This is a genomic window from Xenorhabdus yunnanensis (genome assembly GCF_028598805.1).
GTDB lineage: Bacteria > Pseudomonadota > Gammaproteobacteria > Enterobacterales > Enterobacteriaceae > Xenorhabdus > Xenorhabdus yunnanensis.
Genome location: NZ_JAQRFI010000041.1, coordinates 1 through 41,255 on the forward strand (window position 1 = coordinate 1; position 41,255 = coordinate 41,255).

Sequence of the window (41,255 nt, forward strand, 5' to 3'; positions counted from 1 at the left end):
TTTTACATTGGTCAGACTGGCGACGACGGCATCAATACCGGGCGCAACAATGTCACTACCGCCGCCGGGGAGATCATCGGCTTACAGAGCAATTACGGCTGTAGTACTAAGTTGATTGATACTACGTTCATTCATGAATAGTCAGACATTCCAGATCAGGCACAATACCCTGCCAGCCAAATTGTTCAAGCAAATGTTGCCATGATGGCTCCCATTGCGCAGTCAGAAGAAGATTCTCTCCTGTCACGGGATGCTTGAGTTGAAGATGACTGGCATGCAGCATTAATCTGCCAGTCTGATAATGCTTAGCAACACCGCGATTTTGTCGCAAATCGCCGTGCGTGGTATCCCCAATAATCGGGTGTCGAATATGCGCCATATGCCGCCGCAATTGATGCTTACGACCAGTTTTTGGCGTCAATTCCAAAAGACTAAAACGTGATGTTGGATAACGCCCTATCTCAATCGGACATTCTACTTGCGCCAGCGAACGGTAATAAGTAACGGCTGGTTGCGCTTCTCTGTCTGTATCAGCAAATTTATCCGCAATTTTATCCAACTGCTCCATTAGGGCGTAGTCGATAATATCATCACCTTCAACATAACCCCTTACAACTGCATGATATGTTTTTTGTATATCGTGGCATTCAAATTGTTGTGAAAGTGTTCTGGCGACTTCACTTGAAAGCGCCATCAATAAGACACCGGATGTTGGCCTGTCCAGACGATGAACAGGGAAAACATGCTGCCCAATTTGATCACGCAGTGTTTGCATCACAAAAACAGTTTCATGGCGAGCCAGCCAACTACGGTGAACTAACCATCCGGCTGGCTTATTGACTGCAACAATATGTTCATCCTGATAAATAATATCCAACATCTCAAATATCCTGCGTAAACAGATTGCCCGTAGACAAATTGCCCGTAAACAATTTATCCAATGCACGTAAGTGTTCAAGCAAAGGTAAATAACGTTCTACTTCTTCTTTATAAGCTTCTTCAAAATATGGGGCGATGGCAAATGCTGTCGGCAAACTGGCTTTTTGATCTATCAAAGCGCGCATTCTTGGGATTAATACCCACTGGAGCCACTCTTCTGCCGACATTGTATCAATAGAAAAAGGCTCAGTACTTTCAAAGGATTCTGGTTTAGGTGGATAATTTTGCCATAGACCTGCCGTTTTCATGGCAGCTTCAATTAACTGTAATTTATGTAGAATTTGTTTCTCGATACTCATGATGTTTCGTCTGATACTTGTCTGTTGCTCAGATGACAGAAACTGCCACCACGTCATTGGGACGTAAGAGTATCATTGATACGATTTCAGCGGAAAAGTTGCGGTAGGAAAATTACGGCTATATACGGACATATATAAATGAAATAAGGGAGGAGATAAAATCTCCTCCCTTAGAGTGGCTGTCATAGCAATCCTGCTAAATAGGGCACTCCCTGCTTTTTTCCCTGACAAAAAATATCCCTATTAGTAATCCTTTACTTAATCATTATACTGATAGTTTTCGGCCTTCCTGCCTGTACCTAGTCATCCTTGAACCATCTTCCTGATGGATTTATTCCCTGGCAATTATTTTGCTGTGGCTCCTTGCGGAACAGTGAAAGGATCTACGATTTAGCCTCTTGAAACAAGCAACTGAATCAGTATCCTAGGAGATAAGACAAAATTAACGCTAAGATAAAATCACGCATATCATTGATACAAAATAAAAATAATACACATGAATAATATTCACACCATGATTCAAAGAAATATCTCACGCGTTATGTGAGATATCTCTTACAAGAAATTAAATTAATATCTGCAATTAGCTCATTACAGGATTGATAACCGAAAGGAAACTGGCCAAATCTGGGGATAAAGTTTTTCGTTTATCGCTGCCAAATTGTTCGATAATCACTTGCCCTGTCAAATTGCACACGGAAATCAGTCCCATATCGGAATCAGTGGTTCCAATAAATACAGTAGGCGAGAGTTTTAAGCGCTTCTGTGTGATAAGGTGCCCAATCAGGTTTTCCTGCAACCGAATAAAATCATCTTCACTCCATACCTGAATCAGGCTGAAATTTTGCCCCTCAAAGCTGGCGGACATATCACCCGCAAACTGCATCACGTAATAATCATGGATAGAGTCCTGCAAACGGATCTCCAGTGCAGTTTCTACTTTACTGAGTTTTTCTTGAACAGAAAACGGCCGGGGAAGCCAATGCACCACACCATCTCCCGTACGCTCAATACATAGTGAAGATATACCATACAACTCACTGCTGGCTGGAGGAAAGCCCGTTTTTTCTTGCCATAATTCAACATAACGTCGGGTAAAGTCAGAGAGTGCTTCTGTCACATTAAAGGTCATACAATTATATCATCCACATTTTCAGGCTCAGGCTTATAATGTTATTCCGCTCATTCCTATACGCTTTTTAGCAAAATAACAACCGAAGAGTAATATTACCACCTTAATGAAAAAATGTTGATATAGCCTATTCTTTTCTAAATATTTAGATCCATTTCAATAAATTATAAAATCTATAATGATTTTACATTCTATTTATAGCATCATCGATTATATTCATAGCTAACAAAAATTGTTTACCTAAATATTAATAAAATAACTAACATCTTTCAAATTACAGAGCTACAACAATTATATCCAATCAGAAAACAATATATAAAAAACATATAAAAAATAGATTCCCTCTTGATTTTATATTAAAAAATAAAACCCTACCGATTAAATAACAAGGAAATAGGACATGCCATCATCAGAATTACTTAAACGAGAAAATAATCAATTGCAAAAAGTTATAATTACAGAAATAGAATATAACCTACCTAATTTTCCCAAAGAAATAATCTGGAAAACAATAAACTTTAAAAATTGGTCAGGAGAAATTCAAGCTTATAATATACCGTGCTGCATACCTAAATCTATCGGAGATGTTATTACCGTCGTCAATTGGGCATGGAAAGAGAATTATAAATTAAGACCCATCGGACAATCACATAATTGGTCACCATTAATATTGGAATCAGGGCAAAGTTTCACCAATCGCATTATGCTGATGGATCTTTCCCCTTATTTCAGTCAGGTCAGTATCGAACATCGTTCTCAATTTTCCATAGTGACAGCACAAACTGGCATATTGATGGAAAAGTTAATGACCCAAATGGAAGATCAAGGCTTGGGTTTCACTGCAACACCTGCTCCCGGAGATTTAACACTCGGCGCTGTTCTCGCAATAGGAGGCCACGGAACTGCCATTAATGCACTTGACGAAACGCTACTTCCGGGACACACATTTGGTTCTCTCAGTAATACGATATTATCCCTGTCTGCTATCGTGTGGGATGAAGAAAATCAGCAATATGCCATTAAACAGTTTGAACGTAGTGATCCAAATTGTGCTCCTTTATTAATCCATATAGGCGGTGCCCTCATTTTAGAAGTCCAATTTCAGGCGGGTAAAAATCAACGCTTACGCTGTCAAAGCCTTACCGATATTCCTGCGGCGGAATTATTTGCCTCCTCAGAAAATGCAAAAGGAAATCGAACTCTTAGCCAATTCTTAGATAAAAGTGGTCGGGCTGAGATAATTTTGTTTCCCTTTACAAATAATCCATGGCTAAAGGTCTGGAGTGTAGCACCAACTCAACCCCCTTCCAGCGTTGAAGTTAACGCCCCTTATAACTACCCATTTTCCGATAATATTCCACTTATCATATCGGATCTTGTGAAGGAAGCACTTAGCATTAACCCTTCAGTGACCCCGTTTATAGGTGAAATGCAATATCTACTCACAAACATCGCCTTACAAGGCCGTGAAAAAGATATCTGGGGTTGGAGTAAAAACCTGCTGTTATATGTGAAACCAACAACATTACGCGTTACGGCAAATGGTTATGCAGTATTAACACGCCGTGCTGATATTCAACGTGTACTAAGCGTATTTTATAGCCAATGGAAAAATTTGATTGAAGAATTTGAAATTGAAGGAAAATACCCTATCAACGGCCCCCTCGAAGTTAGAGTCACTGGATTAGACAATCCTGCCGAAGTCATGTATGAAAAAGCGGTTGTTCCTGGCTTATCTGCCATTCGTCCCCGTTTGGATCACCCTGAATGGGATGTCGCAGTTTGGCTGGATATATTGACCTTTCCGAACACACCATATTCCATTGAATTTCTGCGTAAATTCGAGCAATGGTTATTTCAGGAGTTTAATGGGACTTACGCATCAGCCCGTGTCGAATGGAGTAAAGGTTGGGCATATGGAAAAACTACTGCATGGGAAGATACAGATGTGTTAACAAAAAAAATCCCTGCTTCATTTACTGATGGTTTATCTGCTGATAACAATTGGGCTTCAACAGTTTCTGCATTGCAGAAGTATGATCCACATCATGTATTTAGATCTCCATTATTGAATAAATTACTTTCTGATTAATGTAATTTAAATAAATATAACTCTAATAAACAGCAGATATATTTTTATATCTGCTGTTTACTAAAATGTGGGGAAATTAAATAAATAGAGAAAACACAAATAAATACGTAATAAAAATTGAATCAAAAACTAAAAACAACGAACAATTCAATAATACCTATCTGGATCAGATAAACGCTGAATATATTTAAATATAAAACAGCTCTGAAAGCTGCTTATCAAAATACATCAAAAACTTTTTAATCATGAAATAAAGTTCACAAACATAGGTAATGGAATTTTGTCCCTGCCCGCACTTCAGGTAAACCGATGACTAACTTAATGACCGATCTCTGGGTTATATACCAACGGATTTCAAGGTGCGTCGCGGCGGCAAGGGAGCGCATCCATCGAAGCAAAAAGACTTAGCCTTGTGGAAGCAGCGCTAAAATGGCTTAATGAACATGAGGAATAATGAACAATAAAAATACGAACCGTTAGGATTCCTTGATACACTAAAGGCTGCCACAGTCGCAAAAACTATCTCAATCGTAAAATTTTTTAGCTTTTAAGGAATCCTAATGTCTTTGTATCAGGATAATCAGGCTCTCTCCCAACTCACACTAGGTAAACCAACGCCTTACCGCGATAACTACGATCCTGCTTTATTGCAGGCAGTTCCCCGTAGTATGAATCGTGAACCGCTTGAACTATTTCCGGATAACCTCCCTTTTCATGGTGCTGATATCTGGACAATGTACGAACTCTCCTGGCTCAACGCACGCGGCGTCCCTCAAGTTGCCATCGGTCATGTCAGCTTAGATGCGCACAGCGAAAACCTTATAGAATCAAAAAGTTTTAAGCTTTATCTGAACAGCTTTAACCAAACCCGCTTTGTTGATTGGGAAACGGTACAAAAAACCCTGCAACAAGATTTATCTGCTTGTGCCAACGGCAATATTGACGTTGTGTTACATCCTCTCCACGATTTCAGCCAGCAGCCAATTACTGAGTTTGAAGGAAAATGCATCGATAATCAGGATATTGAAATTGATGATTATCAATTCAAGCGCAGTTATCTTAACAATGCAGCAATTGGCCCTGTCGTTGAGGAAACTTTAGTTAGCCATTTGCTCAAATCGAACTGCCTGATCACTCATCAGCCCGATTGGGGATCTGTCATGATCCGCTATAAAGGTGCCAAAATTGATCAGGAAAAGCTATTGCGCTATTTAGTTTCCTTCCGGCATCACAATGAATTCCATGAACAATGTGTCGAGCGTATTTTCAATGATTTAATGACGTTATGCGCTCCTGAAAAACTCACGGTTTATGCACGTTATACCCGTCGGGGAGGATTGGATATCAATCCATGGCGCAGTAACGAAGCATTTGTTCCAACAATAGGAAGGTTAGCCCGCCAGTAATCAAAGTGACCTGATTAGTGGCAGCTAACCAAATTGCTGGATGAAATCAGTTATACCCAATAGATTTCGAGTTGCTGTGAAGGTCAATTTGCTGTGATGGTAAATGAGTAAAAGCAATAAAAAAGCAGCAACTGAAAAATGAGGGTATAAATCATTATGAGGAACCCCTGCAAAGGGTAAAAGGAGTCATTCTTGATTACACATGTCAATCCATTAGGATCAATGGATTTACTCTCTCAGCTTGAAGTAGATACGCTTAAGCGTACCGCAAGCAGTGATTTATACCGCCTTTTCCGTAACTGTTCACTGGCGGTTCTCAATTCCGGTAGCCAGACAGATAACAGTAAAGAATTACTATCAAAATATGAAGATTTTGATATCAACGTACTGCGCAGAGAGCGCGGCGTAAAACTGGAACTCGTTAATCCCCCGGAAGAAGCATTTGTTGATGGCAAAATCATCCGTTCTCTGCAAACAAATCTTTTTGCAGTACTGCGAGATATTTTGTTTGTTCACGCGCAAATTGCCAATGAACAGAAAGCGAACAATTTAAATATGGAAAATGGTATGCATATTACCAATACCATTTTCTCTATCCTGCGCAACGCCAAAGCACTGCATATCTCAGAAGAACCCAATATGATTGTTTGTTGGGGTGGTCATTCCATTAATGAGAAAGAGTACCTGTACGGGCGCAAAGTAGGAAATGAGCTTGGATTACGTGAGCTGAATATCTGTACGGGTTGTGGGCCGGGTGCAATGGAAGCACCGATGAAAGGAGCCGCAGTAGGACACGCTCAGCAGAATTACAAAAAAAGTCGTTTCATCGGCATTACAGAACCTTCAATTATCGCAGCAGAGCCACCCAATCCACTGGTGAATGAACTGATCATTATGCCTGATATTGAAAAGCGTCTGGAAGCCTTTGTTCGTATTGCCCATGGCATCATTATCTTCCCCGGCGGGGTAGGAACGGCAGAAGAATTGCTGTATTTGCTGTCTATTTTGATGAGTCACGAAAATAAGGAACAAGTTCTACCGCTGGTCTTGACTGGCCCCAAAGAAAGCGCCAATTACTTTCAGGTGTTGGATGAATTTATCGTTAATACTCTGGGGAAACAGGCCCGCCATTACTATCGCGTTATTGTGGATGCCCCATCAGAAGTCGCTCGTATCATGAAAAAAGCCATGCCGAGCGTCAAAGAAAATCGCCACTCTACCGGAGATGCCTATAGCTTCAACTGGTCACTGAAAATCAACCCTGATTTGCAGTCTCCATTCAGTCCATCCCATGAAAACATGGCTGACCTGAATTTATACCCAAATCAGTCACCAGAAAAACTGGCATCAGCGCTACGGCGCGCATTTTCTGGTATTGTGGCAGGCAATGTAAAAGAAGTGGGTATCCATGCCATAGAAAAACATGGCGCATTCAAGATCCATGGAGATGTAGATATCATGCATAGCATGGACAACCTTCTGAAAGATTTTGTGGAACAGGATCGCATGAAACTTCCCGGAGGCACTGCTTATGAGCCATGTTATGAGATAATCAAATAAATCGCAGATGCCTTTTCTCATCAATTCAATGAGGCTGGTGCCAAGGAATAGATCCACGGATGGAAGATAACGACCATGATACACCTTTTGATTGTAGACGCTTTAAATCTGATTCGACGCATTCATGCAGTACAGGGAAGCCCTTGTATTCCCGCCTGTGAACATGCGTTAAAGCAGTTAATCACCCACGCATCCCCAACCCATGCCGTGGCGGTATTTGATGAAGATGATCGCAGCCATAGCTGGCGCCATCATCTTCTCCCCGATTACAAAGCGGGACGCTCTGCCATGCCGGATAATTTGCAGCAAGAAATGCCATTAATTAAGCAGGCATTCAATGCCCTGGGGGTCGCCAGCTGGCATGCGAAAGGGCATGAAGCGGATGATTTAGCCGCAACACTGGCAACAAAAGTCGCTGATAGCGGGCATAGTGTCACGATTGTTTCAACCGATAAAGGCTATTGCCAGCTTATTTCTCCCAATATCCAAATTCGTGATTACTTCCAAAAACGCTGGCTGGATTTACCTTTTATCCAGCAAGAGTTTGGTGTTGCCCCTAACCAGCTTCCCGATTATTGGGGGCTTGCAGGCATCAGTAGCAGTAAAATCCCCGGAGTTCAGGGCATTGGCTCCAAAACTGCGGCCATTCTGTTACAACAAACGGGTACACTGGATAATTTATTCCAGAATCTGGAAACCCTGCCGGATAAATGGCGAAAGAAATTGGAATCTCATAAAGAAATGGCCTATATCAGCCGCGAAATTGCATCGCTAAAAACCGACTTATCACTACAAGGGAATTTGCAGCAATTGAGACTCATCAATAGATAAAAATTAATATTGTTACAGGAATATATTGTTACAAAAATATGATGTGTGATACCCGTTGCTATGCAAATTTTACAAGCCAGAAAAACGTGGTATCACATTTCAGTCATCTCAACTAATCATCTTAACCAATCATCCTAACCAAAATAATCAGAAATTAACTTAATATGTTCACCCTTTAATTGACCGGATTCATTCAATAACCCAATCCACGCTTTCATATAGTCATATTTTGCCTGAGATAATTCACGGCGAGCGGTATAAAGCTGTTGCTCGGCATTCAATATATCGACATTCACTCTCTGCCCCAACGCCACACTTTTCTGGGTCGCCTTCACTTGTAATGCCGCCGCTTCCACCGCCATTTCATAAGCTCGTATCCGCTTGTCACCATTCACGCAGGCGTTATAGTTGCGCCGCAGCGCATTCAGGATTTCTCCTGTCTGAGCATCCATCTCATATTTAGTCTTGCCATAGTTTGCTGCTGATTGACGCACCGCCGCCGAAGTACTTCCACCATTATAGAGGTTCATGGATACGCGCAATCCAATAGAATCGGTCCGGTATTTTTGGTCGATACTGTTATCGCTGCTGGATTTATTTTCGCTATGGGAAGCATATAACTCCAGTTTCGGCAGATATCCCGCGCGATTGCGCGCAATATCTTGATACGCCACCTCAACTTTTTGTCGGGCCGCAGTCAGTTGGGGATTCTGACGTAATGCCAGCTGTTCCCAATCGGCATAGTGTTCTAAGTCTAGTTTGATTGTTTTGAACCGCGGAGAATTGGATAAAGAGTTAAATAAAGAATCAGATAAACGATTAACAGGCAAATCTACTGGCAACGGTATGCCAACTAATAACTGCAAATCACGAATGGCTGCATCCAACTCATCTAGCACCACTAACTCATCAGCCAGTACCTGACTGTAACGCGTCTGAGTTTCTGCTACATCAGTACGAGTGCCTTCACCGAAAGAAAACAATTTCTGATTGTGCTCGAGTTGCTCCTCATAGGCTGCCCGCTGCTGGGCTACTTGTGCCAAACGATCCTGCGCATAAGCCACAGCCACATAACTGTTCACTACTCTGACCGCCAATTGCTGGCTATCCGCCCGAAAGCGGCTATCACTCATCAAGGTATAAGCCTGACGGGTTCGATAACGCGCCCACGCTTCGAAATCGATCAATGGCTGGGTCAAAACAATCGCACCGTTATAGCTGTTATACTGCCGATCACGACTTTCCCTGATGGCCCTTCCCCGATTGTTTAAAGATTGCGATTCCATCTTCTGCCAGTTTTGCGGCGAATTCTGGTAACTGATTAATATTTTAGGCAGCAACTCTGCCATCCCAATATTTTTTTCTTCCTGCCCGGCTTCCTGCTCTTTGATAGCAGCCTGAAACGTCGGATCGTGCTGCAATGCCAGCGCATAAGCCTCCGTTAAGGAAAGCGAACTGGCAGAACGAGAAAACAACGCCAGCGATAATAACGACATGGGCAATAACATCTTAAAAAATAGAGAAAATAGCGGAGTACGTCTATTGGCAAAAAAACGGTAATACATCAACATCCTCCGTTACTCCTCAATCAGTGATGTAGACGCCCTGTCCATCAATGGCTTGAACAAATAGCTCAACAGTGAACGCGAGCCTGTTTTGACGAATACCTCAACAGGCATCCCCGGTTTAATATTCAACCCTGCCAGTTTCTCCATGCCTTCAGGACTTACTCTCAACCGCATTTGGTAATAAGGTTCTCTTGTCACCCCATCCACCAAACGGTCGGCAGAAACTACCATCACCTTGCCCGCGACTTTCGGCGTCCGGTTCTGATTGAATGCCGTAAACATCAAATCAACATCCTGCCCTATAGCCACTTTATCAATCAGGTTCACCATCAAACGCGCCTCTACTTCCAGCGCACTCTGGGTTGGCAGAATTTCCATTAATCTCTCACCGGAAGCCACCACACCACCCTGAGTAAACACGGTTAATCCAACCACCGAGCCATCTACCGGAGCAATAATGGATGTATGTGACAGATCAAATTGTGCCGTTTCCAGCTTATTTCCCAGCTCATTAGCCAATACTTGTATATCTGCCAGTTGGCTGCGTACTTCACGTTGGTAATCCGCCTGACGCTGGATAACTCGCTGCTGCGTTTCCTGTCGCTGCTTTTCAAGCTGACCGATACGCCCTGTCATCTCAGCCATGCTGCCACTCAATTCACTTTGACTACGCAGTAATTCCAGATAGCGGTTACGAGGAAAATACCCCTCTTCAGTCAGAGGTTGCAGATTCGTAACCTGTTCCTTGAGTGAGACTTGCTGTTGCTGTTTGCTCATCAAGGCTTCCCGCAGTCCCTTGATTTGAAAATTCAGCCCCTCTTCGGTCTGTTGCATTCCCGCCAAATCACTGCGCAGCATTTCACGACGTGATAAAAAGAGCTGTTTTTGCAAGGCAAGAATTTCATCAATGCGTGGTTCCGATTGCTGATTCAAGAGCGTGGGAGGGAAAACAACAGCATCCCGCCCTTGCTGCTCGGTCAGAAGCCGGGCTTCCGTTGCCAGGGTGGTATAAAACTGCTGTTTCAGGGAATCAATTTGAGCATTAACCTGTACCTGACTGAGCTGAACCAAAACCTGCCCGGCCTTCACTTGCGCGCCCTCTTTCACCTGAATTTGCCTGATAATGCCATTAACAGGGGACTGTACCGTTTTACGGTTCCCATCAACCACAACAGTACCAGAAGAAGCAACCCCTTTATCAAGTGGTGCAAATGCTGCCCAGATGAGAAATCCCAGAATGCCAATCCCAATCACCAACCAGCCTATTCGCAGGTAACGATTTGCATCCAGCGGCAATAATTCCGACACCTCGTTTTGGGTATCCTTTGCGTTAGTCTGATAGGACATCTTTACTCCCAAATAGAAATATCCCAAGAATTGAAATATGGCTGAATCATGTTACGAGGCACGTTCGACCGCTTTTAACTGTGACTGTGACTGTGACGGAGACGAAGATTGAGATAGCGCCTCCATAACTTGCTGGGAAGGGCCAAACATTTTCATTTTCCCCTGCACCAACAGCAAAATTTTGGTTGTTTGCGAGAGCAATGAAGGTCTGTGGGTGATAACGACCACCGTTTTACCTTGTTCCCGTAATTGAGCAATCGCATGGCTCAGGGCTTTTTCACCAATATCATCCAGATTCGAGTTAGGTTCATCCAACACCAAGAGCGATGGATTGCCATATAGAGCACGAGCCAAACCAATTCGTTGTTTTTGCCCACCAGACAGCCCCATACCACCAGCGCCAATCACAGTGTCATAACCCTGCTCAAGATTGAGTACTAATTCATGAACACCGGCTTTCTTCGCCGCATCAATGACTTTTTCAGGTTCAACATCATTAAAACGGGCAATATTTTCCGCGATCGTACCACCAAACAGCTCAATATCCTGTGGCAGATAACCTATGGATGCCCCTAACTCATCTTTGTTCCATTGATAGATATCAGCATCATCGAGCCGTACAACGCCCTCTTGCGCTGGCCATATCCCCACCAGCAAACGCGCCAGTGTAGACTTCCCCGACGCACTGGGGCCAATCACGCCCAGCACATCACCAGAACTCAGGGCAAAATTGATATCCTGCAAGACATATTGATTATTTGGTGATGATCCGTTTTGTGAAGCCTCGACTGCCCGCATTTTACTCGGTGGTGTTGCTGATACTTTTTCCAGTCGTAACATCCCCTCAGGAGGTGGTAATGACATGCCACTTTTACGTTCTGGTTGAGCTTTCAGCAGCTTGTCCAATCGTTGCCATGACAGGCGTGCAGCACTCAGACTCTTCCATGCCTGTATCAATTGCTCAATCGGCGACAACGCCCTTCCCATCAAAATAGAACCCGCAATCATCATCCCGGGAGTGATATTCCCTTCAATCGCCAACCAACCGCCCAAGCCAAGAATCAACGATTGCAGAGCCAGACGCACCGTTTTAGTCAACGCTGTAATAGATGCGGATCGCTCACTGGCAATGCGCTGAAAATTGAGAAAACGCTTATGCAAGTCAAACCAACGATGGCGCAATGTCGGCAACATTCCGAGCGCTTCAATTACTTCGGCATTACGCAAGTTAGTACTGGCTAAATTGGCTGATCGTAAAGAAAGATTGCTTGCTTCCGTTAGAGGCGCTTGAGATAACCACTGATTCAGCACCGCCAGCGCGATCAAAATGATCGCCCCAACCAGCGCCAACAATCCCAAATACGGGCTGAACAGAAAAATGACACAAAGGTAGACAGGAAACCAAGGCGCATCAAAAAAAGCAAACAGTGCATTACCCGTCAGGAACTGGCGGATGGTCGCCAAATCATTGAGCATCTGTCCTGCGTCAGTGGAACCATTTCTCAGGTTGGATTCATATGAGGCGGTATAAACCCGCTGGTTCAGGTGCATATCAAACTGGCTGCCAATGCGGATCACCACCATACTCCGGATATATTCCAGCCCGCCCATAATGGCGAACATACCCAATGTGATCAACGTCAGCATCAGCAAAGTCATTTCATTACTGGATGGCAGTACTCGATCATAGACTTGAAGCATATAAATAGTGGGAACCAACATCAGCAAATTGATGAATGCCGTAAATAAGCCAATAGTCCAGAAGACCTTGCTGCGTGCACGGATAACATCCGTGATTTCATCCTTTGGAAAGCGTAATTTCACTGCAATCCCTTTATCATTAACTGAAGCAAAACGAATTAGTTATCTATACCCTTATATTTTTCAATCCACAGCTTTCGATCCACAACTTTGCTGAAATTTATCGGGTATATAACCATGCATGATTTTTATTTTGTTGCCGCATTCGCTGTGCCACTAAATGCCATGACCAGTTGCCGGCCATCAACAAAATAGGCAATCCACTGTTCCGACTCATGACTAAAAAAGGCCAGACTATTGCCATCACCATCGGTCAATGTGATGCCATCAGGGGACGGATACCACCCTTCAACAGACGGCCCAATCAACTCAGTTACACAAGTATCACCTTTCAAAGCCCAAATGGAACCTTCGGATAAATGGGTATCAGTCAATTCAATGCTGCACAACTTATTCCCATCGGAGAGTTGCCATAATCCTTTCAACTCACCAGCAGATGGAAGCCTCAAACTACTCGCCATACATCCTCCTACAAAAAAGAGAGAAAAAATTATCAATAAGATCGATTTTGATAAAAGCGGTTTTAATAAAAACAGTTTCGATATAAAAAACGGGCGACTACAAAGAAAGGAGTCAAAGAAAACAGGTACTAAACTGCGATATCGATATAACACGGCTACCTCCTTTCCATCACTTCATAATACTGCCGTATCCTGAGGCATACGGCAGTATTCCATTATTGTGATGACATCAATTAGACGATGAAATCTGCCTCAGTCAACGGTTGACCGATAACTTTCACCAGAAAATCATTGCCAGACAGATCACCACCAAGGCTGATTTCCAGATCAGTGACATCATTCGCTTTATCATAAGTGATCAGTACTTCGCCAGACTTACCTGAGAACGAGTCTACAAATTTGATATCGCCAGTACCGCCGAAATTGAAATCAGACAGATCGATCTTGTCTTCACCAGAGATGAAATCATGAATCCAGTCTGGGTTGTCTTTCAGTGACTCTTTGCCATCCAGATAAACAAAGGTATCGTTGCCTTCGCCACCCCACAGATGATCACCGCCCAGACCGCCATAAATGACATCATCACCTGAACCACCTTTCAGGATGTTATCTGCGCTGTTACCTACCAGAATATCGTCACCGCTGCCGCCAATCGCGTTTTCAATAACTACGCCACGAGCGATGGAAACGTTACCTTTCAGGCCGCCAACATCAGAAAAAGCACCTTCATTCAGATTAATACGCTGATTTTGGGTAAAACCAGAGAAATCAAAGGTATCTTCACCGCCAGCATCCCATACACTGAATACGAGTTTGCTGTTAGCATCAGTTGCGGTCATAAAGTCGCGATCAGTATTGGAATTGAAACCATATACGGTATCTCCCTTGCGGGTTTCCATATTTGCGCCATACAATTCCTGAATGGCAGAAATATCATTCAGCAAAGGGGCCGATGAATATTGATATTTGAAATCTTGACCAGTGAATTTTTCACCGAAGTAACTCATGACGGTATAAGCACGAGAATCTTCGAAATATTTCGCTGACTTGGTATAGTTTGGACGTATTTTATCAGAAGCATCATAATCGGCAGGATGTTCCAGCCCTAATGCATGCCCAATTTCATGAGTGAAAGTCTGACGGGCATAACCATTCACATCAATGTCATTGTCTACAAAAGTATGGCTTTTCGCATTATACCAAGTATAAGCAGTTTTCTGTCCCTGTGGCAGAGTAGCAAATGCATAATCTCCTACTTCACTATAATCAAAGAAACCAAAAGTTATATTCGCTTTCTTAGCGCTACTCACCTCGGTAAATTTAATATTGGCAACATCAGACCAGGATTGTAAAGAAAGTTTCGCGGCTTCTTGTTGTTCTTCATTAAAATCACTAAAGTCAGAAATCTTAAACCACGGCATTATAGAAGGTTCTGATTCCAGAAAATGATACGATAATTCCAATGTGCCAGAATTAATGTATTTCTTGGACCACTGATAATCGCCACGCACAAGCCTATCAGGCGCTTCATCCGCTAATACCTTATGCGCAACACGAACACCAGGATCAGAGTTTGGAACGTAGGCGGTGAGAAGTGAATGAACATCGTGAACGGAATTGGAATCAGATAACCCCACATAGGTATATTTTTTCTTTGAGGTCATGTAAATCTCCTGTAAAAACAAGACAAGTATCCTAAAACCCGAAATTTTAATAATAACGGAAGTAAGAGTTTTAAATTCTTCCTAAGGCCCTCATGGAAATAAAACTCCAGAATAAAATAGCGTTAGTTATTGTCTATGTAAAAATAATTCCTATAACTTTTTAGAATACATATTAAACAAATTTAATTTATGTAATTAATTATTAATTTCTCAATGTAATTTTTTTGATAATAAAGAAACAACATTATTTAATAATAAATAATGTTGTTTCTATCTACTAAAAATTGATTCTAAGAGAGAATTATCTCCCTGACTGATTTTTAAAAAAATAGATGATTTTTCATTCAACTTGAAATTTATTCCACATCTTTAGGCGTTAAATTGTAGTGAAATGGAAATAGTGAAATGGAAAATGACAATCGGGTAAACGCAACAGAAAAGGAATAAACTCCCAGAAACATAGCCAACGCTATAATCAATAGCCAGCTATGTAATCAGGATAAGGAAACTGGGTTAAATGGTTAACAGAGGGTAAATAAAAGCTGCCAATAAGGCAGCATGTTAATAATTAAGCAGTTATACCTTTCGTCTTTCAAGTTGCCTCTTTGTTGGCTGCGCTCACCCATCCCGGTCACATAGTTATATGTGAACCATCAAATCAGCAACTTGAAAAATGATGGATATATCAAAAATCCCGCTGGGCTGCATACACAGACCAGATACGACGAATATGTACTGTGATCTCTTCACGATCGTGATACAGGTGTTTCGCCTGAATCTGCGCATTCACGCCGTTCTCTTTCAATTGCAACTCTATTTTCTGCAAAATATGAGCCACTTCCTCATAGCGCTTTTTCATCGGCAATTTAAGATTGAAGATCGCCTCACGACACCAGCTTTTTACTAGCCAATCCGTCATAAGTTGTGCAACTTTAGCGGGTTTCTCAACCATGTCACACACTAGCCAGTAAACATTTTTCACTGGCGGTTCAAATTTAAAACCATCCACACGATAATGCTTCACCTGCCCCGTATCCATCAGGCTCTCAGCCATCGGGCCATTATCTACCGCATGAACAATCATGCTGTGTTTCACAAACTGGTAAGTCCATCCTCCCGGACAAGCACCGAGATCCACTGCGTGAAGGCCGCTATCCAAACGCTCTTCCCATTCGTCATAAGGAATAAATACATGGAAAGCTTCTTCCAGTTTCAGTGTTGAACGGCTTGGCGCATCTGAAGGGAATTTCAGGCGAGGGATCCCCATATAGAAACGGGAATTATTGTTGCTGTAGGAATACCCGACATAGCAGCAACCTGAAGCAATGAAAAAGACATGAATCACAGGGCGACTGAAATTTTCCTTTGCCAGCAAAAGTTTCTCCTGACGCATCGCATTACGCAGCGGAACCGTAAACTTACGACAGAATTTCATCAACTCTTTGCTTTCATTAGTATCCGGCACTTCTACACGCAACTCACCCGCCCTCTCAATGACACCGAACAACATGCCAATAATCGGTGTAATGCGATCTTCCTGCGGTAAATCTTTCAACAGCTCACCAACAACCAACATTTGACGAGCAAAAATCATCTCACTGAACGGAATTTCCCGGATCAGGCGATCCGCATCATCCGGTTGATAACATTCAAACAGCACATAGCCACTGTTCTCTTTCACGCGGGCGAAACCGTAAATTTCTTTTTTACCCGCTTTATCAGTAATTTCTGCCGCACACTCTTTTTCAAAACCCGGACGGCAATATAAAGCAACTTTATTCATGGCTAGGCGCCAATTTCCTTAGACGCAGAGCGCCAATTAATACACATAACCAACCAATGAGAAAACTGAACCCACCGATTGGTGTCAAATAGACCAGAAATTTTAACGGGAAAAAGGTCAGACAATAAAGACTGCCACTAAACAGCACAATTCCCGCCGCGAAAAAAATCCCACTCCAGCCAAATGATGCTACAGGCTGACGCATCAATAAAGCTGCCAGAGCCATCATGGCGAGTGTATGCAGCCCTTGATATTGCAGGCCGGTATGAATCCATTCCATCTGACGTGGTGTCAGGATAGGTGCCAACATATGTGCCCCCATCGCCCCCAATGCCACGTAGAAAAAACCACTGATCCCAACAAAAATAAGCATGATTCGACTGCTCATCACACAGCTCCTGTTTCTGTTTAGCAGCTATTAGCTGGTTATTAATTGTGTCAGATTAAGTGTGTTGGGTGATAAATCCTAACCTTTCTTGCTCAGTCGCTGCTTGAGTCAGTATCCATTTCCGGAAAGCTGCGATCTTGCCCAATTCTGCCTGATTATCGTGACAAACCAAATAAAATGCATTCTTACTGACCAAAACATCATTGAACGGACAGACAAGACGCCCTGCATCAATTTCATTCTGTGCCATGACATTGTTAGCCAGCGCAACCCCTTGGCCATGCACTGCCGCCTGAATCACCATCGAACTATGACTGAATATTGGCCCCTGCTGAACATTGATCTGCTGCTGCATATCAAGCTGGCGGATATAGGCTTGCCAATCCCGCCGGGATGAATCGTGCAACAAAGTATGTTTGGTGAGATCTGAAGGCGTTTTCAATGGACGATCTCCCGTCAGCAACGAAGGAGAACAAACAGGCAACAGATATTCCGGATAAAGGCGGTCGGTTCTCATTCCCGGCCAGTTTCCCCTGCCATAAAAAATCGCAACATCGACATCATCAGCCAATTTATCTTCTTCCCGATCTATAGCCTGAATTCGGACATCGATCCCCGGAAAACTCTGATTAAAACCAGAAAGCCGAGGCACTAACCACTGAATAGCAAAACTGGGGGATAAACTGACCGTTAATGCTCCCTTAGCACTGCGGGCCTGAAGTTTGCGGGTGGCATCATTGATAGCGGTAAAAATTTCCTTGATATCGAGATAATAACTTTGTCCATCTTCCGTCAACAATAGTGAACGATTACGACGACGAAAAAGCTTTAATCCCAGAAAATCTTCCAGACTTTTCATTTGATGACTAACGGCGGCCTGAGTCACAAATAATTCTTCTGCCGCTTTAGTAAAACTTAAATGACGGGCCGCAGCATCAAAAACGCGTAACGCATTGAGTGGAGGTAAACGTTTAGACATGTTCGTTTCTTATATGATAGTGACGATACCGGTAACTCTTTCCATTCAGATATTAGTTTTTGTAATCCGAATCATTATAATTTGTCCATTGATGATATACCAGCAAATCCCTATAGTGTGCGCACTTCCTAAGCCGGAACGAAAAGTCTCTTTGTAGTAATACATTGACGCTTTTGGCTTTGTGGTTGTGATGTTGTGTTTGCAAGTTGTCTGGGAAACCAGACTTTGTAGCGTAAGCTACTGTTTTTTTTCACTTCCTGTACATTTACCCTGTCTGTCCATAGTGATTTTTTTAATGCACCGCAATTGCGGTGCTTTTTTTCTCGACTTTCTCCTGTAGAATTCCTCTTCTCTTGTTTAAAGAAAAACTTATTCTTTATCACACAACGATTAAATTAGCACCGTTTATGAAAGCCTTTGACTCAGAAAAATTCCGACAGTACTTTCCTGCCCTGCAACAATCAACCACATTTTTGGACAGTGCAGCCACGGCATTAAAACCGACTTGTATGATTGAAGCAACTGAACACTATTACCAAAACCATAGTGCAACAGTACATCGCAGCCAACATGCCACTGCACAGGCCATGACCGCTCGTTATGAACAAGCCCGTTCAATGGTAGCGGAATTGATCAATGCGCCATTGTCTGAAGATATTATCTGGACGAAAGGCACAACCGAGGCCATCAATCTGGTCGCACAAAGTTACTTCCGTTCCCGTTTGAACGTAGGTGATGAAATCATAGTCAGCGAACAGGAACACCACTCTAACCTGCTGCCGTGGTTGATTCTGGCAGAACAGACAGGCGCTAAAATTGTCAAATGGCCGATTGGTAATCAGCGTCAACCAGAAATCGATACCCTCGCAGAATTATTGAATGAAAACAGCCGATTAATTGCCATCAGCCAAATATCGAACGTTACGGGTGCAGCAGTAAATTTGGCGCAGGTCACCAAACTCGCCCACCAATATGATTGCCGAGTTCTGGTCGATGGCGCTCAGGGCATCGTTCACGCGCCTATCAATGTTCATCAACTGGATATCGATTTTTATACCTTTTCGGCCCATAAACTGTATGGTCCAAATGGATTGGGTGTGCTGTATGGCAAAACTGAATTACTGAATGCGATGTCACCATGGCATGGCGGCGGCAAGATGCTGACTCAAATCTCATTTGACGGTTTTACACCGGAAGCAGTACCTTATCGCTTTGAGGCAGGAACGCCCAATGTTGCGGGTGTGATCGGCTTTTCAGCAACCCTGGAATGGCTGAAAACCATTGATATCCAGCTCGCCGAATCTCATGCAATTGCTCTGACAAACTACGCTGAACAGCAACTCAGCACGCTGGCGGGTTTCATCGGTTACCGTGCGGCAGGCTCCAGTTTGCTGGCTTTCAATATCGCCGGAATACACCACAGTGACTTGGCAACGCTGATTGCAGAACAAAATATCTCCCTGCGTTCAGGGCAACACTGCGCTCAGCCATTGCTGGATGCCCTTGGGATCAGCGGCTGCCTGCGCGCTTCATTTATGCCTTATAATAACCAGCAAGATGCGGATAGGCTGATCAGCGCCGTAAAGTTTGCGCTGTCGCTGTTGGATGAGTGATGTTGTTTAAAAGCATAACTGCTATTATCCTGAAACTTCATTGATTCTGAAACCTCATTCAGAGCAAACCAGCGACAAATTCACTGCAAGATAAATAACCAATGACACAACTCTCAGACAGCATTCTTGCTCCGCATCCATTCGGAACGGAAATCACAGAGCAACAACTTATTGAAAACATTCAGCAATGCAAATTGTGGGAAGATCGTTATCGGCAGCTAATCGGTCTGGCCAGAAAGCTGCCGGCTTTGGCGGATGAGCTAAAACAACAGAATATCGAAAGATCCGGCTGCGAAAATCGGGTCTGGCTGGGGCATCAACGACTTTCAGACGGCCGCCTGCACTTTTATGGCGATAGCGAAGGCCGTATTGTCAAAGGATTATTGGCTATTTTGCTGACCGCCGTGGAAGGCAAAACACCAGAGCAGGTTTTACAAACACCTTTAACTGAGTTATTTCAACAAATTGGCCTTGAACAACAATTAAGTGGTTCAAGGCTTAATGGCGTGAAATCCCTGATAAACACGATTCAAGGAATAGCTAATACCTACATTCATTAGCTCTATTTAAAGATGAGACCTGTTTAAAGCGTATTTTCCCGCCCAGCTTTTGCCACCATTTTTTTCAATGCGTGGGATACAGCAACAAAACCAAAGGTCGCCGTGACCATGGTTGCGGCACCAAAACCAGAAGCGCAATCCATCCGCTTAGAGCCATCCGCGGTACTCTTCGCTGCGCAAACTGTGCCGTCAGATTGGGGATAAACCAGCTGTTCCGTTGAAAAAACGCAGTCAATCCCCAACTTGCCTTTGCCGTTTTTCATCACACGATAATCCGACTTCAAGCGCTCTTTCAATTTTGCCGCTAATGGATCTTGTACCGTTTTTGCTAAATCCACTACTTGAATCTGGGTTGGATCGAGTTGCCCACCCGCTCCGCCAGTCGTTACAACCGGAATTTTATAGCGACGACAATAGGCCAATAACGCGGCTTTTGGTCGTATGCTGTCAATCGCATCAATGACATAATTGAATCCTGTGGACATCAATTCGGCCACATTATCAGGTGTGACAAAATCATCAATGCAAGTAACTTTGCATTCAGGGTTGATCGCTCGTATCCGCTCAGCGATGACTTCTGTTTTTGGCAAGCCTACGTTTTGTACCAAGGTGTGTAACTGACGATTGGTATTGGTGACACAAACATCATCCATATCAATTAGCGTGATAGCACCGATACCTGTACGCGCCAGAGCTTCTGCCGCCCATGAACCAACACCGCCAATGCCTATAACACAAATATGTGAACGGGCAAATAATGAAAGCGCTTTCTGACCATATAGTCGAGCCGTACCAGCAAAACGCTGAAGATAAGCATCAGAGAGAGAAACTTGCATTGCTAAATAAATCCTGCATAAAACCTACCTCTATTGAGATAGGTTATTGATTATTTGAAATTGATCGTGAGAATTGGAGGGATCTTACTGGTTCTCAGCCAAAAAACCAGATGATGCTTTCTTCAATACCCAAACACGGCCATAGTGATTATAAAAACCGGCCATTTCACCCGATTTCTCCCCAATACCATGATAAATATCGAAATGGTTTCCTTTTATGGCACCACCAACATCCAGCGCGACCATCAGACGCATCTGATACTGGCCGGTAAATTTGCCCATCTCATCCAATACAGGCACTTCCGCCAGTAACGTTGTTCCGGGAGGGATCAATGACTTGTCAGATGCTACCGATGCTTTTGCAACAAGAGGCACGGCACTGGCTCCCCTAACTTGGGTATGGGGTTCAGGTTTAAAGAAAACAAATGAAGAATTATGTTCCAGCAATTCTCTCACTTCGGGTTCGCTGTGCTGTTCTGCCCACTGACGGATAGCTTTCATGGACATTTTCTCTTTCGGCACTTCTCTACGACTAATCAGAATACTGCCAATACTGAGATAGGCATGACCATTTTTTCCCCCATAGCCAAAAAAGGTAAATGGACGCCCATCCCCAAAATTGACATAGCCACTTCCTTGTACTTCCATCATGAAATTATCTACCAGAGAATCACTGTACCCGATAATAAATTTCTTATTCAGGGCTCCGCGATATATCGCAGCACGGCTTGGCAAACGGGAATGTGAGTGAGTTGGCATACGGTACAGCGGATATTTAAACTCACCTTGTTTGGTATGTCGTGCGTGCAACACGGGAGTGTAATAACCCGTGAATTTTACGTTGCCGTATTTATCTTCACCTTCCATCTGATAAGCCAGCAAGCCAAACTCATTTAAATCACGGGTATCACCACCCGACAGCATCCAATTCTTGATCGCCTCAAATATTTCACGATTATTGTTATAAAGGCGGGGAGAAGCCTCACTGATATATTTAACTTGAGTGACAAAATCCCTGGCATTAACCGGAGAGCCTTCGGCATTAGGAGTATTAACCAACTGGAGGTTATGGATAATTCGCCCATCCTTATACTGCTGTGCCCGATCAGTCGGTCGAAAATGGCATCCCGATAATAACGAAATGACAAATCCAAATAAAAGATATTTGCCCCATATTCTCATATTAATGCCTTATCTCTAGCCATCACTTACTCCGACCACGAACAATATCAAACACTAATAAATAATGAAATGTAGTTATAAAAAAATAGCTTGCTGTTTTGATAATAGCCAATCGAGTAAAAATAAGACAATAAGATTGCTTTTCAACCCAAAATCAAAATAATTTAGCAAATATTAATAAAAAAACTTGCAACTGCTATATTCCAGAGTATAGTGTGCCGACATCGAACGCGGGGTGGAGCAGCTTGGTAGCTCGTCGGGCTCATAACCCGAAGGTCGTCGGTTCAAATCCGGCCCCCGCAACCAGTTCGATAAGATGTTATCGTTGATATATCATAATATTAAAACGATTTAGTAGTAGAGAAAATTTAGCAGTAAAGAATGTCATCATTTAGTATTTGCATTCATGATTAATAATCAAGATTTGCAGATAACGGACGCGGGGTGGAGCAGCTTGGTAGCTCGTCGGGCTCATAACCCGAAGGTCGTCGGTTCAAATCCGGCCCCCGCAACCAACTTTATACGATGTCATTGCTCAATATTTGCATTCATGATTAATAATCAAGGTTTGCAAATAGACGGACGCGGGGTGGAGCAGCCTGGTAGCTCGTCGGGCTCATAACCCGAAGGTCGTCGGTTCAAATCCGGCCCCCGCAACCAATATCAATTTTTTATCTTATCTCTTCGATTTTTTTTCCAGTTCTTATTTCCTGACTTTTACCTGATTTACTTTTAAAGTAGCATTTAAATATTATTTAAATTCTGTTTAAGAAAAATGTCTGTAATCACATCATAAGCAATCAACCCTCACTGTCTCTATTTAATATTCTATCAGGCCAAACTTCACAATAGCCTTTATGGCGAGAAATTAATTCACAACGGATATTTCATCGCCGCGCTAATTCTGCTCCATTTTTGAAATATGCCTTAATGCCTGCAAAAATAGATTCCGCCACTTTTTGCTGGAATTTAGCAGTCTTAAGTTTGCGTTCTTCTTCCAGATTACTGATAAATGCAGTTTCTACCAAAATAGAAGGAATATCTGGTGCTTTCAATACCGCAAATCCTGCCTGATCGACACTATTTTTATGCAGTTTATTAATTTTACCCATCCGTTTGAGTACTTCATCACCAAACTTCAAGCTATCATTAATCGTCGCGGTTTGAACCAAATCCAGCATGGTATGATCCAAATATTTATCACCACTTTTGCTGACCCCGCCAATCAAGTCAGCCTCGTTCTGAGTCTGAGCGAGGAAGCGAGCTGTATTGCTGGTGGCTCCCTTAGTTGAAAGCGCAAACACGGATGACCCCCGAGCAGAGCGATTTGTAAAGGCATCCGCATGAATCGAAACAAAGAGATCAGCCCGCATCTTACGAGCTTTCGCCACCCGCACTTTCAAGGGAATAAACACATCTTCATTACGGGTCATATAAACTTTCATACCCGGCTCACGCTTAATAATTGCCTGTAAACGACGGGCAATTTGCAACACGACATCTTTTTCGCGGGTTTTATGTTTCCCAATCGCTCCAGAATCTTCACCACCATGACCGGGATCGAGCATAATCACAATCGGCCTGTCTTTACCTGCCTTTCCGAGTTTACGGGTCTCGGCAGGTAAACGCTGTTCCAGATTCCCACTGTTGTATTCTTCGAGCAGAGCCTGCAAAGGATCATCATCCATACTAGCAGCCTTTTTGGGATATAGATCGAGTACCAAACGGTGCTTAAACTTTGCAATTGGTGGTAATGTAAAAATATGCGGAGCGACAGGCTGTTTTATTTCAAATACCAAACGCACTGTTTTAGGATTAAATTGCCCTGTTCTCACTAATTTTAAGTAAGGATCACGCTGCTGAATCTGTGTCCCCATACTGCTCAAAACACTATTAAGCTGGATACCCTGTAAATCAATAACAATACGGTTAGGATTTGAAAGTGAAAACTGGCGATACTTAAGTGGAATATTAGACTCCAACGTCACTCTGGTATAGCTTGATGCAGGCCAAATACGAACAGCAATTACTTTTGAAGTAGCTGCGTAACCTATTGGGCTGATACTTAATAGCCATACCGCGGCTGCGCCTTTCAGCAGGCGACGACGTGAAGTATTATGGTCTGAATGACTCATCGTTTATTCCATTTAAAAACAACCGAACTCAGTAATCTTTACCAAAGATAATAGTTAAGCGGGAACTCTAATTAATTAGCGAACTTCTGTCATCAAAAAAAATGCATTTTTTAATCCCTTAATTTATATATACCAATATAAATAATAGCGTTATTTTTATCCATATTTCCTCTTGCCATTTCCCTCCAAAAAGAATAAGAATACAAAAAAATCGAATAAAAATTCAATCAGAGAGGGGATCATGAAAGAACGCAGTACTGAATTGATTGAAGCATTACGTCACTCGGTTCCGTATATCAATGCACATCGTGGCAAAACCTTTGTCATTATGCTGGGAGGTGAAGCTATCGCCCATGAAAATTTCTCCAATATCGTCAACGATATTGGGTTGCTGCATAATCTTGGTATTCGTTTAATCGTTGTTTATGGAGCTCGTCCACAAATTGAACAGAATATTGTCGAACACAATTGCCAATCGGTTTACCACAAGCACACCAGAGTAACTGACGCAAAGATACTGGATTTGGTCAAACAGGCAGCGGGTCTACTACAATTGGATATTACAGCGCGCCTTTCCATGAGCTTAAGTAATACACCATTACAGGGTGCCAATATTAATGTTGTCAGCGGGAACTTCATTATCGCCCAACCTTTGGGAGTGGATGACGGGGTCGATTATTGCCACAGTGGCAGGATCCGCCGTATTGATGAGGAAGCAATCAACCAGCAATTGGATAATGATACTATCGTGCTGATTGGGCCGGTTGCGGTCTCCATCACAGGAGAAAGTTTCAACCTGACTTCCGAAGAAATTGCAACACAATTAGCGATTAAATTAAAAGCAGAAAAATTAATTGGATTTTGCTCATCTCAGGGTGTACTTGACGCTGAAGGTAATACTTTGTCAGAAATGTTTCCCAATGAAGGAGAAGCTCATCTGTGCAAATTGGAAAATACGGGTGATTACTATTCAGGAACCTCGCGTTTCTTAAGGGGAGCAATCAAAGCCTGCCGCCGTGGTGTTCGCCGCAGTCATCTGATCAGTTATCAAGAAAATGGTTCGTTGATTCAGGAATTATTCTCCCGCGAAGGTATCGGCACCCAAATAGTTATGGAGCGCTCCGAACAGATACGTCGCGCCAATATCAATGATATCGGTGGCATTCTTGAGCTTATTCGCCCATTGGAGCAACAAGGCATTCTGGTACGCCGTTCACGTGAACAACTGGAAATGGAAATTGATAATTTCACGCTGATAGAACTTGATAATGTCACTATCGCCTGCGCTGCGCTGTATTCGTATCCTGATGAAAAAATCGGGGAAATGGCCTGCGTTGCTGTGCATCCAGACTACCGAAACTCCTCCAGAGGTGAAATACTGCTGAATGCAATTTCCAGTCAAGCTAAGCAGATAGGGTTGGAAAAACTTTTCATACTCACAACTCGCAGTATTCATTGGTTCCAGGAGAAAGGTTTTGAACCCGCAGGAATAGAGATATTACCCGTGGAAAAACAAGCGCTGTATAACTACCAGCGCCGTTCTAAGATCTTGATGCTGAATTTATAAGCCTAGCCACATCGCCTTTTTATTGCGGGTTGAACCATTCTACCAACCCGCTTCGCCGCTGTGTTGCTGTAGCCACAGCTTTATCCAACACTGGCTTATGGGCATAAATAGTCAATTTCTCCCTAGCCCGGGTCAAAGCGGTATATACCAATTCGCGACTGACTAACGGTGAATATTGAGTTGGTAACACCAAGGCCGTATGCTCAAATTCAGAGCCCTGAGATTTATGCACAGTCATCACATAAGCCGTTTCATGTTGAGGCAATCGACTCGGCTGAAACCCTTTAATCTGCCCATCCGACAACTGGAAATAAGCTTTCAGCTCATTATCCTGATTTCTGAGCATAATCCCGATATCTCCGTTAAACAGCCCAAGAGTACTGTCATTACGCAATATCATGATAGGACGTCCGACATAACCACGGCTCTCTATATTTTTTGGCAGGGTGATAACACCTTTCCTGTGCAGTAATTGTTCCACTCGCTGATTCAGTCCGGTGACACCAAAAGGGCCTTCCTTTAACGCGCACAACAATCGAAAACGGTTAAATTCGGCCAAAATAACTTTTTCCGATGCCCGTTCATTTACCATCGCCAAATATTGGTAGTAACCCACAGCAGTTTCAGCCAACAGACGTTGGTAATCTTCATCCGCTGAAAGTGGATAAAAATAAACATCAGGAAAAGATTGACTCAGCATCGTAGCGACACCCGCACGATCCCCCCGATTCACTGCCGATGCCAATTGCCCAATGCCAGAAACTGAGTTGAAGCGATAGCTTTTACGCAGCAGGCACAAGCAATCCCGCACTACGGAAGCGTTTTCATCAGAATATGGAGAGGAATAAGATGTCAGCTCACATCCGGTTAATCTTCCCAACTGCTCGGCACGTTTGGCACTATAGCCCTGTTCGGCGAAGCGGCAAATATCACCCAATACCGCACCTGCTTCAACCGATGCAAGCTGGTCTTTATCCCCCAAGAAAATAACCTTCGCCCGTGACGGCAAAGCATCAATCAAGTGAGCCATCATCGGTAAATCCACCATTGAGGCTTCATCAATGATCAAAATATCAAGGGACAACGGATTATCACGACCATAACGCAGTTTCTGGCTATCGGGTTGCGCCCCCAATAAACGATGGATAGTTTGCGCCTGTTCTGGAATGCTACGCCATTGTTCTGATGTCAAATCGAGCTTTTTGACCGCTTCCCTAAGTGATTCTGTCAATCTTGCCGCCGCCTTACCTGTTGGCGCTGCCAATTGGATGCTTAATTTTTTTCCTTCATGCAATTTGATCAAGGCGGCCAATAATTTAGCCACTGTCGTGGTTTTTCCGGTTCCCGGCCCACCAGAGATCACAGAAATTCGGCTCGTTACAGCCACTGCCGCCGCAACTTTCTGCCAATCAACGTCTTCTTCGGTAGTGACACCAAAAAGCTCATCCAAAATACGGCGTAGCTGAATTTCATCAAAAGTATCAGTCAACTCTACCGCAGCAAAAAAATCTGCCACACGCCGTTCACTTTGCCACATGCGTTGTAAATACAGACGGCAATCAGCCCCTCCTTGATGAGCAAGGATCATCGGTGTAGGAAACTCCCCTACACTCACCGCAGGACAGGCCTGCAACTCAGCCAGTATCTGCTGTGGATCGGGTTCCCCGGCCAAGGTCCAAAGCGATGCAGCTAATTCAGGTTGTCTGCCTTCAAAAAAATATTTTGGCGAGATTCGTTCCAGTGGCAAACAGACATGCCCCGCGCCTGATTCAGCACTTAACAGTGCTGTAATTAACAGTAACAGAGGGTTTTCATCCTCAACCATCGCATAAGCGAACTGCACATCCAAAGGACGCAGCAACTTCTGGCTCACTGCCTGCTGCAATAATGACATCATGGAATTCATACGCTTTGTTCCTCACCCGCATCACTGAAAAGCGTATCCAGTTTGTCAATAAATTCAAAGGGGGGTAAATAATGGTAGATGCCATGCCCGGGATTATTATTATCAATACCACGCAGGAACAGGTATATCACGCCACCAAAATGCTGACGGTAATCATAATTGGCTAACCGGTGACGTAAATAACGGTGCAGGGCCAGAGTATAAAGCTGATACTGCAAATCGTAACGATGCTCTATCATGGCTCTTGCCATCGCTTCTTGCGTATATGACTGGCTGTTTTCACCCAACCAATTTGATTTGTAATCCACCACGTAAAACTGATCCTGCCAGCAAAAAACCAAATCAATAAAACCTTTTAACATGCCTTTGACCTGATGAAAGGACAGTGGTGCACATTGCGCAGATAGTGGATCATAGCGACGAGTCAGGGCATCCATTTCCTTTGAATGCAATAACTTATCCACTGGCAGGTAAAACTGCATTTCACTTTGCTGGTGATGGCGAGGCACGCTGGCAAGTCGCATACTTTGCTCATTCAGTTCTGCGTCCAAAATATCCTCTATCCATTGATCCAATACAAGTGCCCAATTTTCATCAAATCCTGATGCGGTCAGTTTTTCCACTAACCACGCCTGATCCGGAGGATTGCCGAAATCCAGATCCTCTAAAATACTGTGCAAAAATGTACCCGCAGATGTCCCACGAGGAAAAGTATGCGGAGTCATTTGTAATGACTGTTCTTCCTGCTTTTCACCACGAGCATCAATATCCAGCTTCGGAGAAATGGATTGCACAATCACATCTACAGATTCGCCAAATGCACCAACATAAGCATGAGAGGCAGCATGAGAAGACGAGTATTGTAAACCCGAATAGCTCGTCACCCGCCAGTCATCCCGAACGGAACGTTGAAACCTTCTGGCTTCCAGCGACAGAATATTTTCATTTTGCAAGCACCACTGTGAATCAGTGATATCTTCCACCAGCTTGATCTCTATGCTGTCATCACAAAGCTCATTTAGGCTGTTTACCAATAGTTCTGCATCACCTTTCTGTCCTTTTTGCAGCAGGTATCCAAGAGCAGACAAATGCAAATCCGTGTCACCAGCCTTCCCTCTATTCCCTTTGATAAGCGGGGCCACACCAACACTACAGTGATAAACCGATCGCGTTAATGCTACGTAAAGCAAGCGTAAATCCTCAGCCAAGCGCTCTTCATCAGCCAATTCCAGGGCTTCTTTCAATGTTTCATCATCATGGGAAATATTGAGATAGGCTTCAAAGTTATGGCGATCATGATAGACAGCCTGCTTCTGCTTTCTGTAACCACAAATGAAAGGCAAGCAAACCAACGGATATTCCCGTCCCTTAGACTTGTGAATGGTACAGACCTGCACCAGATGTCGATCACTCTCCAGCCGTAGCTGCTGGTTTTCTGATTGCGGATTCGGGCGTGAAATCTGTTGTGCCAGCCAACGAGCCACGGCATGTTCGCTATCTAATTGCTGAGATGCCTCCTGCAATAACTCACCAATGTGCATAACATCTGTAAGCCGGCGTTCACCATCATCACCTGCCAACAAATTTTCCGCTATCCGATATTTCACCATTACTGCCCGCAACATGGGTAATACGCCACGAGAACGCCATAAACGGGAATAATCATCAAACTCATCAACCAAACGATCCCACGCCGTTTCGTCGTGATTCAATTGATCAATTTGTTGTGCACTTAAGCCAAATAAACTGCTGGCTAATGCACTTCTCAATTCACGCGCTTTTTCCGGAGCCAATACCGCCTGTAATAGCCAAAGCAAATCTTTTGCTTCTAGCGTATCAAACACACTTTCTCGGTTGGAAAGAAAAACCGATGGTATCTTCAGCGCATTCAATTCATTACGGATTAATGATGCTTCCCGGCGATCACGTACCAATACTGTGATATCTGCCGCCATAACCGGGCGCTCTTTTTCTGCCTGCTCTTTTTCTATATGACATAAAAGAGCCTTTCCTTCTTGTCCTGCCTGCAACCAATCCCGTATTTGGGCAGCACACTGTCGGGCCATGCTTTGTTCATATGCCCCTTTGGAAACGCCTTCACCAGACTGTAACCAAAAACGCAAAGCAGCTTGCTCCTCACCATGAAAAGAAAATCGCAGCCCCTGATTTTTCTCCGCTGCATTAACGTTAATGAATGGGATTTGTTCAAACAAAAATGGACGTTCTGGGCGAGAAAACAGCTTATTGACGGCTTGCACCATTGATGCAGAAGAACGCCAGTTAGTTTCCAGCGTGTAGTGAGCCTTAACGTTAGAACGAGCGCGAATGTAGGTAAAAATGTCTGCCCCTCGAAACGCATAAATCGCTTGTTTGGGATCGCCAATGAGCAGTAAGCCATTTTCCGGCTGTTCACTTTCTGATTGAGGGCAATATATGGCCTGAAAAATGCGATACTGCTGTGGGTCAGTATCCTGAAATTCATCGATCATTGCGACGGGATAGCGCTGCCGAATGGTTGCTGCAAGCTGCCCTCCTCCTGCACGTCGCAAAGCACTGTCCAAGCGGGTCAGTAAATCATCAAAGCCCATGTAGCCACGCATCAATTTCTCCTGATTAACCGATTGGCGAACTTCCACAATCGCTTTGGAGATAATGATGTCTTTTAATGTCAGAGGATGTTGGTATAAACCATCAATAGCTTCAAACAGCGCATTCTGAGGAGCCTCTCCTTTTTTGGTCTTTTCCAATAAACGAGACTGACAAAATTTATCCAAATCTTTGGGCAGCAGATAATCTTTGGTGGGTGATCTACCCCACTCAGAAACACTATTCAGCCAATTGGGTAAATGCTTTTTGCTATAGCTACGTTTATCAACACCTGAATTAGTGATTAGCATTTCTAACTCAGAGGCGGCATCATTCCACTGACGCTTTATCGAATCAATCTGTTCAATGATTTTCTGATGACGGCTAAACAACGTTTCATCACCATCAGGCGCATTGACGATATACGGCATATCTCCATGTAAATAGTCAGAAATATCTTTCAATAATGCTTCCGGCCCACTCCATATCCGGCTGATTTCCGCAGCAATCGGCAATGGCAGGGGATAACAATGACGCCGCCAAAAATCGGCACAGCCTTGTTTACGTAGCTGACTTTCATCCTGAATCAGCGTTTGCTCAAACAATACACCTGACTCAAACGCATTGTGTACCAACATTCGCTGGCAAAAACCGTGGATGGTATAGATCGCAGCCTCATCCATCTGGCGTTCAGCGGCCAATAACCAACTGGCTGCACTTTCCTTGTCAGGAATCTCATCCAGCAATTGCTGGTAAGCCGGATCACCAACGACTGTTTCTTCCCGTATACAGGCCAAGCGGAGTTGATGGATGTTTTCGCGGATACGTCCACGTAATTCATCCGTTGCAGCTTCTGTAAAGGTAACAACCAGAATCTCTTCGACATTCAGCGGACGAGAAAAGGCGGCAGAGCCGCCCAATCCCAGTAACAGACGCAGATACAGCAAGCCTATTGTATAAGTCTTTCCCGTTCCTGCTGAAGCTTCGATCAGCCGCTGACCATACAGCGGCAGTGTTAACGGGTTAAGTTTTATAGCTTTGCTCACTGAGCATTCACCTTGATCGGTAATTGTTTCTGGAAACCTGACACAGAGTCGTAAGTTTTCCAGCCTTTCATCTCAGCATATTGATGAGCTGTGCCTTTTTTCCCTGTAATTTGGGAAATCAGAGCCAATCCCTGACGTTTAATCACTGCTTTTTCATAAAACGCGATGAGCTGCGCTTTAGTGGCTTTTTCCATCGCTGCTATGGTTTTCTCACGTGTATCAAACTTAAAGTTATTGCGCCCAAAATCCGCATAATAGCGACCTGCTTCTGAATAGAAAGTCTGTGGCGGTTCACGCATCTCTTTCAGCAGAGATTTTTTATACTGCTCAAACTCAGCATCAGACATCGCTTTCAGCTTTTTATCAGCCTGTTGATAGAAGCTCTGGTAGCGTTTATACAGGTAATCCGGTTGCTTACTGTTGCTTTGCAACAAGAAACCCAATCCCCACTGTTTACCTACATTTTGGTTAAAAGCAAAAACTGCATAGCCAAGCTGTTCTTTCGTCCTCAATTGATCATAGAACCACTGTGACAAAATGCTACTCAGCAAACCGGAATAAATTTTGCCGTTGATGTGGTCATATCCTGTCGGAATATAGATTTCCGCCAATGCATTATCTGTGCTGTTAGCCGTACCTTTAAAATTAACCGCATAATTACGGTCGATAACAATTCGATTGCCAGTCCACCATACTGTCCCTTGATTAGCGAGTTGCTTCTGTGCTGATTGAACGATGTTAATACTCTGCTGCTCAGTTAAATTACCGAAAACCAAAGCCTGTAAAGCTGAGTGTTGGATCATGCTCTGACGGTATTTCACAATATCATCAACGGTAATGGTATCCAGTACCTTCAATTTTTCTGCCTGTTCAAAGTAAGGCACACTAGAAAGGCGGGAAACTGGCTGCATTGCCATTTGGAAGGCCTTGCCATTATTAGCGACTTCCAGTTGTTCCCGATACCATGATTTCGCTTGAGCCAGTTCCTCTTGAGTCGGTGTAAACGAGATATACTGATTAATTGCTGAAGTTAACAACTCGGGTAAATGTTGCGTATAACCGCTGACTCCGATCTTCAAACCATCTACATAACCTGTAAAAACGCTCATCCCCCCAACTGAAGCCTGATAACCCAACTGATTAAGTGTCAGTTCAGATAAATAACCCAATAATGTATCTGAAATCTGATCCTTGATTTTTTTCAATCCATTAGGATTACGCATCTCCAGTGTAATACTGCCTTTAGGTTCATCGGCAAAATATTGACTCGGCATATACAGCAAACGAACATTTGGCTTTTCCAAAATCATTTCAGGGTGTTTTTGGCTGCCAGATGTTTTAATCAGGGATAAATCATCAGGAATATAAGGGTTCAACTCAGGCAAAGAGAATAAATCTCCCTGTTCGAGTTTTTTCCATTCCGCCAGCTGCTTTGAGGTAATTTTATTGACTTGATACGGAGCCTGTACAAAATAAGCTTCTTTGTTATGTGGCTCAGTTGGGCTGGTAAACCAAATACGTGCATTTTCAGGTGATAATTCATCCAAACGGCTGGCTATCGCTTTTGGATTGAAGCCATCTGCAACATACCCCGCATCCAGAACATGGGAAACAGGCAATATCAGCATGGCATCGGACAGCCCTTCAATATAGTTCATATTCCGCACGATTGACGCATACTGGAACGACAAATTAAGAACCTTAGCCATTTCATCGAAATAATTCTTGTTGATACCCTGTTGTTTTAACAGGTTAATGTAAGAAAAAATGGCTGCTATAACCTGATCACGCTGCTCAAGCCCTTTATCCGTCAGCGCAACATAAATATTAAACGTCCCGGAATTGCCATCAGTTTTTGGACTTGCCCCTGCATCAATGCCTTCGATTAAACCTTTTTTATGTAACCAGTCAGATAACGTATTTTGACTGCGATTACCGATTAAATATCCGACATAGGTATCTGTTTTGCGGCGAAAATCTGCACTATTGTCGGCAATGCTGAATTCCAGTTGCAACGCTTTATGAGGTTGTGCTGGCACATAATGGATAATGATGCCTTTTTCTTTATCTGTTATTGCAGGAACTGTAATAGCAGGCACCGAAGCGTGTCGATTCGGGATACGACCGAAAGTTTCGGCAGCAATCTGAGCCAATTTATCGATTGATTGATTGCCATACACAACTCCTTTCATCAAATTGGCAGAGTAATAGCGTTGGTAAAAATCAACCAGTGTTGTCTGTAATTTGCTGTCAGGTTTATCTTTGAGCGTTTCTAAATTTCCGCCAGCAAAGCGGGCATTGGGGTGGGCAGGATTAATGGTCTCGGAACGGATTTGCCATATACGATGCCCTTCACCCGCACGAGCAATGGTCATTTCATTGTCGACGGCATGGCGTTCACGATCAGCATTCACGGGGTTCAGCAAAGGCTCAGCAAGAGCATCCGCCAGGCGCTCAGTCGCTTCGGCTAAGGAATCATTTTCAACTTCCAGATAGAATGCAGTTCGGTTAGCAGTTGTGCTGGCGTTACGGCTTCCCCCATGTTTTTGCAAAAATTCGGCAAATGCTCCCGGTTGAGGGTAACGCTTGGAACCCATTAATACCATGTGCTCAAGATAGTGAGCCAGACCAAGCTGATTATCTGGATTTTCCATGTGACCAACCGGAATAGATACGGCAGCCAATGATTTAATTGCTTTTTCATCAGAAACCAACAGAACTGTCATATCATTTGGCAATTGAATGGCTTTATATTGACGAGGATCCCGATCACTTTTGTGAATCGTATCTGGCAACGGCTGCCAAGGCGATTGCGCATATGCAGTAACCCCACAAAATAGCAGAAAGAGCATCGTCATGATGCGGATAATATATTTAGGCATAACCTAATATGCTCCCTAATGATTTAAATAATGAGCTGCTTGAGTAATGAGCTACTTGAGTAATGAGCCATTTGAATAATAGGCCATAGGCAACAAATAACTCTGAATTTCACGCTTCATGCGCTCCAAAAGTAATTGATCAACCTGCCGGAAAGCCCGTTGTACGTAATGATCACTGCTTTCCCCTTTTCTGTCATGTGTTCCCAGCCATTGTTCCATCAATTTATTTTCAGCGCTTTGTTGCACTTCTTCACTGAAATCGATTTCCCGAGTTTCCTTATTAAAACAGTCAACCAGCCATGCCCAACCACTTCGGCAAAACAAGGGAAGAGGCTCAGACATTCCCTGAAGATAGCCCTCGACCATTTGGTTCAGATATTTTTTCGCTTCATCCTGTTCTAGCGGTAAGAAACGATATTCTGAAACCTTTTTATCTTCCTTCTCTTTTTTCCCCTTTTTGCCCGTTCCATATATGCGGCTTTCACTGGCACCACCTGAAAGACAATAGGCAAGGTGTTCAATCCATAATTGGATACCATCATTAGCCGTTAAGTTCGCTGGTCGCCAACGTAAAATTCCATCAGGCTGTACCTGATTAATTTTTCCGGTCAATATCACAGTGTCTAATTTCTCATATAGCTCAATGGAAAAAGGCTCTGTTCTCTCTTCACGTACCCTAGTGGCCAGTGGCTGCATGGACTCTAGTTGTTCCATCCAATAAACCTCACCAAAGGAGCCGTATGGCAATCCTCCTGATGCACGGAGATGGCAGAACAAAGATTCAGGTGCTCCCTGTTCAATCAGAATGCTTAACAGCAGTTGGTTGAATTGATAGCGTTGCAGGTTATCCAATACAAAAGGTTCTTCTTCAGGCAGCTCCATCTCTTCAATGACAAAATGCACTTTCAACCGTTGCTGAAAAAATGCCCTGACAGGATGTCGATAAAAGCGGATCAATTCATCTAATGCAATTTCTTTTACCTCACTGCGATCAAAGGCAATCGGCTGACAAAAATCAGTCGCTGAAACACCTTGCTGTGTCGCGGCTGGCAACCATTCTGCGGCATAACTTTGTGAATAGTGGTCAGGCAAGAAATTTTCCGTCGCAAAAGGCACACGAGTATGCTGTGAAAGTAAATGTTTTCTGACATTTCTGGCACTATCATCAACATTCAACATTTCATCAGCGGATAAGCAAAAACTCTGGCAAATATAATCCAGTAATTCATTGACCAATACGGATGGATTGCACTCAGTATCATCTCGAATCGATTTACCGATATAGCTGATATAAAGAAATTGATCAGCCGAAACCAACGCCTCCAGAAAGAGATAACGATCATCATCACGCCGTTTCCTATCCCCTCGCTGAGTTTTCTCTACCATAAGATCAAACCCAAGTGGTGGTATGGTTCTTGGATAAACCCCATCATTCATTCCCAGCAGGCAAACAACCTTAAAAGGAATGGAACGCATAGGCATCAGGGTGCAAAAATTGAGGGAGCCTGCAAGGAAGCGCTGGCTGATCTTCTCATCATCAAAACGAAGCACCAGTTCATCGCGCAACAGCACCAAAGGAATGCTCTCTCCATAGTATGCATTCAGGCCATTATCAATCACTTTTTGCCATTGCTGCGTAATAAGCGCCAGAACCAGTTCGATTTCATCATCCGCTTCAAAAAAAGTTTCCAGCAGTTGCGGACATATGGCTAACCAATCCGTCAATCGCTGTTCTTCGCTCAAAATTTTACGCCAGCGATTCAGTTCCATTAAAAACTCAGCCAATTGCCCCGCTAATTCGGCCGCAAGGCCACTGGACTCATCGTAAGGCAAAACCTCATTCCATGGCCCTGCCTGACTATCCATTGCATAGCCCAACAGCATGCGCGTCAGACCAAAGCGCCAAGTATTCTGCCCTGTAACTGGTAAAGACAGTGCTTCAATATTGTCATCATCCAGCCCCCAGCAAATCCCTGATTCTTTTACCCAACGCCGCAATAAACGCAGCCCTTCTTCCTGAATAGCAAATTTATTGGCTAAAGCGGGAACTTCCAATAATGCCAGTACCTGCTCTGCCGTAAATCGGCTCTGTGGTAAATCCAGCAAGGTAATGAATGCCTGTAAGACCGGATGTGCCTGCCGAACTTTACGGTCAGAAATGGCAAAGGGGATATAACGGTCATTGGGTGCATTGCCAAAAACGGCCTGAATATAAGGGGCATAACTGTCGATATCCGCCATCATCACAATGATGTCCCTCGGTGTCAGTGCAGGATCATCATCCAACAAATGCAGAATTTGATCCTGCAATACTTCTATCTCCCTCTGCGGACTATGACATGAATGAAAAGTCAGAGAGCGATCAGCATAATCAATCGAGCGCTTTTTCAGACTATTTTTGAAGGTATTTTCTGTAGAGCCAATTTGGGTATGATCTTCAAGATTAAAGATATCCCGCTGGATTTGATGCAAGATAGAATCAGGCTCTAATTCAACAAAAGCATGAACATCAGAATCCGGCTCCAGTTGTGATAGCAGGTAGAGGTTATCCCTGCCCAATTTTCCCCAAGATGCCAGCAGTGGGTTGTTCAGCTCCTGCTCCCCTTCTTCATTAAAAAGCGATGGGGCCTTTTCTGGATCTTTGAATCTTTCCAGTAGTTGGCGGCTTTTATAATGTTTGGGTTTCCGGCTATTTAACTTGGCAAGAAACGCATAACTCTGAATATCTCCCCAATAATATTGGCATGGGTTAGTGAACATAAGATGAATATCAATATGTTTACCTAATGCTTTAAATACTTGCAGATAGGCAGGGGGTAATGTAGAGATGCCGCAGATGAAAATGCGCGGAGGAAGATTCTCCAATGGAAAATTTCCTTCTTCCAATATTGTGATAAATCGATGGTATAAATTGGCGCGATGCCACAAAGGCTGTTGTAATTGGCGAGTATATTCTGTCAGTTCAAACCATAGCTTTTTTTGCCATAACTGATTGCTGCTCAAGCCGTCAATTAATTGACCCTTTTCCCAACTTTCTAGCCATCGTGGGCGATAAACCAGATATTGGTCAAACAGATCGGCAATCCGGCCAGCCAACTGGTGGATCTTGCGTTTATCAATATCTTGATCAAGATAATGCCTGAGCGCTGAAAACTCCGGCTCCGTCAATAAATCAGGCAGCAGAGTCATCAATTTCCATTTCATGGCATCCTTACTGAAAGCACCGTCTTTGGGAACATCAGGCAATACTTGAGTAAACATCTGCCAGATAAAGGTTGCAGGCAGCGGGAATTCCATGTTCGCAGCAATGCCCAGTTTTTCTGCCAATTGAATCTGCAACCATTGTGACATCCCCGGGCTTTGAACCAAAATCACTTCTTTGCCAAATGGGTCAGACAAGGGATTATCCCCGATCAATATCGCCATCAACTCCTTAAGAATATCGAGCTGATTTGAATGATAAACTCTAAACATCAATACTCCCCACCTGCGCAAAACCAGCGTTCTAATTTACTTGGTTTATTGTAATGTACTGTCAATTTAATCGTTACTTGATAGCATCCCAAAGAGTGAAATTCTCGCTGAAATTCCATTTTCCATCTCTGCTCCTCCACTTCTGTCTTCTTTAGTGCAATCTGGCCTTCCCAACGTTCATATTGTTCTAACTGATCATGGGCATATCGTACCGCCTTAAGCTGCCCCCAATATTGTTGAAAATTGGCTGACAGTGCTTGATGGTAACGCATTAAACCCAATAAAGAGATCGCAAATACGGCAGACGCAACCATGACTTCTGGTAAACTCATTCCCGCTTGTCGCCCAAGTAAGCTGTGCATTTTCATAAACAAAATTCAGCCTGAGTAACGGGGCAAAAATCCAGCCAACCACTTTCAACAGGAGCCAGTGTTGCAGGAATAAGTGTATCTTGATTTGAATGTTTCATCTGTTTCATCCATTGATAAAGTTCAAGCTTTTCCCCTGATGTGAATTGAGCAACACCTTTTAATAAAAAAAGATTACCTGAATAGTGCCTGAGGCAACTTTTCAAATTAAATTCAGTTTGTTGCAGACAAAACCAAGCGCCCATTTCCTGCTGATTAATCGGCCATGATTGAGCCTTTCCCCATATCAGTGATGATTCAGCCCGCAGAAAAGCATTCAAATAATTTTGTTCATCCATCATCATGAGCATCGCGCTTTCCTGTTGATAATGGAGCGCTTTCAACATCATCAAACTCAGTGCCAATAGCATCATTATTGATACCAGCAAAACATTTCCCTGTTGCTTATCTGCCATATTTTCTTCATATCCTGATATATTTATTCCCTGATATTACGCAGCCGAATTGTCGTTTGATGACGATGCACAATCGATGAGGATTTCAACCAATGGGCATTAATGGATAGAGTGATAAAAATCACCCCACTTTTTATCCGTGATTTTTCAAGATGAAAGGCATCAATGACAATCTCTTTTGGATCAAATAATCTTTCCCAACCACCTTCCTGACAATCTCCTGCCCCTCTCTTCCACTCAAGAGTCCGGTTATTTAAACGATAACCAAAAAATTCAGATTCAATATGACCAAGTTTTTCCCATCGATTATTTAAATTGAGATCAAAAGCAGCAATAAAACAAGAATTAGCCGCTTCTGTATTTTTATTTTTAATTACCAATGGATCACCTTCACACTGTTTTCTCTCCTGACAATAACCTGCCCGTCGGATATCTTTCTCCATTAAATAGACCGTTCTATTCACCAAATAATGCAATCTATATTTACGATAGAGATCGAGAATTTGGCTTGATATAACCGGATACGTTTTCGTCATGGCAATAAAAATCACGCTACTGATTAGCAGAGCTATCATTATCTCCAACAAGGAAAATCCTTCCTGTTTTGGTTTAAAACAGAAAATAGTCAGAATCATGGATTTTTTATTCCCTCACAATCAGGAAGCTGATTAATTGTATTACTGCATGTCCTAATTCGGCCACGTCCCGAAATTACGACACTAATTTCACCTGCCGAGTTTGCCAGAGTGAAACTCGCTGGCATTGCTGTATTTCTGATCCCATAAAAATCAATGCGATCAGCCGTGGAAAATGACAGAAATACATCTTCATGAGGAGAATTAAGGCGTTCCCCATCATTTTCATTGCAATCAGTAATTTTGGTCACAGACGATACCAAGCACCAATGCCGCCCTACCACCAACCATAAGGTACGATCCTGATTCAAATAATTTGCCAAAGCCTGCTGCCTTTCCATAAAAGACAACACATTATGCACTGAAGATTGTAAACGCAGACGGTTTTGATATTCCCCCCAATGATACAAACCCCAAGACAAACTGATCGAAATGATGAGCATCGCAATCATTAATTCTAACAACGTAAATCCATTTTGCTTGCTAATACATTTATACGCCATTATTCCCTGATTTATATATCGTTCACGATTTTGGTCAAGGGAAATATCTACTATTAGAAATAGAATAAACAGTGTCACTATTTGATTATGCGAAGAGATTTGAAGAAAAAGCAGACGTGTTACTTTTTTACATTTTGATTGCGTAGCAGTTCACAAAATAACATTTACACTTCATAGTATATAAAATGGTTTCTTTTTTGTTTGTCTATATATTGTGAAACTGTAATAGACTACTGATGGAAAAACAGCCCAATCCGGGCTAGAAGTCAGATAAGAGAGCAACACCAATAAAATAAATATGGACATCAATTCAAAGCTAATCATCTTTATTATCTCAACTTGCAGTGTGTTATAATTTCAATATATTCATCACTTTCTCCTGAATTTATTTCCACTTTAACATCCTTTATTTCTTCTGTGTTTTTTATATGAGTCCCACCACAAGGGATAACAACTGGATGATTTTCTACAGTACTTTTCCATAATCGTAAATCTTCGATATTTTTTGATATGTATTCAACCTGTATTTCGCTCCCTACTGACAACCAATTTTTCAGGGTAAGATTAATTTCTTCATTAACACTATCAATGTCCTGCAAAAAGGCTGCCTTATCAAATCCTTTTTTCTTTATCGATTTACCAAATCGATATATATCTATGGATTGCAATTCAGAAATTGATGATTTAAATATTGATGCTTTATCCAAGTTAAAATTGCCTAAACTATCTGTATCATAATTTTTATTCCAATATTTATTGGCCGCCTTGTTCAGAGCCAAAGACATAAAATGAGTCATGCTATGCGCTGCACTGATTTTATGTCTGGCTTCCGCATCAACAGATAATTTAACTTTTTTACCTATAATAATTTTTCTATCTAAAATAAAATTTTCTTCCAGCCCATTTAATGATTCTAAATAGTGCACTGGAATAAGTTTATCTTCTGAATTTAATTTATTAGATATACTCTGGTCAATATAAATCTGTCCGTCAATGACAGCCGCAGTATAAGTTTTGACAATATTTAATATATGGGTACTAAAGGCTATAACGCCAATATCACTTTTTTGATCCCCCCATTTATAGTTTTCAGGGTAAAATGGGCTATTATCCGTAATAATAATATAACTTGGATTCACATATTAAGCGCAACACCGTAATGAACGAAGTAAATGAGTGGGTACTCCTTTAAATAACTCATTCGGTGTTTTGTAATCTCGTGTTTTACGAGGGCGAT

30 protein-coding genes and 3 tRNA genes are annotated in these 41,255 nt (G+C 42.9%); 10 read left to right on the plus strand and 23 right to left on the minus strand.

Annotated elements, in window-relative coordinates; all coding sequences use genetic code 11:
- Window positions 1-127 precede the first annotated feature (127 nt).
- From truC to syd, 3 genes are all read right to left on the minus strand, one after another.
- The gene (truC, locus tag PSI23_RS15355) at window positions 128-880 is read right to left on the minus strand and encodes a tRNA pseudouridine(65) synthase TruC (protein ID WP_273555906.1); all 753 of its coding nucleotides are present in this window, start codon (window positions 878-880) and stop codon (window positions 128-130) included.
- Between the two features lies 1 nt (window position 881).
- Complete coding sequence (locus PSI23_RS15360) at window positions 882-1,238, minus strand: YqcC family protein (RefSeq protein WP_273555907.1); 357 nt, start codon at window positions 1,236-1,238, stop codon at window positions 882-884.
- Between the two features lie 583 nt (window positions 1,239-1,821).
- Window positions 1,822-2,370 (minus strand): SecY-interacting protein, encoded by a 549-nt coding sequence (gene syd, locus PSI23_RS15365; protein WP_273555908.1) that lies wholly within the window; start codon window positions 2,368-2,370, stop codon window positions 1,822-1,824.
- Between the two features lie 400 nt (window positions 2,371-2,770).
- On the opposite strand from syd, the gene PSI23_RS15370 reads away from it, so the two are divergent.
- The 4 genes from PSI23_RS15370 to xni all read left to right on the plus strand — a co-directional run bounded on the left by PSI23_RS15370 (window position 2,771) and on the right by xni (window position 8,259).
- Window positions 2,771-4,462: a cholesterol oxidase substrate-binding domain-containing protein gene (locus PSI23_RS15370; RefSeq protein ID WP_273555909.1), complete on the plus strand. Its 1,692-nt coding sequence runs from the start codon at window positions 2,771-2,773 to the stop codon at window positions 4,460-4,462.
- A 560-nt stretch (window positions 4,463-5,022) separates the two neighbouring features.
- The gene (gene queF, locus PSI23_RS15375) at window positions 5,023-5,868 is read left to right on the plus strand and encodes an NADPH-dependent 7-cyano-7-deazaguanine reductase QueF (protein ID WP_273555910.1); all 846 of its coding nucleotides are present in this window, start codon (window positions 5,023-5,025) and stop codon (window positions 5,866-5,868) included.
- 192 nt (window positions 5,869-6,060) lie between these two features.
- A complete protein-coding gene (ppnN, locus tag PSI23_RS15380; protein WP_273555911.1) occupies window positions 6,061-7,428 on the plus strand; it encodes a nucleotide 5'-monophosphate nucleosidase PpnN in 1,368 nt (455 codons plus the stop codon).
- A gap of 75 nt (window positions 7,429-7,503) precedes the next feature.
- Entirely contained in the window at window positions 7,504-8,259 is a 756-nt protein-coding gene (xni, locus tag PSI23_RS15385) for a flap endonuclease Xni (protein WP_273555912.1), read from the plus strand.
- A 134-nt stretch (window positions 8,260-8,393) separates the two neighbouring features.
- On the opposite strand, the gene PSI23_RS15390 is transcribed toward xni, so the two are convergent.
- The 8 genes from PSI23_RS15390 to PSI23_RS15425 all read right to left on the minus strand — a co-directional run bounded on the left by PSI23_RS15390 (window position 8,394) and on the right by PSI23_RS15425 (window position 18,270).
- On the minus strand, window positions 8,394-9,767 hold the full coding sequence (locus tag PSI23_RS15390) for a TolC family outer membrane protein (protein ID WP_273555933.1): 1,374 nt from the start codon (window positions 9,765-9,767) through the stop codon (window positions 8,394-8,396).
- Window positions 9,768-9,836: 69 nt separating this feature from the next.
- Window positions 9,837-11,174 (minus strand): HlyD family type I secretion periplasmic adaptor subunit, encoded by a 1,338-nt coding sequence (locus tag PSI23_RS15395; RefSeq protein ID WP_273555913.1) that lies wholly within the window; start codon window positions 11,172-11,174, stop codon window positions 9,837-9,839.
- Window positions 11,175-11,225: 51 nt separating this feature from the next.
- Window positions 11,226-12,998, minus strand: coding sequence for a type I secretion system permease/ATPase (locus PSI23_RS15400; protein ID WP_273555914.1), 1,773 nt, complete (start codon window positions 12,996-12,998; stop codon window positions 11,226-11,228).
- 125 nt (window positions 12,999-13,123) lie between these two features.
- Complete coding sequence (locus PSI23_RS15405) at window positions 13,124-13,456, minus strand: AprI/Inh family metalloprotease inhibitor (RefSeq protein WP_273555915.1); 333 nt, start codon at window positions 13,454-13,456, stop codon at window positions 13,124-13,126.
- 233 nt (window positions 13,457-13,689) lie between these two features.
- Window positions 13,690-15,120, minus strand: a complete 1,431-nt coding sequence (locus PSI23_RS15410; RefSeq protein WP_273555916.1) for a serralysin family metalloprotease — start codon at window positions 15,118-15,120, stop codon at window positions 13,690-13,692.
- Between the two features lie 685 nt (window positions 15,121-15,805).
- Window positions 15,806-16,903, minus strand: coding sequence for a 23S rRNA (cytidine(2498)-2'-O)-methyltransferase RlmM (rlmM, locus tag PSI23_RS15415; RefSeq protein ID WP_273555917.1), 1,098 nt, complete (start codon window positions 16,901-16,903; stop codon window positions 15,806-15,808).
- Window positions 16,896-17,291, minus strand: coding sequence for a DUF423 domain-containing protein (locus PSI23_RS15420; protein ID WP_273555918.1), 396 nt, complete (start codon window positions 17,289-17,291; stop codon window positions 16,896-16,898). Before PSI23_RS15420 ends, rlmM begins: the two co-directional genes overlap by 8 nt.
- A 55-nt stretch (window positions 17,292-17,346) precedes the next feature.
- Entirely contained in the window at window positions 17,347-18,270 is a 924-nt protein-coding gene (locus tag PSI23_RS15425; protein WP_273555919.1) for a transcriptional regulator GcvA, read from the minus strand.
- A gap of 407 nt (window positions 18,271-18,677) precedes the next feature.
- On the opposite strand from PSI23_RS15425, the gene csdA reads away from it, so the two are divergent.
- Window positions 18,678-19,883, plus strand: coding sequence for a cysteine desulfurase CsdA (gene csdA, locus PSI23_RS15430; RefSeq protein WP_273555920.1), 1,206 nt, complete (start codon window positions 18,678-18,680; stop codon window positions 19,881-19,883).
- A gap of 101 nt (window positions 19,884-19,984) precedes the next feature.
- Entirely contained in the window at window positions 19,985-20,443 is a 459-nt protein-coding gene (gene csdE / locus PSI23_RS15435) for a cysteine desulfurase sulfur acceptor subunit CsdE (protein ID WP_273555921.1), read from the plus strand.
- Window positions 20,444-20,466: 23 nt separating this feature from the next.
- Here csdE and tcdA read toward each other — a convergent pair whose 3' ends face one another.
- On the minus strand, window positions 20,467-21,279 hold the full coding sequence (tcdA, locus tag PSI23_RS15440) for a tRNA cyclic N6-threonylcarbamoyladenosine(37) synthase TcdA (RefSeq protein ID WP_273555922.1): 813 nt from the start codon (window positions 21,277-21,279) through the stop codon (window positions 20,467-20,469).
- A gap of 84 nt (window positions 21,280-21,363) precedes the next feature.
- Window positions 21,364-22,461 carry a murein transglycosylase A gene (mltA, locus tag PSI23_RS15445; RefSeq protein ID WP_306309603.1) on the minus strand — a complete coding sequence of 366 codons (1,098 nt, stop codon included), beginning with the start codon at window positions 22,459-22,461 and terminating at the stop codon, window positions 21,364-21,366.
- A 229-nt stretch (window positions 22,462-22,690) separates the two neighbouring features.
- Here mltA and PSI23_RS15450 point away from each other — a divergent pair.
- The 3 genes from PSI23_RS15450 (at window position 22,691) to PSI23_RS15460 (ending at window position 23,121) form a co-directional block, all read left to right on the plus strand.
- Window positions 22,691-22,767 (plus strand) — tRNA-Met (locus PSI23_RS15450).
- A gap of 132 nt (window positions 22,768-22,899) precedes the next feature.
- Window positions 22,900-22,976: transfer RNA gene (locus PSI23_RS15455), tRNA-Met, on the plus strand.
- Window positions 22,977-23,044: 68 nt separating this feature from the next.
- Window positions 23,045-23,121 (plus strand) — tRNA-Met (locus PSI23_RS15460).
- 227 nt (window positions 23,122-23,348) lie between these two features.
- Here the strand turns inward: PSI23_RS15460 and amiC are convergent.
- The gene (gene amiC, locus PSI23_RS15465) at window positions 23,349-24,596 is read right to left on the minus strand and encodes an N-acetylmuramoyl-L-alanine amidase AmiC (RefSeq protein ID WP_273555923.1); all 1,248 of its coding nucleotides are present in this window, start codon (window positions 24,594-24,596) and stop codon (window positions 23,349-23,351) included.
- 241 nt (window positions 24,597-24,837) lie between these two features.
- Here amiC and argA point away from each other — a divergent pair, with 241 nt between their 5' ends.
- Window positions 24,838-26,163, plus strand: a complete 1,326-nt coding sequence (gene argA, locus PSI23_RS15470; protein WP_273555924.1) for an amino-acid N-acetyltransferase — start codon at window positions 24,838-24,840, stop codon at window positions 26,161-26,163.
- Window positions 26,164-26,182: 19 nt separating this feature from the next.
- Here argA and recD read toward each other — a convergent pair whose 3' ends face one another.
- The 9 genes from recD to PSI23_RS22975 form a co-directional block, all read right to left on the minus strand.
- A complete protein-coding gene (gene recD, locus PSI23_RS15475; RefSeq protein WP_273555935.1) occupies window positions 26,183-28,060 on the minus strand; it encodes an exodeoxyribonuclease V subunit alpha in 1,878 nt (625 codons plus the stop codon).
- 5 nt (window positions 28,061-28,065) lie between these two features.
- Window positions 28,066-31,701, minus strand: coding sequence for an exodeoxyribonuclease V subunit beta (gene recB / locus PSI23_RS15480; RefSeq protein WP_273555925.1), 3,636 nt, complete (start codon window positions 31,699-31,701; stop codon window positions 28,066-28,068).
- The gene (gene ptrA / locus PSI23_RS15485) at window positions 31,698-34,583 is read right to left on the minus strand and encodes a pitrilysin (RefSeq protein ID WP_273555926.1); all 2,886 of its coding nucleotides are present in this window, start codon (window positions 34,581-34,583) and stop codon (window positions 31,698-31,700) included. The genes recB and ptrA overlap by 4 nt, the downstream gene beginning before the upstream one ends.
- Before the next feature lie 51 nt (window positions 34,584-34,634).
- Window positions 34,635-38,057, minus strand: coding sequence for an exodeoxyribonuclease V subunit gamma (recC, locus tag PSI23_RS15490; RefSeq protein ID WP_273555927.1), 3,423 nt, complete (start codon window positions 38,055-38,057; stop codon window positions 34,635-34,637).
- Window positions 38,057-38,425: a prepilin-type N-terminal cleavage/methylation domain-containing protein gene (locus tag PSI23_RS15495; RefSeq protein ID WP_273555928.1), complete on the minus strand. Its 369-nt coding sequence runs from the start codon at window positions 38,423-38,425 to the stop codon at window positions 38,057-38,059. Before PSI23_RS15495 ends, recC begins: the two co-directional genes overlap by 1 nt.
- Window positions 38,422-38,880, minus strand: coding sequence for a YgdB family protein (locus tag PSI23_RS15500; protein WP_273555929.1), 459 nt, complete (start codon window positions 38,878-38,880; stop codon window positions 38,422-38,424). The genes PSI23_RS15495 and PSI23_RS15500 overlap by 4 nt, the downstream gene beginning before the upstream one ends.
- A 23-nt stretch (window positions 38,881-38,903) precedes the next feature.
- Entirely contained in the window at window positions 38,904-39,515 is a 612-nt protein-coding gene (locus PSI23_RS15505; protein WP_273555930.1) for a prepilin peptidase-dependent protein, read from the minus strand.
- Entirely contained in the window at window positions 39,512-40,018 is a 507-nt protein-coding gene (locus PSI23_RS15510; protein WP_273555931.1) for a prepilin peptidase-dependent protein, read from the minus strand. The genes PSI23_RS15505 and PSI23_RS15510 overlap by 4 nt, the downstream gene beginning before the upstream one ends.
- 329 nt (window positions 40,019-40,347) lie before the next feature.
- The gene (locus PSI23_RS22975; RefSeq protein ID WP_273555932.1) at window positions 40,348-41,157 is read right to left on the minus strand and encodes an alanyl-tRNA editing protein; all 810 of its coding nucleotides are present in this window, start codon (window positions 41,155-41,157) and stop codon (window positions 40,348-40,350) included.
- Window positions 41,158-41,255: the final 98 nt, after the last annotated feature.

Coding starts and splice junctions, on each gene's coding strand:
- queF (WP_273555910.1), top strand. CDS start 5,023: ATGTCTTTGTATCAGGATAATCAGGCTCTCTCCCAACTCACACTAGGT.
- truC (WP_273555906.1), bottom strand. CDS start 880: ATGTTGGATATTATTTATCAGGATGAACATATTGTTGCAGTCAATAAG.
- PSI23_RS15495 (WP_273555928.1), bottom strand. CDS start 38,425: ATGAAAATGCACAGCTTACTTGGGCGACAAGCGGGAATGAGTTTACCA.
- amiC (WP_273555923.1), bottom strand. CDS start 24,596: ATGAGTCATTCAGACCATAATACTTCACGTCGTCGCCTGCTGAAAGGC.
- recC (WP_273555927.1), bottom strand. CDS start 38,057: ATGTTTAGAGTTTATCATTCAAATCAGCTCGATATTCTTAAGGAGTTG.
- csdE (WP_273555921.1), top strand. CDS start 19,985: ATGACACAACTCTCAGACAGCATTCTTGCTCCGCATCCATTCGGAACG.
- syd (WP_273555908.1), bottom strand. CDS start 2,370: ATGACCTTTAATGTGACAGAAGCACTCTCTGACTTTACCCGACGTTAT.
- PSI23_RS15425 (WP_273555919.1), bottom strand. CDS start 18,270: ATGTCTAAACGTTTACCTCCACTCAATGCGTTACGCGTTTTTGATGCT.
- argA (WP_273555924.1), top strand. CDS start 24,838: ATGAAAGAACGCAGTACTGAATTGATTGAAGCATTACGTCACTCGGTT.
- PSI23_RS15420 (WP_273555918.1), bottom strand. CDS start 17,291: ATGAGCAGTCGAATCATGCTTATTTTTGTTGGGATCAGTGGTTTTTTC.
- mltA (WP_306309603.1), bottom strand. CDS start 22,461: ATGAGAATATGGGGCAAATATCTTTTATTTGGATTTGTCATTTCGTTA.
- PSI23_RS15510 (WP_273555931.1), bottom strand. CDS start 40,018: ATGGCGTATAAATGTATTAGCAAGCAAAATGGATTTACGTTGTTAGAA.
- PSI23_RS15370 (WP_273555909.1), top strand. CDS start 2,771: ATGCCATCATCAGAATTACTTAAACGAGAAAATAATCAATTGCAAAAA.
- PSI23_RS15505 (WP_273555930.1), bottom strand. CDS start 39,515: ATGATTCTGACTATTTTCTGTTTTAAACCAAAACAGGAAGGATTTTCC.
- PSI23_RS15360 (WP_273555907.1), bottom strand. CDS start 1,238: ATGAGTATCGAGAAACAAATTCTACATAAATTACAGTTAATTGAAGCT.
- tcdA (WP_273555922.1), bottom strand. CDS start 21,279: ATGCAAGTTTCTCTCTCTGATGCTTATCTTCAGCGTTTTGCTGGTACG.
- csdA (WP_273555920.1), top strand. CDS start 18,678: ATGAAAGCCTTTGACTCAGAAAAATTCCGACAGTACTTTCCTGCCCTG.
- PSI23_RS15410 (WP_273555916.1), bottom strand. CDS start 15,120: ATGACCTCAAAGAAAAAATATACCTATGTGGGGTTATCTGATTCCAAT.
- recD (WP_273555935.1), bottom strand. CDS start 28,060: ATGATGTCATTATTGCAGCAGGCAGTGAGCCAGAAGTTGCTGCGTCCT.
- rlmM (WP_273555917.1), bottom strand. CDS start 16,903: ATGAATAAAGTTGCTTTATATTGCCGTCCGGGTTTTGAAAAAGAGTGT.
- PSI23_RS15390 (WP_273555933.1), bottom strand. CDS start 9,767: ATGTTATTGCCCATGTCGTTATTATCGCTGGCGTTGTTTTCTCGTTCT.
- PSI23_RS15500 (WP_273555929.1), bottom strand. CDS start 38,880: ATGGCAGATAAGCAACAGGGAAATGTTTTGCTGGTATCAATAATGATG.
- xni (WP_273555912.1), top strand. CDS start 7,504: ATGATACACCTTTTGATTGTAGACGCTTTAAATCTGATTCGACGCATT.
- PSI23_RS15405 (WP_273555915.1), bottom strand. CDS start 13,456: ATGGCGAGTAGTTTGAGGCTTCCATCTGCTGGTGAGTTGAAAGGATTA.
- PSI23_RS15395 (WP_273555913.1), bottom strand. CDS start 11,174: ATGTCCTATCAGACTAACGCAAAGGATACCCAAAACGAGGTGTCGGAA.
- ptrA (WP_273555926.1), bottom strand. CDS start 34,583: ATGCCTAAATATATTATCCGCATCATGACGATGCTCTTTCTGCTATTT.